At 68.8% G+C, this 56,668-nt stretch carries 56 protein-coding genes and 4 pseudogenes (1 of these 60 cut by a window edge); 31 read left to right on the forward strand and 29 right to left on the reverse strand.

Annotated features, from left to right (window positions below; translation table 11 throughout):
- Positions 1-331: 331 nt before the first annotated feature.
- A pseudogene (locus AB0H84_RS48935) lies at positions 332-958 on the forward strand (Tn3 family transposase); the annotation flags it as partial.
- A gap of 298 nt (positions 959-1,256) precedes the next feature.
- Here the strand turns inward: AB0H84_RS48935 and AB0H84_RS48940 are convergent.
- The 6 genes from AB0H84_RS48940 to AB0H84_RS48965 form a co-directional block, all read right to left on the reverse strand.
- A complete protein-coding gene (locus AB0H84_RS48940; RefSeq protein WP_357620505.1) occupies positions 1,257-1,892 on the reverse strand; it encodes a response regulator transcription factor in 636 nt (211 codons plus the stop codon).
- A 31-nt stretch (positions 1,893-1,923) separates the two neighbouring features.
- A complete protein-coding gene (locus AB0H84_RS48945; RefSeq protein ID WP_357620620.1) occupies positions 1,924-3,015 on the reverse strand; it encodes a sensor domain-containing protein in 1,092 nt (363 codons plus the stop codon).
- 208 nt (positions 3,016-3,223) lie between these two features.
- Positions 3,224-3,844 carry an ABC transporter permease gene (locus AB0H84_RS48950; protein WP_357620507.1) on the reverse strand — a complete coding sequence of 207 codons (621 nt, stop codon included), beginning with the start codon at positions 3,842-3,844 and terminating at the stop codon, positions 3,224-3,226.
- The gene (locus tag AB0H84_RS48955; protein ID WP_357620509.1) at positions 3,841-5,754 is read right to left on the reverse strand and encodes an ABC transporter permease; all 1,914 of its coding nucleotides are present in this window, start codon (positions 5,752-5,754) and stop codon (positions 3,841-3,843) included. The genes AB0H84_RS48950 and AB0H84_RS48955 overlap by 4 nt, the downstream gene beginning before the upstream one ends.
- On the reverse strand, positions 5,751-6,530 hold the full coding sequence (locus AB0H84_RS48960; protein ID WP_357620622.1) for an ABC transporter ATP-binding protein: 780 nt from the start codon (positions 6,528-6,530) through the stop codon (positions 5,751-5,753). Before AB0H84_RS48960 ends, AB0H84_RS48955 begins: the two co-directional genes overlap by 4 nt.
- A 453-nt stretch (positions 6,531-6,983) precedes the next feature.
- Positions 6,984-7,985: a LysR family transcriptional regulator gene (locus AB0H84_RS48965; protein ID WP_357620511.1), complete on the reverse strand. Its 1,002-nt coding sequence runs from the start codon at positions 7,983-7,985 to the stop codon at positions 6,984-6,986.
- Between the two features lie 73 nt (positions 7,986-8,058).
- On the opposite strand from AB0H84_RS48965, the gene AB0H84_RS48970 reads away from it, so the two are divergent.
- The 6 genes from AB0H84_RS48970 (at position 8,059) to AB0H84_RS48995 (ending at position 12,738) form a co-directional block, all read left to right on the forward strand.
- A complete protein-coding gene (locus AB0H84_RS48970; RefSeq protein ID WP_357620513.1) occupies positions 8,059-8,976 on the forward strand; it encodes a DMT family transporter in 918 nt (305 codons plus the stop codon).
- Between the two features lie 94 nt (positions 8,977-9,070).
- Positions 9,071-9,604 carry a hypothetical protein gene (locus AB0H84_RS48975; RefSeq protein WP_357620515.1) on the forward strand — a complete coding sequence of 178 codons (534 nt, stop codon included), beginning with the start codon at positions 9,071-9,073 and terminating at the stop codon, positions 9,602-9,604.
- 80 nt (positions 9,605-9,684) lie between these two features.
- Complete coding sequence (locus tag AB0H84_RS48980) at positions 9,685-10,056, forward strand: hypothetical protein (protein ID WP_357620517.1); 372 nt, start codon at positions 9,685-9,687, stop codon at positions 10,054-10,056.
- A gap of 39 nt (positions 10,057-10,095) precedes the next feature.
- Complete coding sequence (locus AB0H84_RS48985; RefSeq protein WP_357620519.1) at positions 10,096-10,581, forward strand: MarR family transcriptional regulator; 486 nt, start codon at positions 10,096-10,098, stop codon at positions 10,579-10,581.
- Positions 10,582-10,765: 184 nt separating this feature from the next.
- A complete protein-coding gene (locus tag AB0H84_RS48990) occupies positions 10,766-11,746 on the forward strand; it encodes a zinc-binding dehydrogenase (protein ID WP_357620521.1) in 981 nt (326 codons plus the stop codon).
- Positions 11,747-11,829: 83 nt separating this feature from the next.
- Positions 11,830-12,738, forward strand: coding sequence for an NmrA family NAD(P)-binding protein (locus tag AB0H84_RS48995; protein ID WP_357620523.1), 909 nt, complete (start codon positions 11,830-11,832; stop codon positions 12,736-12,738).
- Between the two features lie 114 nt (positions 12,739-12,852).
- Here AB0H84_RS48995 and AB0H84_RS49000 read toward each other — a convergent pair whose 3' ends face one another.
- Positions 12,853-13,647, reverse strand: a complete 795-nt coding sequence (locus tag AB0H84_RS49000; protein WP_357620525.1) for an endonuclease/exonuclease/phosphatase family protein — start codon at positions 13,645-13,647, stop codon at positions 12,853-12,855.
- 225 nt (positions 13,648-13,872) lie between these two features.
- Positions 13,873-14,226, reverse strand: coding sequence for a helix-turn-helix domain-containing protein (locus AB0H84_RS49005; RefSeq protein ID WP_357620527.1), 354 nt, complete (start codon positions 14,224-14,226; stop codon positions 13,873-13,875).
- 134 nt (positions 14,227-14,360) lie between these two features.
- On the opposite strand from AB0H84_RS49005, the gene AB0H84_RS49010 reads away from it, so the two are divergent.
- Positions 14,361-15,824, forward strand: coding sequence for an MFS transporter (locus AB0H84_RS49010; protein WP_357620529.1), 1,464 nt, complete (start codon positions 14,361-14,363; stop codon positions 15,822-15,824).
- A 536-nt stretch (positions 15,825-16,360) separates the two neighbouring features.
- Here the strand turns inward: AB0H84_RS49010 and AB0H84_RS49015 are convergent.
- On the reverse strand, positions 16,361-16,630 hold the full coding sequence (locus AB0H84_RS49015; RefSeq protein ID WP_357620531.1) for a hypothetical protein: 270 nt from the start codon (positions 16,628-16,630) through the stop codon (positions 16,361-16,363).
- Positions 16,631-16,648: 18 nt separating this feature from the next.
- Positions 16,649-17,245 (reverse strand): recombinase family protein, encoded by a 597-nt coding sequence (locus AB0H84_RS49020; protein WP_357620533.1) that lies wholly within the window; start codon positions 17,243-17,245, stop codon positions 16,649-16,651.
- 285 nt (positions 17,246-17,530) lie between these two features.
- Here AB0H84_RS49020 and AB0H84_RS49025 point away from each other — a divergent pair, with 285 nt between their 5' ends.
- Positions 17,531-18,364 carry an alpha/beta hydrolase gene (locus AB0H84_RS49025; RefSeq protein ID WP_357620535.1) on the forward strand — a complete coding sequence of 278 codons (834 nt, stop codon included), beginning with the start codon at positions 17,531-17,533 and terminating at the stop codon, positions 18,362-18,364.
- Between the two features lie 9 nt (positions 18,365-18,373).
- Positions 18,374-19,288: a helix-turn-helix domain-containing protein gene (locus tag AB0H84_RS49030; protein ID WP_357620537.1), complete on the forward strand. Its 915-nt coding sequence runs from the start codon at positions 18,374-18,376 to the stop codon at positions 19,286-19,288.
- A gap of 109 nt (positions 19,289-19,397) precedes the next feature.
- Here the strand turns inward: AB0H84_RS49030 and AB0H84_RS49035 are convergent, their stop codons facing one another.
- The 4 genes and pseudogenes from AB0H84_RS49035 to AB0H84_RS49050 all read right to left on the reverse strand — a co-directional run bounded on the left by AB0H84_RS49035 (position 19,398) and on the right by AB0H84_RS49050 (position 25,513).
- Positions 19,398-20,267, reverse strand: coding sequence for an MBL fold metallo-hydrolase (locus AB0H84_RS49035; protein ID WP_357620539.1), 870 nt, complete (start codon positions 20,265-20,267; stop codon positions 19,398-19,400).
- Positions 20,268-20,572: 305 nt separating this feature from the next.
- Positions 20,573-21,019, reverse strand: a complete 447-nt coding sequence (locus AB0H84_RS49040) for a hypothetical protein (RefSeq protein ID WP_357620541.1) — start codon at positions 21,017-21,019, stop codon at positions 20,573-20,575.
- A gap of 8 nt (positions 21,020-21,027) precedes the next feature.
- Positions 21,028-24,126 (reverse strand): annotated as a pseudogene (locus AB0H84_RS49045) (Tn3 family transposase).
- Between the two features lie 178 nt (positions 24,127-24,304).
- A complete protein-coding gene (locus AB0H84_RS49050; protein WP_357620543.1) occupies positions 24,305-25,513 on the reverse strand; it encodes an ROK family transcriptional regulator in 1,209 nt (402 codons plus the stop codon).
- Between the two features lie 55 nt (positions 25,514-25,568).
- Here AB0H84_RS49050 and AB0H84_RS49055 point away from each other — a divergent pair, with 55 nt between their 5' ends.
- Both AB0H84_RS49055 and AB0H84_RS49060 read left to right on the forward strand, forming a co-directional pair.
- A complete protein-coding gene (locus AB0H84_RS49055; protein WP_357620545.1) occupies positions 25,569-27,782 on the forward strand; it encodes an HAD-IA family hydrolase in 2,214 nt (737 codons plus the stop codon).
- Between the two features lie 67 nt (positions 27,783-27,849).
- Complete coding sequence (locus tag AB0H84_RS49060) at positions 27,850-29,010, forward strand: epoxide hydrolase family protein (protein WP_357620547.1); 1,161 nt, start codon at positions 27,850-27,852, stop codon at positions 29,008-29,010.
- Positions 29,011-29,124: 114 nt separating this feature from the next.
- On the opposite strand, the gene AB0H84_RS49065 is transcribed toward AB0H84_RS49060, so the two are convergent.
- The gene (locus tag AB0H84_RS49065) at positions 29,125-30,597 is read right to left on the reverse strand and encodes a DHA2 family efflux MFS transporter permease subunit (protein WP_357620549.1); all 1,473 of its coding nucleotides are present in this window, start codon (positions 30,595-30,597) and stop codon (positions 29,125-29,127) included.
- Positions 30,598-30,684: 87 nt separating this feature from the next.
- Between AB0H84_RS49065 and AB0H84_RS49070 the strand changes: the two genes are divergently transcribed.
- Complete coding sequence (locus tag AB0H84_RS49070) at positions 30,685-31,053, forward strand: helix-turn-helix domain-containing protein (RefSeq protein ID WP_357620550.1); 369 nt, start codon at positions 30,685-30,687, stop codon at positions 31,051-31,053.
- A 281-nt stretch (positions 31,054-31,334) separates the two neighbouring features.
- On the forward strand, positions 31,335-31,691 hold the full coding sequence (locus AB0H84_RS49075) for a nuclear transport factor 2 family protein (RefSeq protein WP_357620552.1): 357 nt from the start codon (positions 31,335-31,337) through the stop codon (positions 31,689-31,691).
- 1,317 nt (positions 31,692-33,008) lie between these two features.
- Here the strand turns inward: AB0H84_RS49075 and AB0H84_RS49080 are convergent.
- Both AB0H84_RS49080 and AB0H84_RS49085 read right to left on the reverse strand, forming a co-directional pair.
- Positions 33,009-33,788, reverse strand: coding sequence for a hypothetical protein (locus AB0H84_RS49080; protein WP_357620554.1), 780 nt, complete (start codon positions 33,786-33,788; stop codon positions 33,009-33,011).
- 139 nt (positions 33,789-33,927) lie between these two features.
- Complete coding sequence (locus tag AB0H84_RS49085; RefSeq protein ID WP_357620556.1) at positions 33,928-34,104, reverse strand: hypothetical protein; 177 nt, start codon at positions 34,102-34,104, stop codon at positions 33,928-33,930.
- Positions 34,105-34,557: 453 nt separating this feature from the next.
- On the opposite strand from AB0H84_RS49085, the gene AB0H84_RS49090 reads away from it, so the two are divergent.
- The 5 genes and pseudogenes from AB0H84_RS49090 to AB0H84_RS49110 all read left to right on the forward strand — a co-directional run bounded on the left by AB0H84_RS49090 (position 34,558) and on the right by AB0H84_RS49110 (position 38,612).
- Positions 34,558-35,784, forward strand: a complete 1,227-nt coding sequence (locus AB0H84_RS49090; RefSeq protein ID WP_357620557.1) for a cellulose binding domain-containing protein — start codon at positions 34,558-34,560, stop codon at positions 35,782-35,784.
- A gap of 682 nt (positions 35,785-36,466) precedes the next feature.
- Positions 36,467-36,922, forward strand: a complete 456-nt coding sequence (locus tag AB0H84_RS49095) for a matrixin family metalloprotease (RefSeq protein WP_080038714.1) — start codon at positions 36,467-36,469, stop codon at positions 36,920-36,922.
- 47 nt (positions 36,923-36,969) lie between these two features.
- Positions 36,970-37,572, forward strand: a complete 603-nt coding sequence (locus tag AB0H84_RS49100) for a hypothetical protein (protein ID WP_357620559.1) — start codon at positions 36,970-36,972, stop codon at positions 37,570-37,572.
- Between the two features lie 78 nt (positions 37,573-37,650).
- Positions 37,651-37,971, forward strand: a pseudogene (locus AB0H84_RS49105) (NmrA family NAD(P)-binding protein); the annotation flags it as partial.
- Positions 37,953-38,612 carry an NmrA family NAD(P)-binding protein gene (locus AB0H84_RS49110; RefSeq protein ID WP_357620561.1) on the forward strand — a complete coding sequence of 220 codons (660 nt, stop codon included), beginning with the start codon at positions 37,953-37,955 and terminating at the stop codon, positions 38,610-38,612. The pseudogene AB0H84_RS49105 and the gene AB0H84_RS49110, both read left to right, overlap by 19 nt.
- A 119-nt stretch (positions 38,613-38,731) precedes the next feature.
- Here AB0H84_RS49110 and AB0H84_RS49115 read toward each other — a convergent pair whose 3' ends face one another.
- Positions 38,732-39,172: a MerR family transcriptional regulator gene (locus tag AB0H84_RS49115; protein WP_357620563.1), complete on the reverse strand. Its 441-nt coding sequence runs from the start codon at positions 39,170-39,172 to the stop codon at positions 38,732-38,734.
- A 58-nt stretch (positions 39,173-39,230) separates the two neighbouring features.
- On the opposite strand from AB0H84_RS49115, the gene AB0H84_RS49120 reads away from it, so the two are divergent.
- On the forward strand, positions 39,231-39,938 hold the full coding sequence (locus AB0H84_RS49120) for an SDR family oxidoreductase (RefSeq protein ID WP_357620565.1): 708 nt from the start codon (positions 39,231-39,233) through the stop codon (positions 39,936-39,938).
- A 304-nt stretch (positions 39,939-40,242) separates the two neighbouring features.
- On the opposite strand, the gene AB0H84_RS49125 is transcribed toward AB0H84_RS49120, so the two are convergent.
- A complete protein-coding gene (locus AB0H84_RS49125; protein WP_357620566.1) occupies positions 40,243-41,013 on the reverse strand; it encodes a transposase domain-containing protein in 771 nt (256 codons plus the stop codon).
- Between the two features lie 550 nt (positions 41,014-41,563).
- Here AB0H84_RS49125 and AB0H84_RS49130 point away from each other — a divergent pair.
- From AB0H84_RS49130 to AB0H84_RS49145, 4 genes are all read left to right on the forward strand, one after another.
- The gene (locus AB0H84_RS49130) at positions 41,564-43,081 is read left to right on the forward strand and encodes a non-reducing end alpha-L-arabinofuranosidase family hydrolase (RefSeq protein WP_357620624.1); all 1,518 of its coding nucleotides are present in this window, start codon (positions 41,564-41,566) and stop codon (positions 43,079-43,081) included.
- A gap of 469 nt (positions 43,082-43,550) precedes the next feature.
- Positions 43,551-43,922, forward strand: coding sequence for a hypothetical protein (locus AB0H84_RS49135; RefSeq protein WP_357620568.1), 372 nt, complete (start codon positions 43,551-43,553; stop codon positions 43,920-43,922).
- Positions 43,919-44,644, forward strand: a complete 726-nt coding sequence (locus AB0H84_RS49140) for a hypothetical protein (RefSeq protein WP_357620570.1) — start codon at positions 43,919-43,921, stop codon at positions 44,642-44,644. The genes AB0H84_RS49135 and AB0H84_RS49140 overlap by 4 nt, the downstream gene beginning before the upstream one ends.
- Entirely contained in the window at positions 44,641-46,347 is a 1,707-nt protein-coding gene (locus AB0H84_RS49145; RefSeq protein WP_357620572.1) for a hypothetical protein, read from the forward strand. The genes AB0H84_RS49140 and AB0H84_RS49145 overlap by 4 nt, the downstream gene beginning before the upstream one ends.
- A gap of 702 nt (positions 46,348-47,049) precedes the next feature.
- Here the strand turns inward: AB0H84_RS49145 and AB0H84_RS49150 are convergent.
- The 3 genes from AB0H84_RS49150 to AB0H84_RS49160 all read right to left on the reverse strand — a co-directional run bounded on the left by AB0H84_RS49150 (position 47,050) and on the right by AB0H84_RS49160 (position 49,212).
- On the reverse strand, positions 47,050-47,940 hold the full coding sequence (locus tag AB0H84_RS49150) for an NAD(P)-binding domain-containing protein (RefSeq protein WP_357620574.1): 891 nt from the start codon (positions 47,938-47,940) through the stop codon (positions 47,050-47,052).
- Between the two features lie 217 nt (positions 47,941-48,157).
- The gene (locus tag AB0H84_RS49155) at positions 48,158-49,012 is read right to left on the reverse strand and encodes a universal stress protein (protein ID WP_357620576.1); all 855 of its coding nucleotides are present in this window, start codon (positions 49,010-49,012) and stop codon (positions 48,158-48,160) included.
- A 62-nt stretch (positions 49,013-49,074) separates the two neighbouring features.
- Positions 49,075-49,212, reverse strand: a complete 138-nt coding sequence (locus AB0H84_RS49160) for a hypothetical protein (RefSeq protein WP_357620578.1) — start codon at positions 49,210-49,212, stop codon at positions 49,075-49,077.
- A gap of 239 nt (positions 49,213-49,451) precedes the next feature.
- Between AB0H84_RS49160 and AB0H84_RS49165 the strand changes: the two genes are divergently transcribed.
- Positions 49,452-49,676, forward strand: coding sequence for a CBS domain-containing protein (locus AB0H84_RS49165; RefSeq protein WP_357620580.1), 225 nt, complete (start codon positions 49,452-49,454; stop codon positions 49,674-49,676).
- A gap of 90 nt (positions 49,677-49,766) precedes the next feature.
- Here the strand turns inward: AB0H84_RS49165 and AB0H84_RS49170 are convergent, their stop codons facing one another.
- Both AB0H84_RS49170 and AB0H84_RS49175 read right to left on the reverse strand, forming a co-directional pair.
- Entirely contained in the window at positions 49,767-50,420 is a 654-nt protein-coding gene (locus AB0H84_RS49170; protein WP_357620582.1) for a TetR/AcrR family transcriptional regulator, read from the reverse strand.
- The gene (locus AB0H84_RS49175) at positions 50,417-51,307 is read right to left on the reverse strand and encodes an alpha/beta hydrolase (RefSeq protein ID WP_357620584.1); all 891 of its coding nucleotides are present in this window, start codon (positions 51,305-51,307) and stop codon (positions 50,417-50,419) included. The genes AB0H84_RS49170 and AB0H84_RS49175 overlap by 4 nt, the downstream gene beginning before the upstream one ends.
- Before the next feature lie 89 nt (positions 51,308-51,396).
- Here AB0H84_RS49175 and AB0H84_RS49180 point away from each other — a divergent pair, with 89 nt between their 5' ends.
- The 5 genes from AB0H84_RS49180 to AB0H84_RS49200 all read left to right on the forward strand — a co-directional run bounded on the left by AB0H84_RS49180 (position 51,397) and on the right by AB0H84_RS49200 (position 54,542).
- Positions 51,397-51,735, forward strand: coding sequence for a DUF998 domain-containing protein (locus tag AB0H84_RS49180; protein ID WP_357620586.1), 339 nt, complete (start codon positions 51,397-51,399; stop codon positions 51,733-51,735).
- 28 nt (positions 51,736-51,763) lie between these two features.
- Positions 51,764-52,072, forward strand: coding sequence for a DUF998 domain-containing protein (locus tag AB0H84_RS49185; protein ID WP_357620588.1), 309 nt, complete (start codon positions 51,764-51,766; stop codon positions 52,070-52,072).
- A 171-nt stretch (positions 52,073-52,243) separates the two neighbouring features.
- The gene (locus AB0H84_RS49190; protein WP_357620590.1) at positions 52,244-52,525 is read left to right on the forward strand and encodes a CBS domain-containing protein; all 282 of its coding nucleotides are present in this window, start codon (positions 52,244-52,246) and stop codon (positions 52,523-52,525) included.
- Positions 52,526-52,611: 86 nt separating this feature from the next.
- Positions 52,612-53,382, forward strand: a complete 771-nt coding sequence (locus AB0H84_RS49195; protein WP_357620592.1) for a DUF305 domain-containing protein — start codon at positions 52,612-52,614, stop codon at positions 53,380-53,382.
- Positions 53,383-53,741: 359 nt separating this feature from the next.
- The gene (locus AB0H84_RS49200) at positions 53,742-54,542 is read left to right on the forward strand and encodes an aminoglycoside phosphotransferase family protein (RefSeq protein ID WP_357620594.1); all 801 of its coding nucleotides are present in this window, start codon (positions 53,742-53,744) and stop codon (positions 54,540-54,542) included.
- A 117-nt stretch (positions 54,543-54,659) separates the two neighbouring features.
- Here the strand turns inward: AB0H84_RS49200 and AB0H84_RS49205 are convergent, their stop codons facing one another.
- The 4 genes and pseudogenes from AB0H84_RS49205 to AB0H84_RS49220 form a co-directional block, all read right to left on the reverse strand.
- Positions 54,660-55,250, reverse strand: a complete 591-nt coding sequence (locus AB0H84_RS49205; RefSeq protein WP_357620596.1) for a transposase — start codon at positions 55,248-55,250, stop codon at positions 54,660-54,662.
- Positions 55,251-55,350: 100 nt separating this feature from the next.
- Entirely contained in the window at positions 55,351-55,509 is a 159-nt protein-coding gene (locus tag AB0H84_RS49210; RefSeq protein ID WP_357620597.1) for a hypothetical protein, read from the reverse strand.
- Between the two features lie 28 nt (positions 55,510-55,537).
- Positions 55,538-55,753, reverse strand: a complete 216-nt coding sequence (locus tag AB0H84_RS49215) for a hypothetical protein (protein WP_357620599.1) — start codon at positions 55,751-55,753, stop codon at positions 55,538-55,540.
- A gap of 19 nt (positions 55,754-55,772) precedes the next feature.
- A pseudogene (locus tag AB0H84_RS49220) lies at positions 55,773-56,087 on the reverse strand (DUF6192 family protein); the annotation flags it as partial.
- A 23-nt stretch (positions 56,088-56,110) separates the two neighbouring features.
- Between AB0H84_RS49220 and AB0H84_RS49225 the strand changes: the two are divergent.
- The gene (locus AB0H84_RS49225; RefSeq protein ID WP_357620601.1) at positions 56,111-56,308 is read left to right on the forward strand and encodes a hypothetical protein; all 198 of its coding nucleotides are present in this window, start codon (positions 56,111-56,113) and stop codon (positions 56,306-56,308) included.
- On the opposite strand, the gene AB0H84_RS49230 is transcribed toward AB0H84_RS49225, so the two are convergent.
- Positions 56,305-56,668, reverse strand: partial view of a universal stress protein gene (locus AB0H84_RS49230; RefSeq protein ID WP_357620603.1) — the 3' end only. 491 nt of this gene lie beyond the right edge of the window; only the last 364 of its 855 coding nucleotides appear in the window; its start codon lies beyond the right edge, outside the window — the gene reads right to left on this strand; the stop codon is at positions 56,305-56,307. The two genes, AB0H84_RS49225 and AB0H84_RS49230, sit on opposite strands and share 4 nt — an antisense overlap.

Here is a 56,668-nt window from a genome sequence, read left to right on the forward strand (position 1 = left end):
TCACCACGCGCCATGCCCATGGCTTATCAAGGCCAGACCACACCGCGCAGACGAATCCACAACCCTCTCGTGATCGGAACCCCGAACAGGCCCTAAGCGGGAGGCGGCCAAGGGGCCCGCGCTGGTGGACTTGCAGCTACCTGAGGGTCCCGGGCAGTTGCTCGCCGAGCACGCGCTGGTGCTGCATCTGGCGCTCAACGATGTCGCGGGCCGGGCAGGGCAGGATGGTGTGGATGTGAGCGTGGACGGGGAGGGACGGCTGCACGTGGCCAAGCTGGCCGCCCTCCCGGAGCCGCCGTCCCTGATCGACCTGCGCAAGCGGGTGCTCGCGATGCTACCGCGGGTGGACCTGCCCGAGCTGCTGCTGGAGGTGATGGGCCGCGTTCCGGAGTCCGAGGCCGCGTTCACCTCGGTGGCCGGCGGGGTGAGCAAGCTCACCGACTTCCACGTCTCGGTCGCGGCCTGCCTGACGGCCCAAGCGCTGAACATCGGGTACGCGCCGGTGGTGAAGGCGGGCACGCCGGCGTTGGAGCGCGGACGGTTGTCGCACGTGGTGCAGAACTACCTGTCGGCGGAGACCTGCACCCTGGCCACCGGTCCGCTCATCGACGAGCAGGGCAAGATCGGTTTCGCCCAGGCACTCGGCGGTGGGCTGGTCGCGGCGATCGACGGGAGGCGGTTCGTGGTCCCGCTGCCCTCGATCTACACCCGCCCGAACAAGAAGTACTTCGGCCGTTCGCGCGGTGTCACGTGGCTCAACATGATCAACGACCGTGGGGTGGGGCTCGGGGCGAAGGTCGTCACCGGGACCGTGCGCGACTCGCTCCACATGATCGATGTGGCGTTCCGGCGAGATGGCGGACCGCGCCTCGAGGTTCTGGTGACCGACACCGGATCTTACCGCGACGTCGTGTTCGGCCTGGTCCACCTGCTGGGCATGCAGAACCGGCCCGCGCTGGCCGACACATCCCCGATCAGAAGGGCTGGCGCGTCCAGGACGCCGGCTACGGCAGCCCGTCCCGGTTCGCGCGCGAAAGATCGACCTGGAACGGATCAAGCGACATTGGAGCGACATCCTGCGCGTCGTGGTGTCGATCTACACCGGCGAGATCCGCGCCTACGACGTGATGCGCATGATCCGGCGGCCGCGGACGTGGCCGAGGGCACCGTCCTCCTTTCCGACGCGGGCGTTCGGGCTGGTAGCCGCAGGAGGCGGTGCCCAGCAGAGGTCTATGCGTCCGGGCGAAGGGCTCGCATCAGCGCCGGAGATAGGTGAGGACGGCTTGGACGCGTTTGTGAACGGAGTCGTCGGTGCCCAGGGCGAGCTTGGCGAAGATGCGGTTGATGTGTTTGGCGACGGCGGCATCGCTGACGACAAGCGCTTCGGCGATGGCGGTGTTGGTCTTGCCTTCGGCCATGAGGGCGAGCACGTCGGTTTCGCGTGGGGTGAGTTCGTCGATGCGGGGGCGGTGGCGGAGCAGCTTGCGGACGACGTGGGGGTCGATGATCTCACCGCCGGAGGCGATGGTGTCGATGGTGGTGAGAAAGTCTTCGACGTTGCCGACGCGGTCCTTGAGCAGGTAGCCGATTCCGCCTTCGCCGGTGGTGAGGAGGTCGGCGGCGGCGCGGCCGGACACGATCTGCGAGAGGACGAGGATGCGGGTGGCGGGGTTCTCCTCGCGCAGGCGGCGGGCGGCTTGGATGCCCTCATCGGTGTGGGTCGGGGGCATCCGGACGTCGACGATGGACAGGTCCGGCTCGTGGACGCGCACGGCGTCCACGAGCGCGTCGGGGTCACCGACGGCGGCGACGACTTCGTGACCGGCGGCGTCGAGGAGACGGACGAGTCCTTCGCGGAGCAGAACGGAGTCCTCGGCTATGACGATGCGCATGGAACCTCCACGCTCACTCGGGTGGGCCCGCCTACGGGGCTGGAGAATGCGACGCGGCCCCCAGGGTCTCGATGCGGTCGATGACGCCGAGAAGCCCGGTTCCGCTTCCCAGTGAGGCGCCGCCGTGTCCGTCGTCCTCGACGGTGACGAGCAGGCTCTCCTGGCGCGTCGGCACCGCATGGATCGTCAATGTGGTGGCTCCGCTGTGCTTGGTGACGTTGGTGACCAGCTCGCTGACGGCGAAGTACAGCCCGACCTCGATGTCCGCAGGCAGATCCGGGGGGATGGTGAGGTCGATGTCGGCGGCGAGGCCGGCCCGCTCGGCACGTGACACGAGGTCGTCGAGCGCTTCGGCGAGGTCGTGCTCGCGCAGCGCCGACGGGTAGATGCCGTGAACGATGTCGCGCAGCTCGTCGACGGCCTGCTGGGCATCGGCGCTCGCCTGGTCGACCAGAGGGCTGATGTCGATGCCGCGATGTAGCTGGTACTTCATGGTGCCCAAAGTCATGACCAGGGAGGTGAGGCGTTGCTGCGCCCCGTCGTGGAGGTCGCGCTCGATACGTCGCCGCTCCTCATCGAACGCCGACGTGATGCGAGCGCGTGAACGCGTCACGTCGTCAATCCGCGGTCGCAGTTGTGCTGACGGTTCGCTGACGAGCATTCTGCACAGGTAGCGCTGGCCTTCCGCGGCCAGGGTCACGACGTACATGCCGGCGGCGAACAGGATGACGCCCAGCGACGCGAATCCGACCTGCGCCACCGGGTCGTCATTGACGGCCGAGGTCTGCAGATCGGTCACCGTGGTCACCGAGCCTGGATCAACGCCCAGTACGAGGAGCACGAACAGGGCGGCGCTCGCGGCGACCATCATGACCGGCATGAGCAGGGCGACCGATGCGAGTGCGACGTTCAGCAGTGACAGCGGCAGCAGCAGGGCGCCGTGCAGCAGCTCTGTCCAGGTCGATCGCTCGCCGGCCCGCAGGCGTGCCCTGCTCGTGAGTCCCTGTGCCGTACTGGGCACGTGCGGATTCGGCGTGGCGCGGCGGTCGATCCACCGAAGACGCCATCGTTCCACGTGACCAAGCGGCAGCCCCGCGAAAACGAGCAGCGGCCAGCACGTCACCAGCCACAAGGACGCGACCACGGGCGTGGCGGCGATGTAGGCCAGGGACCTCCATGGCCAGGACGTCACCAGCAACCGTGCCGGGTGCAGGCGCAGCGCGACACCTGGACTGTCGACCGGCGGCCGATCCGACGCACCGGCGGTCCCGGTTGAACCTGCCACGGCTCTCATTCTCGCGCGCTCACCTGAGGCTTCCCGAAGCGTCATCTCAACGCACCGCCTCCAACGCGTCCGCCTTCATGGCGGTACGGGCGGGGGCGAGCGTGCCGATCGCGGCGGCCAGGTAGGCGCACGCGACGATCACGAGGAAGGTCGCACCGGTGAACGGCAGCCAGATCGTATCGGTGAGCAGGTATCCGTACGCGACCATGGTCACCGCGGCGATGGCCGAGCCGGCGATGACCGCAGTGGTGGCGACCAGCAGGCATTCGACGAGGAGAGCACCCGCGATCTGCGAACCTCGTGCTCCCGCGAGCCTCAGTAGAGCGAACTCGCGCCGACGAGACATGGTGGAGCCGATCAGCACGTTGATGGCGGAGACGCCCGCATAGCCGCCCAGGATCGCCACCACCATGAGGATGATCCACTCGTCCTCGCCGGCCTGTGTGGCCACCTGTGCCAGATGCCCGTCCCGGTCCGTCGCGTGTGCGCCGGGCGCGACCGCGGCCAGCTCGTCGTTGATCGCCGCCAGTGTCGCGTCCTGGTCGGCTCCGGGCTCGAACGCGACGTACACGGCGGTCGCGAAGGGCTCCAGGAGATGTGGAGCGAGCATCGACAGTGGCACGATCATGTCGCTCACCCCCATCGGGTCCCGGTACGTCGTGCTCACCACCGCCGTGCCTGGTGCTCTGTCCGGGTACAGGAACCTGACCGTGTCACCGATCCGCCACCCTTCTCCTCGGCCACGAGCTGCGATACACCGATGCTGTGCTCACCGAACTCCGCCCAGGTTCCGGAGGTGACCTCGTAGGACAGCACCCGCTGGAAACCGGCGGGGTCGACACCGGTCACGGTCCCGTTCGAACGGGAGGTCGGCGGGTCGTCGATGACCAGGCGCGAGGAGATGCTCGCCGACGCCGCCTCGACTCCGGGCACCTGTTCGACCGCGTCGACGGCGCTCAACGGTACGCCGAGCTGGACGCCTCCGGCCACGACCGCATCTGCGGTGACCTGCTCGGCGTACATCCGGGAGCGTGCCTGATAGTTGGCGCTGTCTTGGAACAACAGCACGGCGCTGACCGCGACCAGCAGCGTCAGCGGAACCGACACACCCGCCGCCCGGCGAAGGTCGGAGCGGATCGATCTCTCCGCGAGGAATCCGCCGAAACACCGGCGCACGAGCGGACCGACCGGCACCAGCACGCCGCGCAACAGGTGCGGGCCGAGCAGGACCGCCGCCCCGTTGAGCAAGGGGAACGCGGTCACCACGAGCAGCATCGCGATCGCGCCACCGGGCGTCGGCACCGGACCGCCAAGGGCGAACGCTCCGGCCAGGCAGGCCACGGCCGCCGCCAGCAGCACCCCGCCGAACGCCGCCCGTGTGCGTCCCGCCTGACGGGCAGGGATCTTGGACTCGCGCAGCGCGTCGAGCGGTGCGATGCGCGTGGCGCGACGAGCCGGAAGCCACGCCGCCACGAGTGCCGAGACAACCGCCGCGCCCAATCCGGCCAGCAGCGCCACCGGCTCTGCGGTCACCTCCGAGCCCCGGGCCATGAGCCCCTGCCCGATGAAGAACCTCCGTGCCAGCTCAGCCAGGGCGATGCCGGCACCCGCGCCGATGACACCGCCGAGAGCGGCGATGAGGACCGCCTCCCAGACGACCATCCGCCGGATCAGCCGCGGCCGGGTACCGACGACACGCAACATCGCCAGCTCCCGGTGCCGCTGCCCGATCGAGACGGTCAAAGTGCTGGAGATGACGAACACGGCGATCGTCAGCGCCAGTAACGCGATGACCATCAGGAACTGGCCGGAGCCACCCGCGAGCTCTGCCTGACGCAGGTCGAGTTGAAGACTGCCGGCCCGTGCCTCATCGGCCACCACCCGCAGGCCGGGGACGGCGTTCCGCAGTGCCGCGATGTCCGTCGTAGACACCAGCGCCAGCACGGGCGCACCGCCGAACCTGGCGGCCGTATCCCCGGCGAAGAAGAGCGCATGCTCGAACTGCTCGCCCGCGCGCCGCGCGATGCCGCTGACGGTGAACTCGTGGGTGCCGGTCGCGAGCTGGATCCGGACCTCCTCCCCCACGCCGACGTCGCCGGCCACTGCCACGGACTCGTCGATCACTACAGCGTCGGCGGCTGTGGGCTCACTCCCGTCGACCAGTGAGGCGCCGTCCGCGATCGCGGTCGACCATGGATGCCCCCACGAGCGGGTGAAGGCGTTGCCGACCAAGGTGCCGTCCGACGCCACGAGGTAGGCCGGGAACGGGGTTTCCACGGCGGTCGAGGTCACGCCTGGAGCGTCACGAATGGCGTCGATCTGTTGCTCGGTCAGCCGGGGCATCGCGGGCAGGTCGAGCGTGAGACCGCTCTTCAGCCTTATGCTCGCCGGTGGCATCACCACCGCGTCCACCGCCGCGAAGCGCCAGCTCGTCACACTGGCCGCGCCCTGCCGGTCCTGGGCGTCGGCGATCAGGAGGGTCGCCGTGACGAGGGAGGCCCCCACCACGACCGAGATCAGCGCCGCCAGGATCGCCTGCTTGCGGCCTGCCAGGCTCCGCCACGCCAACGTGATCACGCGGCCGGCCTTCCCGGCGCCAGGCGACGCAACACGTCCTCGGCCGACGGATCGTGGACCTCGTCCACGATCCGTCCGTCGCGCAGGAACACCACCCGGTGCGTGTGCGCGGCGGCCGCGGGATCGTGCGTCACCATCACCACCGTCTGCCCGAGTTGATCGACCGCGAGCCGCAGGAACCTCAGGACCTCACCGCCCGTGTGGGAGTCCAGGTTCCCGGTTGGCTCGTCGGCGAACACCACGGCCGGGCGGTGCGCCAGCGACCGGGCAATCGCCACCCGCTGCTGCTGACCGCCGGACAGCTCGCTCGGGCGATGCCCCAGACGCTCGCCCAGCCTCAGTACCCGCACCAGATGCGCCATCCACTGCCGATCCACCCGAGGGCCGCCGATCCGCTCGCCCAGGGTGATGTTCTCCTCTGCGGTCAACGTCGGAATGAGGTTGAACGCCTGGAAGACGAACCCCAGCCGATCCCGCCGCAGCGACGTCAACTGCCCGTCCGACAGCCGCGCCAGATCGGTCCCCCCGATCAGCACCGACCCCGACGTCGGCCGTTCTAGACCCGCCAGGCAGTGCAGCAGCGTCGACTTCCCAGACCCCGACGGCCCCATGATCGAGGTGAACCGGCCCGCCTCGAACCCCACGGAAACCCGGTCCAGAGCCGTCACCAGCGAACTCTGGCGGCCGAACGTGCGCGTCAGATCGACCGCGTGGACAACAGGCGGCTGCCCGGCATCACTTGGAACCTCACCTGAATGCGAAGACGAAGAAGACATGCCTCCATCACACGTGAGGTACCCCACGCGGCGCGATCAAGCCGGCAACCCTCTTCGAGGTAACCCAGGCGTTACCACCCAGGTCAGCGCGGAGCCGTCCCTAGCCGACGCTCCCGGTGGCACTCACCGCTACTGGGCGGCTGGGGGCGCGTCCGGGAGTAGAACGCTCAACACGCCGATGAGGCACGCCGACTCGTAGTCGCCGGTAGCTCAGACGACCACCGACCATAACTGGGTGTGCCCGCAGGCCGCCAGCTATGACCTGTGCAAATCTCCCGGCACCACACGCCTGAACGAAAAGTCACGGTAAGCCACTCAACTCTCCTCTGCTAACGGGACTTTTCGTCCGGATGCTCGTCATGCCCCGGAACCTGATCCGTTACGACGGCACCGGGCGCCATCTGGTGCTCTCGGGGAACTTCGATCCGCCGAGCAGAGTCGACGACGGGCAGATCACGCCCTTGATCCGCCCCGGATCTCCCGATGCCCAGCTCTTGGCGGCCACGCCAGAGGTACAGGCGGTCTGGTAGCCAGCCCGTCCGTCACGTCCGCTGCGGCGCTGCGGAGTGCCTCCAGTACGAGCCCGACCCGTGGCAGGCGGGCGTCGCCGGTCCGGGTGTAGGCCGCCACCGTGCGGTCGAGGCGTTCCGCCAGCGGGTGCAGGCTGATCCCCTCGGTGTCGCGGGGCAGTGCCATGCGGGGGATGAGCGCCATCCCGGCCTCGGCGGCCACCAGCGCGCTCAGCACGGAGAAGTCGTTGGCGGTCACGATCGTGCGGGGCACGAAACCGGCCGCGCCACAGGCCCGGCGGGTCATCTCGTGGCAGGAGGTCTCGGCGCCGGGCATCAGCCAGTGCTCGTGTGCGAAGTCCGTCAGGTGGACCGGCTGCCCGGGGCTCAGCCCGCGGCTGGAGGCCAGGGCGGTGGGCATGGCCAGCAGCACAGGCTCGTCCATGAGGTGGTGCTGGCGGCATCCGGGCGGTAGCTCGCGCGGCAACAGGCTGTAGGCGTGGACGATGGCGATGTCGACCTCCCGGCGGCGCAGCGCCTCGGCCGCCGGATCGGGCTCGCACTCGGTGATGCGCAACTCCGGTGCGGGTGCGCCGTCAGCCAGCATCCGGCGCCACAGGCGGGGCATCAGCACCCGGGCGGCCGAGGAGAACACCGCCAGCCGCACCAGGCCCTGGCCGCCCTCCTGGAACGCGCGCAGGTCGGCCTCGACGGTGGCGAGCTGCCCGAGGATGACCTCGGCGTGCTCGGCCAGCAGGGTGCCCGCCGGGGTGAGCCGCAACCGGCGTCCCTGTTTTTCCAGCAGCGGTAGCCCGGCCTCGCGTTCCAGCGCGGCCAGTTGTTGTGACACCGCCGGCCCGCTGAGGTGCCGGGCCTCGGCGGTCGCTGTCACGGTGCCATAGATCTGCAGGTCACGCAGGAGACGCAGGCGACGGAGATCCAACACGTAAGCAATCCTTCTCGATTTGAGAGAAAAGTTTAACTGGACCTTTCTGATACTAGGCTGAATGCTGCCGAGGGTGAAGCCACCGATCTCACTGCGCCTGACGTCCCTGGTCTCGACGGTTGTGCTCTGGGCGTCGGCCTTCCCCGCCATCCGGGTCGGCGTCGATGGCCTGGGCGTCGGCGGGCTGTCGTTCTGGCGGCTGGCCGTCGCCTCCATCGCGCTGGCCCTGGTCAGCCCGCTCCTGGGGGTCCGGCTGCCGGACCGGCGCGACCTTCCGCTGATCGCGCTGTGCGCCTTCACCGGGATGAGCGCCTACCAGTTGCTGCTCAACTGGGGCGAAGTGTACGTCCCGGCCGGAACCGCCAGCCTGCTCATCGCCACCGCGCCGGTGTTCAGCGTGCTGCTGGCCTCGATCTTCCTCGGGGAACGCCTCTCGGCGGCGATCGTGGCCGGCACTGTCACGGCCCTGGCCGGCGTGGCGCTCATCGCCTACGCCGCCGGCTCCGCGCAGGTCACCGCCAGCGCGCTGGTGATCCTCGCGGCGGCTGTCGTCCAAGGCGTCTACCACTTCGCCACCAAACCGCTGCTGAAGCGGTATACCGGCCTGGAGGTCGCCTGCTACGCGATGTGGGCGGGCACGCTGTTCCTGGCCCCGCTGGCGCCCAGTGCCGTGCGCGACCTGCTCCATGCCCCGCCCGATGCCGCCGTGTCCATCCTCTACCTCGGCCTGCTTCCCTCCGCGCTCGGCTTCGTCACCTGGGGGTACGCGGTCGCCCGGTACACCATCGCGCAGTCCACGGCAGCCCTGTATCTGGTCCCGCCGATCGCCATCGGGGTAGCGTTCGTGTGGCTGGGAGAGATACCCGGCCCGATCGAACTCGTCGGCGGACTGATCAGTACGGCCGGCGTCATCCTGATCCGCCGGCATTCGGCACGTCAGGCCGCTGTTCCGGAGCCATCCTCTCCCCTCCTCGACAAGGCCGAGAGGTAATCGGCGGACGGACGACGCCTGCCGCTTCGTTGCGCAACGGCGGTAGCGGATCACATCGTCTGGGGCCATCGGCCTGGCCCCGTCGGACGAGGAGATGTTCGACATGACGTGCCGGCTGCTGAAGAGCTCTCCCCTCGTCCTGCTCTTCGACGACCTCGGCCAGAATCTCGACGGCACAGGCTTCCTGGACCCGGGCTTCGGTGAGGTGTTCGAGCGGCTTTGCCAGGCCGCCGACCGTGGCCGTGTGCTGGCGACCAGCCGGATGCCGCTGCCGCCGGCCGTGGCCGAGCGGCTCGGGACCTTATGTCTCGGCCAGCCGGACCTCGACGCGGGAATGGAACTGGCGGCCGGACTGCCCTACCTGTTCACCCTGGATCCGTTCACCAGGGAGCGGGTGGCCCGCACGGCCGCCGCGCATCCCCGATCCCTGCACCTGCTCGACGCCTGGCTGTCCGCGAACCAGGGGGGCATAGGGCCCCGGCTCGCGGCCGTGCCCCCCGGGGCCGCGCCGCTCGGCCCGGTCATGGCCGACCTGACGGCGCAACAGCGCGAGATCCTGCTCCAGGCCGCGATCTCCATGGTCCCCGTCACCGCACACGACCTGGCCGTCGGTTCAGTGACCTGTTGAACTTCCCTCTGGACATCGCCGACAGCATGGAGGCGGATACTGAGTACCGGAGTGATGGCGCTCCTCGGAGAGGTCGTGCCGTGCGTGCCCGCGCCCTCACCCACCCACAGCGCGACGAGGCCAGATTCACCCTCGGCGCCACGTACGACACCTGCGGTCAGGCCCGCTTCGCCGCTGGCGACCTGCCCGCCGCCGAGGCCGTGCTCACGGCCGCCGTGGGCGTCTACCACGAGCTCGCGGCCGAGCACCCGGCTTTCATGGAGGCGGACCAGCGGCTCGCCGGCTCGCTGCAGCACCTCGGCGAGGTGTACCGGGCGCTCGACCTGCCGGAGCAGCACCGGCGCCGGAAAAGGCGCCGGCTGAATCCTGCCGACGCGCACTCGCTGGGGTCGCACAGACGTCTGGAGGTCGAGGGCCCATGCACTTGCATCGAGTTCCCTCATGCGCAATAGTTGGTTTTATCAAACCAACCTTTTGGGGACGGTGTGCGGATGGAACACGTGTCGGCCGGCAAAGACGGTCTCACCCGCTCGCAGCGTGAGGCCGTCGACGGGGTGGCGGCGGCGCTGGCCACAGTGGGCAACTGGATGTTCTCTCCGGCCACGCGGCGCAAAATCATGGCGTCCTCCGGGCTGGAGCTGTCCTTGGGCGACTACACCCTGCTGGCCCAGGTGTCGCTGCACGCGCCGGTGCGGCTGTCGGTCCTCGCTGAGCTGATGGAGGTGGACAAGTCCACGCTGTCGCCTCCGGCCAAACGCCTGGAGTCACGCGGCTTCATCGAGCGTCGGCCCGATCCGGCCGATGCTCGGGCACAACTGGTGAGCGTCACGCGGGCGGGCAAGCTCGCCATCAGCAAACTCTGGAAGGCACGCACGGCAGCCGTCGCCGCCCTGCTGACGGAGTGGGAGACGGCTGACATCGAGCAACTGGCCGCCAGCCTCGGCGCACTCAGCGAAGCGATCAAAAAGGGGCCATGAGCCCATCACGGTTCCGTCGTCCCACCTGCGCCGGGACGTAGACCTGCGCACATGTGGAAGTCCGGACACAGACAAGCCCGGTACCGCCGCTGCTCCACACCCTCTCGGCTCGTGGCATCGTGCTGCCGCACGCCCCCGTCGTCGCGCACACCCTCCTGCCTCTCCACCAAGGAAGTGATGTCACATGCGTGCCGTTGTGCTGCACGAATTCGGGCCACCGGCCCACCTGCGCGTCGCCGACGTACCCACGCCGAGGCCGGCTGCAGGCGAGGTCGCGGTGCGGGTGGCCGCGGTCGGGGTCCAGTTCCTGGAGACGCAGGTCCGCGCGGGAACGATGCGCGGCGCGCTCGGCGGCGCGTCCCTGCCGGTGATCCTCGGCAAGGAGATCGCTGGAGTGGTCGCCGACGTAGGCCCCAACGGCGATCCCGCCCTGCTTGGAGCGCGGGTCCTGGCCAGCACCACGGGCTTGGGCGGGTACGCCGAGACCGCCGTCGTCCCCACCGGCACTCTCATCCCGGTCGGCGACGGCATCGGACTGCCCGAGGCCGTCGCCCTCTACCGGTACGGCGCCACGGCGCAGGGCTTGATCAGGGCGGCCCGCCTGCGTGCCGGTGACCGGGCCCTGGTGCTGGCGGCCGCGGGTGCCGTCGGCACGGTCCTGGTGCAGTTGCTCAAGCGGGCCGGGGCGACGGTCGTCGCGGCGGCGCGCGGGGAGCACAAGCTCGCCCTGCTCGGCAAGCTGCATGCCGACCACGTGGTGGACTACACGCTCCCCGGCTGGACGGGCCGGGCTCGTGACGCCGCAGGCGGTTCGATGGACGTGGTCTTCGACCATGTCGGCGGAGCGCTCGGGCGAGAATCGTTCGAACTGCTCACACCGGGCGCCGGACGCCAGATCGTGTTCGGCCTCTCCAGCGGTACGCCGCTGGAGGTCCGGCCCATGGAACTCATCGGCCGGGGCCTGACTCTGACGGGGTTCAGCGCGGGTCTCATCTGGAGCAATCCCGTCCTCGCCCGTGACCTGGTGACCGAGGTCCTGGAAATGGCCACGGCGGGACAGCTCACGCCGGTGATCGGCCAACGCTTCCCTCTGGAGCGGGCAGCCGACGCGCATGCCGCCATCGAGACGCGCGGCACCGTCGGCAAGACCCTGCTCATCCCCTGACCGAATCCCTGAAGCGCCCCTCCGGCCCGTCATGGGTATCGGGGCGAACGTTCAAGATAGTTACCAGCAAGGAGTTACCTGTCATGTCCGCTTTCCCCAGGATCTTTGTGGCCGGCGCCACCGGACTGCTCGGCGGCCAGATCGTCCGGGCCCTTCTCGACCAGGGTGCCCCCGTCCGGGCCCTGGTGCGGCCCGGTACCAGCGAGGAGAAGAAGAGGGCCCTGATCGCCCTGCGGGCCGGCAGCTTGGAGGTGGTCGAGGGCGACATCACCGATCCGGTCGAGCGACTGGCCGGGGCCATCGGCGACGCTGCCATCGTGATCTCGGCCGTCCAGGGCGGCCGCGAAGTGATCGTGGACGGGCAGGCCAACCTCGTGCGCGCCGCGGAGAAGGCCGGCGCCCAGCGGTTCATCCCGTCCGACTTCGCCATCGACGTGACCAAGCTGGACGACGGCGACAACTTCATGATCGACTGGCGGCGGCAGGCCGCCGCCGCGTACGCCGGCACCAGTCTCGACGTGGTCTCCGTGCTCAACGGCGCCTTCTACGAGGTGATGACCGGCTTCATGGGGCTCATCGACTGGGAGCAGGGCACCCTGTCCCACTGGGGAGACCCCGACCAGCCGCTCGACCTGACCTCGGTGGCCGACACCGCCGCCTATACCGCCGCCATCGCCCTCGACCCGGCCGCCACCGGCACGCTTCGCTTCGCCGGTGAGGTCATGTCGATGCGCCAGTTCCACGAAGCCGTCCAGCGCGGCGCCGGCCGTACCCTGCGGCTGCGGCACCTCGGCACCGCCGACGACCTGCGCACGGAGATCACCCGTCAGGCGGCACAGACGCGGAACCCGTTCGACTACGTGGCGCTGCAGTACCAGTGGTGCATGGTGAGCGGCAAGGCCAAGTTCGAAAGCCTGGACAACGCGAGGTACCCGCAGGTCACGCCTCTGCCGCTGGCCGACTTCGTACGCCTCACCGCACCCGCGCTCTGACGCGACGCAGGCCGGTACGCGATCACCACCGGCGGACCGCGTACCGGCTTGCCATCGGTCGACACCATGCCAGGCCCGCCGCGGAAGCCCCAACGCGACGGCGCGCGACGCGTGCTACACGTCGAGCATCAGGGCCCGGTGGTCCGACACTTCGGGCGCGGTCGCGATCTCGAAGCGCCGGACGGCGTCGAGGTCGGAGACGAGCAGGTAGCTCGCATGACGTACCGGCTTGGGGTAGCGCGAGGTCCTGGTGTCAGCGTCGCGCACCAGGTCGGTCAGGCCGAGCTTGGCGAGGATGCCGAACGTCTCGCTGTCGGGCAGCACGTTGAAGTCACCGCACACCACCGTCAGATCGCCGTCCTCGCGGACCTCGGTGACGAGGTCCGCGAGCCGTTCGGCCTGGGCGCGGCGGGCCGGGGTGTCGGTCTTCCCCCGGGCGTCCCGCAGGCCGTGGAGGTTGACGACGGTGACGAACCGTCGCGCCCGACGGTCGAAGACGCGTACGGCCAGAGCGGCGCGGGGCCGCCCGTCGGCAGGCCATCCGTCGTGGTGCTCGGCGTAGCGGCCGTGCACGAACGCCGATCGCATGCCGACGATCGCGAACGTCTCGGCGACGAAGGTGGCGAGGCCGAAGTCCTGGCGGCGCGAGCGTTCCTGGTCCAGGACCGATCCCGAGTCGCTCACCGTGAACAGGCCGAGGTGACGGGGAAGGCGCGAGCGCACGTCGGCGAGCAGGTCCGCTCGCTGCGGCAGCGACCGCTCGGCGTCGTCGAAGCGCGTCCAGCCGCCGGCGCCCGGGGTGCGCGTCACCTCTTGCAGGCACAGGATGTCGGCGTCACAGTTGTCGAGCCAGGGGGCGAGTCGATCGAACATCGCGCCTCCCCAGGCGTTGAGAGAGATGATTCGCACGGCTACGAACCCTAGATCAAGGCCGGCCCCGGCAGCCGAAGGCGGCCGGGGTGGGCGCCCTGGAGCAGGTGAACTCGACGCCGGGCGCGTCCACCAGCGCCCTCGAGATGCGGTCGCGCAGCTCCCGGCCGAGTCCTCGGCGTCCAGGGATGAGGTTCGGCCTGCTGCCGCCGGCCCCTTCTGATAGTTCAGGCCGGGCGCGAAGAGGAGGGGGCGGCAGGCCGGTCAGGCGGCCGATCCGGTGCGATCGCCGCGATCGAGGGCGGCGTCGGTGCGGGCGCCGGACAGGATGGCGTCGAGCAGCCCGGGATAGCGGGCGTCCAGGTCCTCGCGCCGCAGAACGAGCAGGTTCTCCCGGCCCGAGGGCCGCTGCCAGATGACGCCGCTGTCGCGCAGCACCCGCCAGTGATGGGTCATGGTGGACTTCGCGGTGATGCCCAGCGTGTTCAGGACGCTGGTGCAGTTGTGCTCGCCGCCGGCGTCGAGGATGCGGACGGCGGCCAGGCGCACGGCGTTTCCCAGTGCCGACAGCACGTCTTCGATGCGGATCTGGTCGCGGTCGGGATGACGGAAGGCCATGGTCCAATTGTACCGGGATCATCGAACAATGCGCCGCGCTGTGGCATAGTTCGAATGTACGTATATCTACGTACATTCGTTTCGTGGGGCGGGCCGCCGCATGCCCGCCACCGGTTCCCTCCGAAGGGCGATCCATGTCCACACCCACCGCGCCGCCCGCACCATCCCCGGGCGACGCCAAGCCGCGACTCGGCCTGACCCTGGCGTTGCTCGCCCTGGCCCAGCTCATCTACGCGCTCGACCTCAACATCGTGTTCGTCGCGCTCCCGCAGATCGGCGCCGACCTGGGCTTCCCCGGCCAGACCCAGCAGCTCGTGGTCAGCGCCTACGTCGTCTTCGCCGGCGGCTTCCTGCTGTTCGGCGGCCGGGCGGCCGACCTGCTCGGCCGCCGCCGCATCTTCGTGCTCGCCCTGACCCTGTACGCCGTGTCCTCGCTGGCCGGCGGGCTGGCCACGAGCCCGGCTGTCATCATCGCCGCCCGCGCGATCCAGGGCATCGGCGGAGCGCTGCTGCTGCCCTCCACACTGGCGCTGCTGAACAGCCTGTTCGCCGAAGGCCCGCAACGCAACCGCGCGCTGGCGGTCTGGGGCGGCGCCGGCGCCAGCGGGCTGACCATCGGCGCGCTGCTCGGCGGCCTGCTCACCCAGAACTTCGGCTGGCCCGCCGTCTTCTTCGTCAACGTTCCCCTGGCCGGGCTGGTCGCGCTGGCCGCCCTGGCCGTCATCCCGCGCGACCCGGCCAGGGCAGAGCGGCGCAGGTTCGACGTCCCCGGCGCGCTGACCGTCACCGGCGGCTCGACCCTGCTCGTCTTCGCCCTGGTCGAAGGGCCCGAGCTGGGCTGGGGCAGCCCCCTGGTCGTCGGCGCCTTCGTGCTGGCCGCCGCGCTGCTGGTGGTCTTCGCGCTGGTCGAGGCCCGCAGCGCCGACCCGCTCATGCCGTTCCGGCTGTTCCGCAACCGCAGCCTCACCGTCGGCATGCTGGTCACCTTCATCTACATGGCCACCTTCGGCGTCCTGCCGTACTTCCTCACCGTGCTGATGCAGAGCATCCACGGCTACAGCGCCCTGCAGACCGGCCTGGCCTTCCTCATCCCCTCCCTGGCCATCGCGGCCGGCACCCAGGCCGGCGAGCGGCTGGCCACCCGGCTCGGCACGCGCGCCACCCTGCTGATCGGCTTCGCCATCGGCGTGCCCGGCACCGCCGTCCTCGCCCTCGGCTTCGACGCCGAGGCCGGCTACGGGCTGCTGATACCCGGCCTCATCATCTCCGGCCTCGGCCAGGGCATCGTCTGGACCGCCATGTGGATCGCCGCCGCCACCGGCACCCCCGCCCACGAGCAGGGCGTCGCCAACGGCATCGCCTCCACCGCCCTCAACATCGGCAACGCCATCGGCCTGGCCGTCTTCACCGTCATCGCCGACCTCGGCACCGACGGCAAGACCGGCCAGGCCCTGCGCGCCGCCACCGCCGACGGCGAGTTCCTCGTCGTCCTTCTCACCGCGGCCGGGATGATCACCGGCCTGTTCATCACGCTCACCCTGTCACGCCCCAGCCGCGACGCCGCGCCGAGCGACGGATCCCCCGTGATCACCGGTTGACCGCAACGAGCGCGGCGAACGATGGCCGGAGCACCCGGCACAGCCGGCAGGTGCTCCGGCCGCCTCTTGACCCACCGCATGGGCGGTCGCTCGGTCTCGGCGTGCTCCAGGAGAACGTTGAGCCTGGGACGTCGTGGGAGTCGAGGGCGTGACCTGCGTCGACCTGGGGCCCGCGCGGGTACCGACGCCCTGCCCTGAGGGCGGAGGGAGCACGGCCTGGCCTTGGTCCGGGGGCCCGGGACTCTACTGACGGGTAGCTACGCTAAGGACGGACCCCTGGTACTGATCTTGAACTCCCGTGACGAAGTGCCCGTGTTCGCATTCCCGGTGTGCGAGGCGAAGGCATGAACCATCAACCGGTCCGAGGCCGTGACTCGCCCGTGCCCGACCTGCCGGTCCACTGGCCCAGGGACCGACGACACGGTGGGCGCCCTGTGGACCGAGAACGGGGTGATGATCGAGTAGTTCCACGCCGCGAACTGCGCGGACTATCTCGCGATCTTACAGGCTTGATACGGAGCCCGACCGGAGTGGAGTCAGGCTGCCGTCCCAGCTGGCTCCGCCTCGGCCAGGGCCCGGTAGACGCTGGCCACCGAGGGGTGCCGGCCCTTGTTCTTGCCGGTGGGGATGACCAGCTTGCGAGCGATGTCGGGCACGGCAACGCCGCGCTCGCGCAGCGACCGCGCGTAGGCGATCATGTCGTCGTCGAACACCTTCGGCCGCCCGCCGTGACGGCCGCGCTCGCGGGCTGAGGCCTGGCCTTCGAGGAACTTCTCGCGCACGTACTCCTGTTCGGATTCGGCCATCCCGGCGGAGAAGGCGAACTATGCCGCGCCGTGCCCGCAGGGGTTGTAGATGCCCTGCAGCGGCCCAGTCAGCAACTCCAGTTCGATGTCGTGGTGGCGCAGGTCCTCGGCGATGGCCAGCAGTTCGGCGGCGCCGCAGCCCAGGCGCTTCATCTCGTGCACGGTGAGGATCACCCGCTGGTGCGGGACGGCCTGCTTGATGGTGCGGGCGTAGTTCATCGCCTTGATGACCTCCGGCCGTACCTTGATGCGCGTGCTGATCTTCTCGGCGAAGATCGGTTCGCAGCCCGCCTGCTTCAGGGCGTCGAGCTGGCTGTCCAGCTCCTGCTGCGCGGTGCTGCACCGGGCATAGCCGACCCGGGTCGGCCTGGCCGCGGGCGCCGGTGCCGACGCGTCCACCGCCGGGCCCGCCTGCCAGACGCGGCCCGGCCTGCGCTCGGCCAGGGTGCGCACCTCCAGCTCGGTACGCAGCTGCGGCACCAGCATGAAGCGCGGCGTGTGGTACTTGGGCGCGACCTTTCCACCCCGGGTCCGGCAGGCGCTGCCCGCCGGTGCCGCACACATCGGGCAGTCGAAGGCTTCGACGGCGGCGGCAGGATCGGCGAGCTCGGTCATGTCGCAGAACCTACCGCAGGCGATGTTCTGAGAAGACAGTTTTGCGAGAGGTTCTGAGAACGAAGATCGAGGATAAACCGGACATGGTCCCGGCGTCTGATCATCTTCTCCGAACTGACCATTTCTGAGAACACAAACAGTCAGGACCACTACACAGAGCTACCATGCGTCCGATCGCTCCGACCCGAGTGGTGGGCCCAGACGATGGTGGCGGGCGGTCGGCCTACGACTCCGCAGGAACATTTGTCCAAGACTGATAGTCAACCGCCCATGCATAGTTTCCGCATGAATGAGTACGACATTGAGCACTCGCATGGGATGCACGTGGTCCATGACGGCCCGCGGCAGGCGCCGCCGTTGTTGCTCATCCACGGATCGGGGGCCTCGGGCGGCTTCTGGGGCCCGGTGGTCCCGGCGCTGGCCGGCCACCATCATGTTATCCGGGTGGACCTTCCGGGTTGCGGCCAGTCCCCGCCCGCGCCGTCGTATGACGTGCCTGCGCAGGCGGGCCAGGTGGCGGCGCTGCTGGACGACCTAGGCCTTCGTCACGTCGCCGTGGTCGGGCACTCCAGCGGCGGCTACGTCGCCACCGCGCTTGCCGAGCAACGTCCCGACCTCGTGGGTTCGCTTGCGTTGATCAGTAGCGGCCCGAGCCCGGATGCGCTCCTCCGGCAGCCGTTCATCCTTCGGGTGCTGCTGGCCCCGCCGTTGGGCCCGCTCCTGTGGTCGAGGCGTTCGGATGCGATGATCCGCAAGGGGATCAGCGCGACGGCCGTTCGCCCGGTGGACCTCCCGGACGACGTGGTCGCCGACGTGCGGGGGATCACCTACCGCGTGATGAGGACGGTGCTGCGCCGGAACACCGCCTACATCGCCGAACGGAGCATGCCGGAGCGGCTCGCCGCCCTCCAGGTCCCCGTGCAGGTGATCTTCGGCGCTGCCGACCCCCGTTGGGAGCCGTCGTCGGCGCACCGGTACGACGCGGTGCCGGACGCACGGGTCGAGGTGCTGCCCGGCGTCGGGCACCTACCCATGCTGGAAGCGCCAGAGATGGTCGGCAAACTGTTGCTGAGCTTCACGGCAACGGGCCGCCGACAACCCATGATCCCCGATGCCTAGACTGGCTATGTGTTGCCGACCGGTACGCCACCCGGCCGGGCGTGGGTGGACGTCGCGGTCCCGCGCCCGTCGGTTCGGCTGCCGGGGGTCAGCATGGCCGGGTTCCGCCATCGTGCCCCGGCCTTGGTGGACATCTCCATGGTCGCGTACCCGTCCGTCACCCTGCTCGTCGATCTGAGCGAGGGAGAAGGCGTCGTCTACGAAACCCATGGCCGGCACGAGCGCGGCAGTGTCGTCGTCGGGCTCCTCCCCGGCGATCTCCGGGCAACTGGCTGGGGAGTCGGCGAGTGCCTCCAGATCCGCCTGGATCCGGTCACGGCAGCTGCGTTGTTCGGCGCATCGACCGAGCTCAGCGGGACGGTAGCAGCCCTTGCGGAGGTCTGGGGCCGCGACGCCGAGCGAGCCGAGGACAGGCTGCGCGCCGCCGCGTCGTGGGACGAACGCTTCACCATCGCGGTGGACATCCTCAGCCGACGGCTGGGCGCCCACCCACCGGTCGATCCGCAGGTCGCCCACGCCTGGCGGCGGACGCTCACCAGCCGGGGGCGGGTGCGGGTCGACGGCCTGGCGGACGAGGTCGGCTGGAGCCGCAAGCGCCTGTGGTCCCGTTTCCGGTCCCAGCTCGGCATCACCCCCAAACGCGCCGCCCGGCTGGTGCGCTTCGACCACGCCGCCCACCTGCTCGCGGCGGGTCACGCCGCCGCCCGCGTTGCCGGCGAGAGCGGCTACGTCGACCAGTCCCACCTGCACCGGGAGGTCGCGACGTTCGCCGGGCTCACGCCCACGGCCCTGGCCGCCGCGCCGTGGCTCGCGGTCGACGATGTCGCGTGGCCGACTTCATCGCCCGCCGGCGCAAGCACGCCCTCCTGCGAACGCCCGCCCAGACCCCGCCGAGACACGAGCGCGCGCGGGCGACGGTGTTGAGGAACAAGGTCAGCCGCTGGTCGCACCGCAGAGGGCCGACGTCGCTACGAGGTTGAAGCGTCTGCATATTCGCGGCCCGCTCGTGCCGGACGGCTCGGACGACCGCCGATCAGGCCGAGATGAACGGCTCCGTCAGGTGCGGTGTCGCCAGGTGCAGTGTGGTGCCGGTCTCGTGGCCGAGCATGCGCTTCCTTGAGTGCCTGGCCGCCTCAGGGTCGAGCTCGTGCGAGTAGGCGAGCTCGGGGTGGAGCAGTTGGAGCGCGTGCACCAGGAGGTCGCCGGTGACGAGCGCCAGCTCGCGCCCGTCGGCGACCAGCACGCTCTGGTGACCGGGCGTGTGGCCGGGCGTGGCGACCGCGCGCCCGGCGCGCAGCGGCGTGTCCCCGTCGAGGAGCCGGAGCTGACCGGCCGCCGAGAGCGGGTCGGTGAGGGTCTCGCGTAGCTGCGGATTGAGCGCGTCGAGCGCGTCGAACTCGGCCCGCTGGAGCAGGTATTCGGCGTTCGGGAAGTAGGGGCGGCGGTCGCCGGTCGCGCTGCCGGACGTAGGGGCGCCATCCACCGCGCCGCCCATTGACGGGACAGCCGCCTCGGTCACGACCGCCCATCCGACGTGGTCGGTGTGCAGGTGCGTGAGCACCACGGTGTCGACCTCGGCCGGATCTATGTTCGCGGCGGCGAGCGACTCGGGGAGCACGCCGGGCACGGGCGCCCACGAGACGGCGGGGCCGTCCGCCGGGCCGATTCCGGCGTCCACGAGGGTGAGGCTCTTATCGCTGCGGATCGCGTATGCGCGGAACTGGAGCCGCCAGCGACCCTCGGCGTCGACCGCGCCCGGGTCGTACCGGTCGGCCTCGGCCCACTGACCGGCCGTGGCCTCAGGGAAGGCCTCGGCGCGCGGGGAGAAGAACGGGCCCTCGCCATCGGCGAGGGCGATGATCTCGGTCGAGCCGATCCGCAGGTGAGGAACGCTTAGGGACATGGCCGCGATCCTGCCATGCCATGGACGCGACTGATCATTCGCCCTGCCACCAGCACCTGAACGTGCTGCGCTCGCGGACCACGGCCTGTGCGGTCCGCTCCTTGCCCCGTACGACAGGGCACGCCCACGCGCGGGAGGTCCTCACGGACCTGGAAGCCGCCGCGCTAACGCCGCTGACCGTTCCATTGCTGCTCGCCCCCGTTCTTCAGGCGCGGGACCGTCCGGCACTGACTGTTCGAGAACGGCTGTTCGGGCATTGTGCGGCTCGATTCGACCCGCCCGAAAGACCAGAAACACCCGCATGCTCACCATGGTTGGTCGCGGGCGGCCAGCCCGTGCTTGGTGATGAGCGCGGCCAACGCGGTGCGCAGCACGATGATCCGGGCGGCGGCGTCCGTGCCGTAGATCCCGACCGTCACGGTGGTCTCGGTGGCGTGGAAGGTGGTGCGGCGCTGTTCGGCGGCGCTGCGCGCGGCCGCAAGGATCCGGCCGCGCAGCCGCATCGCCTTTCGCGGGTCGCCTTCGCGGTCCGGGCCGTCGATGGTCAGGTAGGCCAGGAACAGAGGATCCGGGGCGGTGTCGATGCTGCCGGGCCCGGGTTCGGCCTCCAGCGCACGCCGCAGTTCGGCACGCTCGGCAGGGGTCAGGGGCCGCCGTCCGAGCAGGTCGGGCCATCCGTCGGAGCGGGACGGCAGGGTGAATCCGGGCCCAGCCCGTGCCGCGTCCGGGCCCGGAGTGACGTCGTCGCTCACCAAATGCCCTATTCCTCCGGCTCGTCCTCGACGGCGTTGGGCTCGCGCAGGTCCCGCAGGCGTCCTTCCTCCAGTTGGGGGCGGTGGAAGGGGTAGGAGCCGTGGAAGTTGATGTGCTCGAACAGCAGAGGTGACAGGCGGCCCTTGATCTTGCGGCTGATGCCCAGGCCGCCGGCCTCCAGCCGGGCGACGGCGGCGTCGATGTAGAGGCTGTTCCACCAAGTGATCGCATTCAAGCCGAGGCCGAGGGCACCAAGCTGGTTCTCCATACCGCGTTCATAGGCTTGGCGGAGCTGTCCGAGGTTGCCGAAGAATACGCGGCGGGCGAGCTGGTGGCGGGACTCTCCGGTGTTGAGCTGGGCGCCGATCATCCGCCGGTAGGACTCGACGTGGATGATCTGGAGCAGGTGCAGCGTCTTGAAGATCCGGCCGTAGGCGGCGAACGCGTTGCCCAGACCGGTGAGCCGCCCGCCCGCAGTCATCATCTTGATCAGGTCATAGGCGCGGACCTTGTTCGTCGACAACGATCCGGCGACCCGGACCATGTCATCCCAGTACTGGACGATCGCAGGGACCGACACCCGCCGCAGCTGAAGCTCGTTGAACGCGCCCCATCCGTTGGACCCGCGGTGGTCGCGGGTGATCTCGCCCTTGAGCATGGCAGCGTCGACCCACCACAGCTGGGTGTCGGTGATGTCGGCATGACGGGGCGCGAACTGGTAGCCGCAGATCGCGAACATGCCGTAGACGACGTCGCTGTAAGAGCCGGTGTCGGTCGTGACGATGTCGGGCGGCTCGGTGGCGTCCAGGCGGTGGATGGCGTCCAGGATGAACATCGAGTCCCGCATCGTCCCCGGCACCACCAGACCGCCGAGCCCCATCACCTTGTCCGACACGGTGTTCAATCAGGTCGTGCCGCGCGGCCGCTTCCCGATCCCGAAGTACAGCGGAGACGGCCGCGAGTGCAGGGAACGTACGGGAACGACGAACCGCAACCCGTCGGTGGAAGCGACCAGGCCGCCGCCCCAATCCGCAGTGATCTCGATGCCGGCCCGCTTGTCCACCAGGATCGCTGAGGCCTTCCCGATGCCCTCACCATGGAAGTAGCCCTTCTCCACCCCGACCAGGCGGCTCTCGCCCAACGCAGCGGTGCCGGGCTTGGCGACCGGCGTCAGCCCGATGTTGCACGACCGGGCCACCAGCAACGCCGCCAGGCTCAGATCGAGGTCGTCGCGGCGCGCCTGCGACCCGGAGATGTGCGGCATCGCGTCCAAGAACCCCGTCCGGGCGTTGACCTCCAAGATCAGCTCCGGGTAGTCGATCCGGGGCAGCATCCCCGCGACCGCGTCGTGAATCGCGGCGAAACCCTCGGGGTGCGGGGCCGCTTCCAACCGGGCCAGCGACAGCTTCCCGCCCGAGATCCTGGCCGCGTCGTTGCCCGCCAGACCCTCCCCGACCTGCCGGAACGCGCCGTCCAGAAGGTCGGCGAGGTCGGCCAGGTGCTCGGCGGGATCCGCCGGGAGGCCGAGCGCGGTCAGCACCGTGTCCCGCTCCCGCACCCACAACCGGGGTTCGATCAGCTGGACACGCGGATCGGCCCACTTGTCGGAGCAGACCGCGTACACGTCCCGGCGGCGCAGCGCGTCGTGCAGCTGCTCCAGCACGCAGAACACGTAGGCAGGCCGGTCGATCGCCGGGGCCTGCAGCTTCGGATTGGCGAATACCAGCCGACGCCACGAACCCGTCACCAGGCCCTCGAACCCCCGGATGTGCTCGGTGCCCGGCTTACGGGCCGCGATCACCTTCGGCAGGCCGCGCAGCGCGGAAAGGACCTCGGCGCCGGCCTCGGTCGCGCCCCAGGGGATCACCGCCGACAGCATGTCGATGAACGGCTTCACCGTCGCGTACCGGTCGACCAGCGACGCCCGCCATTCGGCATCGCCGTCATCGTCCCTGCCCGGCGGCGGCAGCAACTCGCGCACCGACTCCACCGCGGCGGCCAGATCCGCCCTGGACACCACGGTCTCGACCGCGGCCATCATCTCCGCGACCGACGCCGGCCCCTGACCCCTGGGCCGGTCCGCCAGGACGATCGCCCACGCCGCCGCCATGCGGGACGCCGCCGTCTTCAGCTTCGGGAAGGTCTTCAGCTTCTCCTTGTTGCTCGCCCGGGTCGCCCCCGACAGGAGCTTCGTCGACATCAGCAGGTCGAACAGCAGCAGGGCGTCATCCACCGACGACCGCTCCAACTGCCGGGCCGTGGCCACCAGCGTCGCGACCCGCCGCTCACCTTTCAGGCCCTTGATCTTGGGGGCCTTGGCATGCAGCCCGTAGGAGGCCAGCTCCGCCAGCTTCACCGGCGCGACCGCCGACAGATTCACCGCACCCGTCCCCAGCCCCAGCACGCAGGAGGTGCGATCCAGCGCGGCGACCATCCCGTTGCCGGTCAGCTTCACCACCGGGGTACGCATCCACTCCAGCGTCGAGACCCGCCTGCCTTCCGGCACCTCCAGCGTGCCGACCAGCTCCCGCCGCGTGTGCAACGGCGTCGGCGCCACCACCGCCGCGTTGATCTCCTCCAGCGTCGACAGCTGCACATCCCGCACCAGCCGCGCCAACGTCGTGATCCCTGGCAGCTGCACCCGCTTCTCGATCAGATGAAGCACCGCCCGGTCGAACAACTCCCGCCGCGAGTCCCGCGTCGTGGCCACCCGTGAGGCGACGAACCGCACGATCTCCTCTTCGGCCTCGCCGAACTCCCGGAACTTCAGCAACTTCCGGATCTCGCCGGTGTGCTCGTACTGCGTCTCACTCCGCTCGGCGTACTGCTTGATACACGACGGGTCGTCGATCCCCAGCTGCTCGGCGACGTAGTCGACCACCGCCCACGGGACCTCGATCGGATCCTCCAGGAACGTCCCCAGCATCCGTACGGTGCCCCACTGAACGCTCCAGCCCAGCCGATTGTGCTTGCGCCGCTTCTTCCGAGCCTCCACCAGCCCCTGCTCATCAAGGAAGAAGAACTGCTCCAGCTCCTCGGGCGTCGGGTCGGCCACGAACGCCCCATAACGCCGGACCTGCTCGTCCGAGAGATAGTCAACAGCCACAGAGCGCGACGCTATGGATGCAGACAGCCACCACCGGTCAGTACACCCAAATCGAAATCAAACCAAACCCCAGCCAACCTCACCCCCTGCCGACCTGTGGAGCCGTCCTTAGCGTAGCTACCTCTCAGTAGAGTCCCGGGCCCCCGGTCCAGCAGCCGGGCCGAAGACGGCGGATGTGCTAGGCCGGGGAGCGAGAGGAGTGCAGGGCCGCCCAGGCAGCAAGGCCTTCTTCGGTGAGGACGTGGTCGAGCGCGGCCACGGCCGCCCCGCGTAGTGCCCCGTCGCGGCCGAGGGCGGTGGGGAGCACGGGAGGCGGGTGCGGGCGGCGGAAGCGCATGAGGCCGCCGGTCAGGGCGGCGGTGAACTCGGGTTCGGCCGCGGCCCGCAGTGACTGCGCCAGGCCGCCCAGCGTGACAACGGCGGGGTCCAGGGCGTTGATCAGCCCGGCGAGGCCATGGGCCAGTGCGGTGGTGGTGCGGCCGACGGCCGCCCGGGCGGCCGGGTCCGCCGGGGCGCGGGCCAGGGCCTGCTCGGCGTAGGTGCGGGGGTCGCGGGGTGGGGGCTCGCCGAGGTGGCGGGCGATGGCGCGGCCGTCGACCTCCAGGTCCCAGCAGCCCCGGGCGCCGCAGGGGCAGCGCAGAGCGGGATCGCCGAACGGCAGGTGCCCGAACTCCCCGCCGGCGCCTGTCGCTCCGTGCAGGGGCCGGCCGTCGACGACCAGGGTGCCGCCGACGCCCACTTCCACGGTGATGTGCAGGACGGTCGCCGCTCCCGCCGCGGCGCCGTGCCTGGCCTCGGCGAGGCCCGCGAGGGTGGCGTCGTTGCCGATCAGCAGCGGCGTGCGCGGATCGTCCGCCAGCGCTGCCAGGTCCACCGCGTCCCAGCCGAGCACGGAGGACTGCACGACCTTGCCGTGCTGCACGGTCGCGGCGATCGCCACGGATACCGCCCGCACGCGTTGGCCGTGACGGTGGTGCAGGCGTCGCACCGCCTGGGCGACCGTGCCGATCACGTGCTCGGGGGCGCGGCTGCGGTGCGTCCCGGTCTCGGCGACGGCGGGCTGTCCGTCGAGCGAGGCGACCGCGCACCGCCAGTCTTCCTGCCGCAGGTCCACGGCGATGACGAGGGGTCCGTCCGGGTGTGGGGTGAGCACGCTGGTCGGACGGCCCCGCGAGGTCGCGGCGGCGGGGGTCTCGGCGAGCAGGGCGAGGTCGCGCAACCGGGAGGTGATCTCCGTGGCCGAGCCGGTACTGAGACCGAGCCGCCGCGCCATGGCCGCCCTGGTCGTACCCGGCTCGCGGCGCATCTCGTCCAGCACGGCCAGGGCGCTGCGCCAGCGGAGATCCGCTGCGCGCACGGACCCGGCCCGGTTGTTTGGGGTTGCCATGTGTCGTCGCCCTTCGTTTATGCTCGTCTCACGAGTTTAATCGAAAGGGGCGGCTGTGCCACAACGAACGGACCTCGCGGCGGTCGAAGCGGTCCTGCTGGACATGGACGGCACTCTCGTGGACTCCGACGCCGCGGTCGAGCGGGCCTGGGTCATTTGGGCCGGGGAGTACGGCGTCGACCCCGGCGCGGTGCTCGCCATCGCCCACGGCAGCCCGGCCGCGCGCACGGTGCGGCGACTGCTGCCCGCCCTGGACGACGAGGCGGTCATGGCGGCGGCGCAGCGGCAGCACGCCCTGCAGCACGAGGACCTGGCAGACGTCAGGGCGGCACCCGGCGCGCGCCTCCTGCTCGCCACGCTGGACCGGATCGAACTGCCGTGGGCCGTGGTGACCAGCGCCGACGGACGGCTGGCCAAGGCACGCCTGCACGCGGCGGGAATCGACCCGCCCGTCCTTTTGACGATCGACGACGTACGGGCGGGCAAACCCGATCCCGAAGGCTACCTGGAGGCCGCGCGCCGCCTTCGCCGCGCGCCGTCCGCCTGCCTGGTGGTGGAGGACTCCGAGCCGGGCCTGGCCGCGGGCCGGGCGGCGGGCATGCCGACCGTTGCGCTGCGGGGACTGGACGGTGACCTGTCGCTGCCCGGCCTCGGCCGGCTGGCCCACCTGCTGCAGCGCTCGCGGGTCCGGCCGTGGTGGCGCGACGCCGTGGGCTACCAGGTGTACCTTCCGTCGTTCGCCGACAGCACCGGGGACGGCTGGGGAGACCTGGCCGGGGCGAGCGCGCGTCTGGACCACCTGGAACGGCTGGGGGTGGAGGTGGTGTGGCTGACCCCCTTCTATCGCTCGCCGATGCGCGACCACGGCTACGACGTCGCCGACTACCGGACCGTGGATCCGTCGTTCGGCGGGCAGGCGGCCCTCGACGGGCTGCTGGCGCAGGCGCACCGGCGCGGGATGCGGGTGATCGGGGACCTGGTCGTCAACCACACCAGCGACGCGCACCCGTGGTTCGTCGCCGCCGCCTCCTGCGCGGATGACCCGCACCGCGACTACTACATCTGGCGCGACCCGGGACCGGACGGCGGCCCGCCCAACAACTGGCTGTCCCATTTCGGCGGGCCCGCCTGGACGTTCAGCCCGGCGACCGGCCAGTACTACCTGCACCTGTTCCGTCCCGAACAGCCCGACCTGAACTGGCGCAACCCGGCGCTGGCGGCCGAGATCGACGCGATCGCCGAGTACTGGTTGAGCCGCGGGCTGGACGGCTTCCGCATCGACACCGCCGGCTACCTCATCAAGGACGCGGACCTGCGGGACAACCCGCCGCTGCCCGCCGGCCGGATCCTGCCGGCGCGCGGGGTGACCATGGACTGGCGCCGCCAGGAGCATCGCCACGACATCCACCAGCCCGGGGTGCACGCCGTCCACGAGCGGTGGCGGCGGATCGCCGACCGGCACGACGCTTTCCTGGTCGGCGAGGTCTACGAGCTCGACCCCCGGGCGCTGGCACGGTTCGTGCAGGGCGAGCGGCTGCACTCGTCGTTCTGGTTCGGGCTGGTGGAGACCGACTGGGACGCCGACCGGATCGACTCCATGATCGAGGCCGCCGTGCCGGCGTCGCCGCGGCTGTCCTGGGTGCAGGGTAACCACGATCGTTCCCGCGCCGTCACCCGGTTCGGCGGTGGGCCGCGGGGACGGCGCCGCTCGCTCGCGCTGCACGTGCTGATGGCGTTGCTGCCGGGAACCTTCTGGCTCTACCAGGGCGAGGAGCTCGGCCTGGGTGACGGGTGGGTGCCGCCCGGCCACGGCGCCGACCCACTGGGCGCGGCCCAGCCGGAGGAGAGCCGCGACGCCGCGCGCACCCCCATGCCATGGCGGCCCGGCCCGGGCCTGGGGTTCACCACCGGGCACCCCTGGCTTCCCGGCGGCGCGCGCGGCGACGACGAGACCGTGGCGACACAGCAGGACGACCCCGCATCCCACCTGAACACCCTCGCCCGGCTGCTGGCCACCAGACGCCGGCTGACGCACGTGCTGGCCTCGACCGGCGACGTGAGCAGAGCCGTGCTCGCCGCGCCGGTGACCGCCTACCGCCGGGGAGCGCTCTGGGCGGTGGCGAACCTCCGGGACACCCCTGCCGCCGATCTGCACCTGCCGGCCCCAGCGGTGTTCGACACCGACGATCTCACCGTCACTCCCGACCGGCCCAGGACTGGCTACGTCCGCCTCGCTCCGCAGCAGGCGCTCCTCCTGGCCGAAGGATGACCGCCGCGAGCGGATGCCAGAGGCCGCGCCCCTGCTCGCCACCGACTGATCCGACAAGGAAGGCAGCATGTCCGACCGCGTGACCCCGTTCCGTCTTGACGTCCCCGAGCCCGTACTGGCCGACCTGCGCGAGCGGCTGCGGCGCACGCGGTGGCCCGAGAAGGAGACGGTCGGCGACTGGTCGCAGGGCGTCCCGCTGGACTACCTGCGCGAGTTGTGCCGATACTGGGCCGATGAGTACGACTGGCGGGCCACCGAGCGGCGTCTGAACGCACTGCCGCAGTTCCGGACCTCCCTGGACGGCCTCGGGATCCACTTCCTGCACGTCCGTTCGCCGCACGAGGACGCGCTGCCGATCGTCCTGACGCACGGCTGGCCGGGCTCGATCGTGGAGTTCCTCAAGGTGATCGGACCGCTCACCGACCCGACGGCCTACGGCGGCGACGCCCGCGACGCCTTCCACGTCGTCTGCCCGTCCCTGCCCGGCTACGGCTTCAGCGACAAACCGGATCACCGCGGCTGGGGCGTCGAACGGATCGCCGACGCCTGGATCGAGCTGATGGCCCGCCTCGGCTACGACCGCTACGGCGCGCAGGGCTCCGATTGGGGCACGACCATCACCACGCTCATCGGCCTGCGCGATCCCGCCCACGTGGCGGGCATCCATCTTGTCCCGCCGCTGGCGGCCCCGGATCCGGCCACGTTCGACGACCTCACCGCCGCCGAACGCGCCGCCCTCGCCGACCTGGAACGAGGCCGGGAAGACGAGGACGGGTACTCGCTGGAGCAGTCCACCCGGCCGCAGACCATCGGCTACGGGCTCGTCGACTCACCGGCGCTGCTGTGCGCCTGGATCATCGAGAAGTTCCGGTCCTGGACCGACGGTGACGGCCACCCCGAGAACGCCCTCACCCGCGACGAACTCCTCGACAACCTCATGTTCTACTGGCTCCCCGGAACCGGCGCGTCCGCCGCCCGGCTTTACTGGGAGAGCTTCAAGGCCGTCCAGCGGGTCTTCACCGCCGAGACGACGGACGTGGTAACCGTCCCGGCGGGATGCTCAATCTTCCCCAGGGAGAATCCCCGGCCGTCCCGGCGGTGGGCTGAGCAACGCTTCACCACCATCCTGCATTGGAACGAACCGGACAAGGGCGGCCACTTCGCCGCGTTCGAGCAACCCGGCCTGTTCGTCGAGGAACTGCGCACCTTCTTCCGCATGCTCCGCTGACCGCACAACAGTTGCCGTGGCGCAATGCGGCGACGCAGGGCCTGGCCTGTCTGGCGCTGGGCACCCCCAGATGACCGGCCTTCGGCGGCCAGGCGTGGACGCGAGCCGGGCCGGTCACGACGTCGTCGTGCCCGTCTGCGGGTCGGTGGGTTGTGTCCGCAGTGCGGTGTCTTCCGCGGGCTGTGACTTCACCAGCCACAGACAGGTGAACATGGCTCCGGCCAAGGTGACGGCGCCGGCCGCGACGAAGGCGCTGTTGAGGCCGGCCTCGAAGGACGCGCCGCCGGATTCCCGGGTGTGGACGATGGCTCCGAGGACCGCCACGCCGAGCACCGCGCCGATCTGCCGGGTGGTGCTGCTGACACCCGAGGCCAGGCCGCCCTCCTGCGGGCTGACCGCCTGGATGGCGGCGCCGGTCAGCGGCGACATGGTCAGAGCGAAACCGGTGCCGACGACCGCCAGCCGCCACCACACGTTCCCGTAGCCGGTGTCGGCGTGGACGAAGCCCAGCGCCAGCAGGCCCAGCCCGGCCAGTGTCAGGCCGATGACAACCACGATTCGGAAGCCGTACCTGGCGGCGAACCGGCCAGCGTACGGGCTGACGATCACCATGGCGAGGGTGACGGGCAGGGTCTGCAGGCCGGCACGCAGGATCGAACTGCCCTGCACGTTCACGAAGAACTGGGAGAAGAAGAAGGACGAGCCCATGAGCGCGAAGCCCACCACGACCATGGCCGTATTGGACACCGTGAACAGCTGCTGCCGGAACAGCCGCAGTGGCAGCATCGGCGTCGCAACACGTCCTTCGACGACGACGAAGACGGCGAGGATCACTAGCGCGGCGGCGAAGCTGCCCAGGATCACCGGCGAGGTCCAGCCACGGGAACCGCCCTCGATCAGGCCATAGGTCAGTGCCCCCACCCCCAGGACGGACAGGACCGTTCCCGGGATGTCGATCGCCGGCGCGCTCGGATTGCGGGACTCGGCCAGGACGCGCAGCCCGATCAGCAGCAGGACCCCGCCGATGGGCACATTGACGAGGAAAATGGCGGGCCAGCCGAAGGCTTCCACCAGGATGCCCCCGGCCAGCGGTCCGGCGGCCAGGCCGATTCCGCTGAGTCCGGCCCACAGCCCGATCGCCTTGACGCGTTCCTGCGCAACGGGGTAGGCGGCGGCGAGCAGGGCCAGCGAGGCGGGGCTGAGCGCCGCGGCTCCGACGCCCTGCAGCACCCGTCCGGCGATCAGCCCTTCGATCGAGGGCGCGAGGGAGCACAGCACGGACGCGGCGGTGAACACCGCGACGCCGGCCAGGAACACTCGCTTGCGGCCGAAGCGGTCGGCGAAGACGCCGCCGGACAGCAACAGCATCGCGACCAGGAGGACATAGGCGTCGACGATCCATTGCAGACCGGCCAGTTGGGTGTGCAGCCGCTGCTGCATATCGGGCAGCGCCGCGCCGACGATCGTGCTGTCGAGCAGCACCATGAATTGGCCCAGGCACGCCACTGTGAGCAATGCCGCCCGGTTTGGTGGTGCGCTCGCGCCCCTGGACGGACCGTCCTTCGTGGCGTCTTCGTGTGCGGTCAACGCTGTTCCTCTCATGAGGCGTCAGATGCCGCCGCACAAGTTAGTTCGATATTCCCGAAATGTCGAACTGTTTGGTAGCGTAGAGCCATGCGACCGCTGCCCGAACCCGCACAGGAGACGTTGACGCTCGCGCCCGTGCTTCATGCGCTCGGCGATCCGGTGCGCCTGGAGCTGGTGCGGCGCGCCTGGGCCGACCCCGGGTCGACCTGCTCCGCTCTCGCCGACGGCCTGGACGTGCCGATGTCGACGCTGTCCAACCACTGGCGCATCATGCGCGAGGCCGGGGTGATCAGCATGGCCGTCGACGGGAGGCACCGCCGCATCCGGCTGCGTGGCGACGATCTGAGCAGGCGCTTCCCTGGCCTGCTCGATCCGATCCTGCGCCTCGCCGAGGCCGAGTCACAGGACGGCGCTCCTTCGTCAGATCATCCCTCGATTTCGGAGGATGTGCGCTGATCAGGCGGGGGCGATCCTGTGACCATCGTCCTCTTGGATGGTCCGCGCCGATGCTGACGGGCGACGGGCACCATTCTCGCCGAGGCGCCATGGCTCGACAGCCGGGCCAGGGCAGGCCGAAGCCGTCGCGGTCGTCCTTGCCCGTTTTATCCCTATTCCGTCGTGATCAGTGTCCCGTTCTGGGGGTGCCCGTTCTGCCTCCCGGATGGTCTTGCTCGGTCGAATGCTCCAGCAGCTGGCCCCGTCGGATGACGCAGGCCCCCGTGGGAGAAAGTGTGAATATGGATCTTCGAGCCCATGCCGACGCTTGGCTGGCAGCGTGGAAGCGACGCGATCTCGATGCGGTCTTGGACTGCTACGCGGAGAACGTTGACTTCGTCGCCCCTACCGTGGTGCGCCGCTGGGGACGTCCCGATGGCCGATTGCAGGGCAAGGCAGAGCTGCGCAGGCACTTCGAGCTCGGACTGGAACTGGCACCGGACCTGACCTTCGCCGAGGAAGCGCTGCTGACCAGCCCGCGCGGCTATGCACTGCTCTACCGGCGCGAGAACGGCAACCGCGTTCTCGATGTCGTCGAGCTGGACCAGCACGGTCACGCCGCCCGCGTCCATGCCTTCTATGAGGGCCCACAGCAATGACGCACTTGTCATGCAAGACGAGGGCCAGGATGGGGATGAGGGCCAGGTCCGAGATGACGCTGAGCAACTGGTCGTCGAGGAGAGCTCCAGCGATGGAACCAGCGGTCATGGCGGCGGCGAAGCGAGGCGGGTGAGCCCCATGTGGGCCGGCCGCCTGGCGACCGGTGGGCGCCGGCGAGGGTTGGGCGCAGGGTCGCAAACTCCGCGGCGGGATGGTCACCATGTTGGTGGACTCAGGGTCAGTGACTGGGCGCTGCCGGGTAACCGCCGTCGTTGATGTAGTCCCCCACCTCCACCTTCGACTGCCGATCGTCGTAGAAGCCGGTCAGCCTTCCTCGTGGCCTGGCGGCGTGCATTCACGGCCCAGCTACGACCTGACCGGGTTGCGGCCGTTCGCGTCGCTGGATCTTCGGCTCAGGTGAAGCGTTCGATGACGGTACGGTCAAGGCGCTGGAGTTCCTGGTCCTCGGCGACGCTGTCGTACCGGCCGCTGCGCCGAGCATCGGCGGCGTCGGTTCTGTGGTTGTTCGATGAGACATCAGCGACCGCGACAGGTGTACTGCAACGATCTCGTACGGCATGTCGTCGAGTTGGTCACCTCTTCTCGCGAGCATACGGCGTGCTCCTGACGGGCTGGTGGGAGTGCACGAAGGATCAGGTAAGTCGGCACGTAGTTCCTTGATGACTGCAAGAGCGTCGTCCACCAGGTCGATGGGGCAGCCCAGTAGTCGTAGATTCCTCCGCTGGCGGCAGCAGACCGCGCTGCGCCGCCCATCTGGATCTGCGAAGCTGACCCAGGCACAAGCTCCGAGCCACCGCCGCCACCCCGCTGCGCGCCGCCGGCGCGCGTGACGCCGCGCTCATCGCCGTGCTCGACAGCTGCGGCCTGCGCCGCGCCGAAGCCGCGTCGCCGACACCCTGCACTGACCCTGCAGAAGGCAAACGCTCGAAACCCACACTGAATTGACCTTGAGCACCGTCCCGGAAAACGCGCGTTTTCGGGACGGGACGCCCGGCCGGCCCGCACACCATCACCGCGACCCAGACCACCACCGCATACCAGCCCTCTGAACCCGCTGAAGCCCGCGCTGACAATTGCGGTGGCCCCCGGCCGATGCCCCCGTCCGCCCGGACGGTAGCAAAGCGACGGGGGTTCGTACGGCATTGGGCAGGTCGGCGGTGTGGCGTCCCGCTCGAGGTAGCGGATCGCCACGCGGGCGCCATGGGCGTCGAGCACCCGGCTGATCGCCGTGCCGATGCCGCCCGCCCCTGCGGCGACCAGGACGTTCTGGCCCGGCCAGGCCGGGGTCGATCGCGTCAGGAGACCTTGGACGAGGCTGCCGCCCAGGTGTTGCAGGAGGCCGGGTCGGCGGTGCGGAAACCGGCCTTGACCCACCGCTTGCGGTTGGCGGCCTTGCCGTACTCGGCGGAGTCGCGGTAGAAGGACGACGCGACCCTCTCCCAGTCCCGCGCGGTCTTGCCCGGCAGCGGCCAGACGCTCTTGGTAAAGGCCGCGCCCAGGCATTCGACCTGCTGGTGCATGCGCCGCCCCTGCTCGAGGTGCTCGGCCTTGCTGCCGGCTCTGAGGTCCTCGCCGGCGTCGTAGAGACCGGCCTGCTTCTGCACGTGGTAACCGTAGGTGACGGCGATCGTGTTGAAGAGGTCGAGGCCGGTCATCGGCCCGAGGAGCCAGTACTTGCCGATCTTGAAGGACAGCGTGCGGTCCCAGTCGCAGTACCACACCGTGGACGGCTGGATCGTCTCGCCGTCCTCGGACGCGCAGTAGTTCTTGGGCAGGCGGGTCACGTACCGCACCTTGACCGGCTCATAGGGCAGGCCGGCCTTCTTCAGGTGCTGTCCCCACGTGTTCTCCAGGCAGCGCAGGGCCTCGTTGATGTAGGTACGGGCCTCGGCGGGCGTCATGGGCTCGTCCGGCAGGTCGTTACAGGTCGTGGTGGGCAGCGGCCCGGCCTGGTATAACGCGTTCTTGACGAGCACGGGGTTCTTCACGGGATACGCCGAGGCGTGCGCGGCCGCCGTGATGGTCAAGGGGGTGAGGAGGGCGCAGGCGAGTGCCGCGATCTTGAGGGGTTGCACGATGGGTGAGAATAGGGCTTGCGGGGTTGGAGCACCATATCGGTACCGGTCTGGAGCGGGAGCTATTGATCCGCGACGCACGCCGCCCGCCGGACGAAACGGCTAAGCGCTCAGCGGCGGACCCAGGGTCGAAGCGTACTCATGTTGTAAGACCGAGTAGCTGGAGGCCGTCGGCGGGGTGGCTGCGGTAGTGGTCGGTGGCGGCGGCGATGTCGGTCCAGCCGATCAGGCGGGCCAGGCCGATAGCCAGGTTGCGGAGGCCGGCCAGGATCCGAGGTGCGGTGGTGAAATTTTCAGCACAGGCTCTCGTCGTCAAGGTGCATCAATCCCGATATCCCAGATAAGCGCCCTCACCCCCGCACGCTGTCGCTACCGGCACCCGACACCCGTTGACAGCGGCTTTCTCCTCGTATTTGCTCTGTCACACCGCCTCAGTCATCCGAGGAGAGGGGACTCGGCAGAGGATGCATGTGAGCGCTAACAAAAGCTGGCGCAGGGCGGCGCCCGTACTCCCCTGAACGGGCCCCTGCACTTTCTCCTGACGAACGCCTTGGCGATGGCCGGACACTCGACCCCCCGAGATGCGCTGAACCATGACCAGAACGCAGCCAGGTCACCGGCGCCGGTCATTGACCGGGGATTCCTCGACGCCGGGGGACGGCGCCGGAAGTGCATGAGTGGAGGAACGTAAGTGCGACGACGTGTGAGTGAGTCACCGGCACCTGATGCTGTCGGCGGGCCGCGACCGCAGCCTGGCTCTCGAGCGTGGTTGACCAGACGCGTCATGGCCACGGTGGTGGCCCTCCTCGGACTGCTCGCGATGACCGTCGCGACTCGAGCGGCATCGGCCGACGACAATCCCTACCAGCGGGGCCCCGACCCGACCTTGAGCAGCGTGGCGGCCACCAGGGGGCCCTTCGCCACCGCGCAGATGAGCGTGCCGGGGAACGGCTTCGGCAGTGGGGTGATCTACTACCCGACGGACAGCAGCCAGACTTTCGGCGGGGTCGCGATCGTGCCCGGCTACTCCGCCCTGTTCTCCGTCGAAGAGGCCTGGATGGGTCACTGGCTGGCATCCTTCGGATTCGTCGTGATCGGAATCGAGACCGTCAGCCGCACCGACAGCGCGGATGCGCGGGCGACTCAACTCCTCGCCGCGCTTGACTACCTCACGCAGCGGAGTTCGGTGCGCGACCGGGTCGACCCCAACCGGTTGTCAGTGATCGGCCACTCCGCGGGAGGCGGCGGCGTCCTCACTGCGGTACTCCGGCGGCCCGCGCTGAAAGCCGCGGTCGGACTCGCGCCCGGCTCCCCTGTGGGGAACTACAATCTGTCCAACGACCGGGTACCGACGATGTTCATCTCAGGACAGCGGGACACGACGGTCACGCAGGCCTATCTGAACGGGATATACACCACTATTCCCGCCACGACACCTAGCGCCTGGGTGGAGATAACCGGTGTGGACCACCTGTTCGCGACACGGGCGAACACCACCGAGATGCGGGTGCTGATCCCCTGGTTGAAGATCTTCGTCGACAACGACACGCGGTACACCCAGTTCCTGTGCCCGCTGATGGATCCCACCGGCATCTCCATGTACCGCAACAAGTGCCCGTACACGCCGTCGCCCAGCCCGTCACCCTCGCCCTCCAGCAGCCCGTCACCCTCGCCGTCCACCAGCCCGTCGCCCCAACCCCCAGGCGCCTGCACCGCGACCTACCGCACTGTGAACTCGTGGTCGGGCGGCTACCAGGGCGAGGTCACAGTGAAGGCAGGCAACTCGGCGGTCAACGGGTGGACCGTCAGATGGACGCTGAGCAGCGGTCAGTCGATCTCCCAACTGTGGAACGGCACCCTGAGCGGCAACAGTTCCGCGGTGACGGTGTCGAACACCTCGTACAACGCCTCGATCCCGGCCTCCGGCACGACCACGTTCGGCTTTCTCGGCAACGGTGCCCCGTCCACCCCGTCCCTGACGTGTACCAGCCCGTAACCACAACATGATGACCGCCTTCGTCGAAGCCGGTGAGGACTCCGGCAGCGCAGCTGGCCGCGCATCTCTGGGACAGGCTCTGGCTCGGCAACGGCGACATTGGCGCCTACGCTCGCGAGACTGCCGGCTGCTGAAACGGACGTGTTCGCGTCGCTCGGACGCGTGGCGCGCCTACATGCGGCGCTCGACCGCCACCGTGAACTACTCCGACAGGCTCACCCTGGCCCAGAACGTCAGCTTCCTCTGACGCTCCGGCACTCCATGCCCTCAGGCCCCCGGGTCCCGCGGCCGAACGCCGCGGGCCGCGGGGGTCACAGCGATTTTTCAGGGTCGACGTCCGGGCAGTTTCCGCGCACCTGGGAGGACCGGCCGATATGACGGAGACGATGGTTTCCGGAACTCTGCGTTGATCTTGTGCGTATAACTGCGCGTCGAGTACCGTCACAGCGTGCAAACGGTTTCCGCCGACCTGAACCGCCCATAGTAAGAACGCCTCGGCGAAACCGCACCGGCCGCCCGTCCGGGCGCGACCGGTGACCGCGCAATTCCTCCACCCGTCACGTTGTTCCGCCCTGCCCGAAAAGAATCGAAGTGGATCGTGGCATTGTCAGACCTCCGCGCCCGGAACGCGAAAAGAAAAGCTTCGCGACTGCTGGCCGCGACTCTCGCCGGCATCGTCTGCGTGAGCATCAGCGCGACCCCCGCGTCCGCACACTGGAACGGGACGGGCCAGCTCATCGCCCGCATCGGCCTCTACCCCTACAACTACAACGACACGTGGCAGAAGCCGATGAACAAGGCGCTGGCCAACTGGAACGCCACGTCCTCCCCCGCCGACATCTACAAGAACCGGAACTCCGGCTCGACGATCACCGTGAAGTCGTACCGGAACACCTGGTACGGGCACTACACCCGATGCGGCGACAGCTGCCTGTACATCAAGCTGAACAGCCGCACCATCAACCGGGACGCGAGCAATTTCTCCAACTACGTGACCGGCGTCTTCGTGCACGAATTGGGGCACGCGCTCAATCTCGCACACAACAGCACCACCTCCATCATGAACAGCAGCAGAAATCGCGACACGATGACCAAACCGCAGTCGCATGACGTCTCGGACGTCAACGCCTATTACTGACCGGCCCCGCCCGACGACATTCACGAGGAGAACGGGAGTCGAAGTCGATGAAGGCTCGAATGCGGCGGCTCGGGGTGGCCGCCCTGGCTGTGCTGTTGCTGTCCGCCTGCGCGGCAGAGGAGAAGAACGTCATATACGCGGCCGACTATCCGGCGTACGACAGCGCCGACGCGCTGTTCGCCGGGGCGAAGCTGGTGATCGAGGGCCGGCTGACCGGGACCAAACGGGTCATGACGGAGGTCGAACCGGCGGATGACGGCACCGAGACCGATCCGCAGCTGAATCCGAACGCCGGGGCCACGCCCGACGCGGAGGCTCCGCCCCCCGGGCCGCCCACGGTCATGACGGTCAGTTCCGTCGAGGTGGTCAAGGTGCGCAAGGGGCTGGCCCGGGTCGGGCAGGTCATCCAGGTGAAGGAGCTCGGCGGCACGCTGAACGGCGTGACGTACGAGGAGGCGGACGCGACGCCGTTGAAGACGGGCGTCACGTACATGCTGTTCCTGGAGACCTATCCCGACTCGCCGGCCTCGCTCCTCAACCCGGAGCAGGCGAAGTACGTCGTCACCTCGGCGGGCACGTATTCGGCGATGCCGGACAACCCAGTCAAGCTTGAGGACGCCGACGTCCAGCGGTTGTCTATCAAGGAGTGAGACCGTGGGACCGCCCCCGGCCCCTGGAGCGGGACGGCGTCAGGGCCTGGGGGCGGTCAGGCTCCCGACGCGCTCCGGCAGGCCTGCACAGGTGCCGACGCGGTTTTCGGCCTGTCGGTGCCGTTCGGCGAGGGCGGCAAGGACGCGGAGGTGGCGCAGGGACGACTCCTCATCAACACCGCCGCTCGCCTCGACATCCACCTGGTGTACTCCTCCGTGCGGGGCGGCGACCGGCTCGTGGCCACCAACATCGACCACGCCGACAGCAAACAGCTCATCGAGGCCTATTTGCGCGAGCGGCCGGTGCGCGCGACGGCGCTCGGCCCGGTGTACGTCATGGAGAACGTGCTCAACCTTGGCTTCAGCCGACTCGGTGACGCATGCTCGCCAACCCGTTGACTCTCGGCAAGCCGCTCGACCAGGTGAGCGTCCTGGACATTGCCGGTATGGCCGTACATGCCGTTGAGAACCCCGACGAGCTCGTCGGCGAGCGGATCGACATCGCCTCCGATCGTGTCACCGGGCAGGAGGCGGCCCGGATGCTGAGTGAGGTGCTCGGACGGGAGATCCCGTACCAGCAGATGCCGCTCGATATGGTGCGGCAGTGGGCCGGCGAGGAGGTGGCCACGATGTTCGAGAACTTCGAGAACGACACCGACTTCCTGACATCGAGACTCTGCATGCCAAATACCCCACCGTGCGCTGGCACAGCTACGCCGAGTGGGCCAAGACGGTGGACTGGGACAAAATCCTCGCGGGCTAGATCAGCCCGCGCCGGGGGCACGGGGCGGGGTGTGGCCCAGGACAGGCAGGTCGGGAAGGACGGGTTCCGTCGCCCACAACGCGGAATCCGTCAATTCATCCTGAACACCGACACCCATAAAGGATCAAGACGAGTTCACAAAGGAGCTTCAACCGGCGGCGGCCCGTTCAAGTTCGCCCTCGTCGAGGAGGGCGGCGGCCAGGACGATGGGGTCCATCGCCTGCGGTTCCGCGATCGACTTGGCGAGTGTCGGCAGACGACCGTTACTCGACACTGAGCCGAACAACCTCGGGACCACACAGCGTAACTGCGGTTACTCGGCGCTACTTTGCGGCTGGTGACGCGGACCCGGGTGGGGGCCGGGAAGTCCCAGAGTTCGCGCGAACCGAAGGGTCTTCACGATTTATGAGTGATTCGGACCCTTGGGTCCCCGGGAACCGGCGTGTCTTGTTCGTCTGCGGCGACGTCCTGGTCCGGGATCCACGTGCAGCCGCTGTTCGGGCTTCCGGACAACCGGATGACCGCGTCCAGGCGGTCACGGGTACGGGTCAACGCGGCGATCTGGGCATCGATGCGATTGCGCTCGGTGGCGAGCCGGGCACGCGACTCCGGAGTACTGACCTTGGCCTCGACGCAGGGCAGCAGTTCGGCGATGGTCCGGCTGGACAGACCGGCCGCGTAAAGCATCTGGATCAGCTGGACACGGTCGGCCGCCGACTCGGGGTAGTGGCGCTGCCCGGAGTCGCTCCGGTAGGCGTCCAGCAGTCCCTGCTCTTCGTAGTAGCGCAGGGCCCGCACGCTGACGCCCGACCTTGCCGCCAACTCGCCGATACGCACCGTGACCTCCATCACAAGACTTGCCTCTGACGTCAACGTCAGGTTTTAGCCTATCCGCATGCAGATCAACGGAGCACATGTGCTGGTGACCGGGGCCAACCGCGGCCTCGGACGGCAATTCGTCCTGTCTCTCCTCAATCGCGGCGCAGCCAGGGTGTATGCCACTGCCCGCCGCCCAGAGCTCATCGACGTACCGGCGGTCGTCCCGCTGCGCCTCGACATCACCGATCCGGAATCGGTCGCCGCCGCGGCGGCAGCGGCACCTGATGTCAAGATCGTCATCAACAATGCGGGAATCTCGACCGGGGCGAATCTGGTCACCGGGGATCTGGAGACGATTCGCCGCGAGATGGACACCCACTTCTATGGCACCCTCAACGTGATCCGTGCCTTTGCGCCCCAGCTGGCCGACGGCGCGATCCTCAACGTTCTGTCCGCGCTCTCGTGGCTCGCCTACGACGGTGCGGGTGCATACCACGCGGCGAAGGCTGCCGAGTGGGGGCTCACCAACAGCGTACGCTTGGAGCTGGCCCACCAGCGCACTTTGGTGACGGGCCTGCACCTGGGCGCTGCGGACACCGACATGATGGCCTGGTACAACGGCGACAAGAGCGCCCCCGAGGTGATCGTCGCGGCGGCCCTCGACGGCATCGAGGCGCACCGGCCCGAGGTGCTCGCCGACGACTGGAGCCGCCAGGTGAAGGCATGGCTGTCCGAGGACCCGAATGTCATCTACCGGGAAGCGGCGGCCGCCCTCACGGCCTGACTTGCTGCCCGTGTGGGTCACGGCGCCCGCGGCGCGGCCGTGGTTCTTCAGGCGCGGCCCGTACGTTGAGCCGTACTCGCCAGCGGGGTGGTACAGCGTGACCAGAGCGAGGCGGCGCTGATACAGCGCATCATTGCCGGCGAAGGCCAGCCCGATGACGAATCTCATCCTTACCTGGGGAATCGGCCCATTCGGCAGGTCATCGGCCAGGGCCGGACGGCTCAGCCGCTCGGCCTCCTCGTCTTCGCCGTCCGTGCAAGACGAACGACGAGGACGATAGACATTCGGAATTCCTGAAATCTCATCAATCTCGAAAGAACCAAGGATCCCAGGAAGTAAGCCGAGGTCCTGCGGCTATGGCCACGCTCAACCGCTCAACGAACACAGGGGTTATTTCACAATAGCCCGAGCCGCCGTTGTTGCAGCGATGCTTGGTGAACCTGCTCAGATCGGCCGCAGTGTCGGGCGCAGCCATGGTGGTGCCATCGATCGCGCAGATGCGCAGTCCCCGCCACCACACGCCTGTGGTGGCGATGGCCGCGGCCGGGCCACGCAGCAGCTCCCACAGCCACCGCACCGGTTCGACACCCGCCCGCCGGCGGGCCTGCACCAGCGCAGCCGCCGTCGGGACGGCGAGCTTCAGTCCGGCCAGCCTGGCTGTCGGCCGCTGCCAGACCTGTCGCCACCCCAGCTCGGGGAAGAAGCATCCGGCCGGCAGGAGATACACCACCACCCGCAAGGGCAGATGCCGCACCTGCGTCCTGCCGATGCCTGCCAGCGCCTCATCGACCATTTCGAACGGAATGAGCCGGGTCAGCTCCCCCAGATGGCCGGGCGCGAACGCGCCTGCGGCCACCACAACATCACGACGCATGACGGACTGGACATCCAACGGAGCTCCCGCCGAACAGTGATTTTGGTCGGTCTGCCAGAAGATTCCGGTGTCACGCAGGATGCGGTGCAGCATTTCCCGGCTGACCGCGGCGACCGTGCCGCGGTCGAGCAGGTGGTCGCGCAGCTCCGCGAGTGACCAGGTGGAGAACACGGTGATGCCCCAGTCGGCGGGCGAGGTCACGGCTATCAGCCAGATCCGTTCACGGACCGGTGCGGACGGTGACCGGCTGGCAGAGGCCGAGGACCAAGTGCGATCAGCAGGGCAGCCCGGCAACCCGGCAGCGGACCGACAACATCCGGTTGCCGGGGGACCTCGACGCGATCGACGTCCGGAGGAGCTGGCGGAGCACACCCAATTGAGACCGGGAAGTGTCGAGGAGCGCAATTCGGTGCGCTCGGTCTCGTTTGGAACGAACATTCGCTCGGTGCGAGCGGAGCGGAGTTCGTCGACGGTTACCTCTTGAATGTCCCTAAATAATCTGGCAACCTCACGAGCGACAGGTGGTCACCCTTCCCCTCCATATCCTGATTAGTGCAAGCCGTTCTGCGATACGAATGTTAGCGCTAACATCGCCCATGACGAGAAGCTTCCATGACGTCCCACAGCGAGTAGGAGTGCAACAACGGAGCCTCCCGTGGCGACCAAACCCGGAGTTGGGAACGGGCTCTTCTGCGACGCATAACGCGCCTCGCGCGGGCGCTGACACCGAAGGAGAATCGCCTTGAGTTCGATGGTCTCGGCCGGAGCGGGCGTGTCACCGCCAGCGGTGCGCCGGCATGCGGGTCGCGTTCGACGCAGCCGTTTAAAGTCCGTCCTGATCACCGCGGTCACGATCGTTTTCGCCGCTGCGTCGGCGCTCGCGCTCACCCCCGGTGCGGCGTCGGCGGCGACCGTCGACACGAACGCCTGGTACGTGCTGGTCAACCGCAACAGCGGCAAGGCGATGGACGTCACGAGTGCCTCCACGGCGGACGGGGCGGTGATCGAGCAGTGGGCGCGTCACGACGGGGCGAACCAGCAGTGGCAGTTCGTGGACTCCGGGGGCGGCTACTACCGGTTGAAGTCGAAGAACTCCGGCAAGGTGCTCGATGTCGACGGCTGGTCGACCGCGGACGGCGCGAAGGTCCAGCAGTGGACGGACAACAACAGCACCAACCAGCAGTTCCGACTCGTGGACTCCGATGGCGGCTATGTCCGGCTGATCAACCGCAACAGCGGCAAGGCCGTGGAAGTGACGGGCCTGTCGACCGCGGACGGGGCGGCCGTCGTGCAGTACGGCGACTGGAACGGCTCGAACCAGCAGTGGCAACTGGTCCGTGTGGGCGGCAGCACGCCGGGGACGTGTTCTCTTCCGTCGACGTACCGCTGGTCCTCGACGGGCGCGCTGGCGACGCCGAAGGCGGGCTGGGTTTCGCTCAAGGACTTCACCAACGTCGTCTACAACGGCAAGCACGTGGTCTACGGGTCGACGGTCGACTCGGCTGGGCAGCACTACGGTTCGATGAACTTCGGGCCGTTCACGAACTGGTCGGACATGGCCTCGGCCCCGCAGAACACGATGAATCTCGGCACCGTCGCGCCCACGTTGTTCTACTTCGCCCCGAAGAACATCTGGGTGCTCACCTACCAGTGGGGTCCGACCACGTTCAGCTACCGGACCTCAAGCGACCCCACCAACGCGAACGGGTGGTCCGCGCCACAGGAACTCTTCTCGGGGAACATCCCCGGCGGCGGCGCCCTGGATCAGACGCTGATCGGCGACGGCACGAACATGTACCTGTTCTTCGCCGGTGACAACGGGAACATCTACCGTGCCAGCATGCCGATCGGGAACTTCCCGGGCAGCTTCGGCACGTCCTACACGACGATCATGAGCGACACGACGGCGAACCTGTTCGAGGCGGTCGAGGTCTACAAGGTCAAGGACCAGAACCAGTACCTGATGCTCGTGGAGGCCATGGGCGCGAACGGGCGTTACTTCCGCTCGTTCACGGCAACCAGCCTGAGCGGTTCCTGGACCCCGCAGGCCGCGACCGAGAGCAACCCGTTCGCCGGCAAGGCCAACAGCGGCGCGACGTGGACCAACGACATCAGCCACGGCGACCTGGTGCGCACCAACCCCGACCAGACCAAGACCATCGACCCCTGCAACCTCCAACTCCTCTACCAGGGCCGCGACCCGCGCTCCGACGGCACGGCCTACAACTCCCTGCCTTGGCGGCCGGGCGTGCTGACGCTCCAGCGCTGACCGCCTGACTCGCCAACCCCGCCGGGCCGGCACCCCCACCCTCGCGAGTGGGGGTACCGCCAGGTGATGGTGATGGTCCCGTGATTGCTCGTGCTGCCGTTCGGCATCCACACGACGTCCGAACCGACCCATTGCCACCGGGTAGTGTCTTGGTGATGCTTCCGGTCCCGTGCAACACGCCGAAGAGCACGGGACAGTTCATGGCGACATGGCTCACCCGTCCCGACCGCCTGGACCAGCTGACCGTTCAGGCGGAGACCCGCCTGGGTTGCGGGAACGGATGCGCGTGCGATGGCCGCAGCAGGCTTCGGCGAGCGGTCAAGGAACGGGTCGTTGGTCACAGTCGACGTACTCGACCCGGTTCGAGCGACATTTTCCTGTCGCGGTTAGCCCATCACGCTTCGTGGCCGCGATTCCGGATGAGACACTCCCCCCAACGAGCCGAACTCGAGGCACGATGGGGCGGGCCATGCTGGACTGGTTTGTCGCGATGGGGGCAGGAGCGGGCGGCGGGGCGATCGTCGAAGGTGTCGTGCTGTGGGGGAAGCTGAACGCCTGGCGGGAAGATCGGCAGCAGGTTCGCGCCACCGGCAAGGGCGATCCGCCAGGGCTGCTCGACTATATCGACGTGTATCCGGACACGCTGGTGGCGCTGACCCGCGTTGTCATCGGGGCTGTGGCAGGGGTGCTGCTGAGCGACCAACTGACCGGCTGGATGGCCGCGGTCGTCGTCGGCGCCTCCGGTCCGGCCCTGCTGAGGCGGTTCGGAACGGCGCGGAGCGCTACAGCGATCCAGCCGATCGAGGAGGAGCCCCTTCTCACCGAAGGGGGCGGCGCGTGACCAGGCTCGCCGACCGCTACTGGATGTCGCTCATTGACACCCGCACCCCCGCCTCCGCTCGAATGACTCGGCGCGAATGGACCGGGTACGGCTTCTGGAAACGGTACTGGGCCTCGCTGCTGGACATACCACTCGTCATGGCCCGCTCCGGTAAGGAGGAACCCGCAAACGATCCTCTGCCGGTGCCCCGCTGGAGGAGGCTCCGAGCTCAGCTCGACCCGGAATCTGGCCGCTTTCTCCTGCCTCTACCACCAGGCAGGGGGGTGGTCACCGCCGCAGGTGCGGGTGGCGTCGTCCTGAGGGTCGAGGGACCGGAGCGGCTAGAGCTCCTGCTGTATCGGATCGATGGGAGTGAAGACGACGCGCAGAAACCGGACTACCGGCTGGAGGTCATCTCGCCGGAGAGCGATGATCTGCCGCTCATCGTCTCCGTGCGGTACCGGCGTCGTGAGGACGGCGCCGGGCAGGAAGTGCTCATCCCACTGGCTCAGGCACCTCTAGGACCACCCAGCTCCGTTGTCTGGCTGGCTGGGTATGACATTGAGGCCCCCTGGCACATATCCCAGCCAGTGTCCGCAGCTCACGTTTCGACCTCGGACTCGGGCATCGTCCGGGCGTCAGTGGCAGCTGCGGCAAGCCAGGCAACCCTGAACGCCTGGCGGCAGGTCGCCGACCGGGTGAACGAGCGGGTTCGCGCTGTGATCCTTGAGGAGATGCCGTGACGACCCTCACCAAGGAGCCTGTAAGGCTAATTCACCGGAGCCAACTGCAGCGACGACTGGCGGGGCTGAAGACCCCAGCCGAGGGCCCTTCTCCCGGCGAGGTGGTCCGAGATCTGACGACCACGGGAAGCCTGTGGTGGGACTGCTGCAAGGAGGCGGTCGCCGACGACCCACACTGGCTGACGGGAGACGAGGCGTCGGCAGTGCTCGCGCTCATCTCCGCACACGCTTCCGGAACCGCCGACGAACGCCGGGCGGTGATGGTGGCGGCCACGATGACTTTGCTCGTGGCCCAAGCTCTCGGCGCATCCGACCAAGAGCGACCGGCCGTCCTTGAACGGGTGGTCGAGCAGTGGAGCACAGCCGGGGTGCTCCCGCCACGGCCGGGCGGCGCCGGCCTGCTGGGCCGGGAGGGCGTCGTTGCGGCAGACCGCCCCCTACAGCCCCGGTTAGAGTCGTTGATACGCACGCTGGAGCGGCTTGGCGACGATCCGGTACGGGCGATGGCCGCATTGACCGGCCTGCGCCTGGCTAAGCAGGAGAAGCGGCCCCGGTACACCGTCCGCATGTCGGTCGTCTTCGGTACACCTGGAGATAATGGAGCGGAGAAGGGTGCCGCGGGGATCCTTGAATTGTGGGAGTACCCGGGCGGTCCCGCCGGTCTCTTCCCCGATCCCCGCACCATGGCGGGCATTCGCGCCGACGGGTCTTTTGAGGAAGCACTGGCAGTCGCATGGAACGCCTCCCCAGGACGGCGGGGAGGACGATGCGTGTTGTGGCGAATCGTCGTCAACGGCGCGGCAGTGCCTTCGGTGGAGGGGCCCTCGCTCGGCGCGGCCTTCGCTCTGGCTCTGCGTGAACTTCTGCGCAGACCAGCCTCGCACCGTCCATCTTTGGCCGCGGTGCGTGGCTTCCTCCGAGGGCCCCGGCCACGAACCGCTGTCACCGGCGCGATTGACGATCAAGGCCGGCTGACCCACGTAGGCGCTATCGAGGACAAGTTCGAGGCCGCCCATCGTAAGGGCTGGCGCCTGGTGGCGCCGCAAGAGAATCAGAGCGATCTGGCAAGCACCCGGGACCCCGCTGCGATCGTCTTCGCCCACGACCTCAAGGAGGCGGGCAGACTTGCCCGTCGCTGGCGCACTGGCCGCGCCCTCATGGCGCTTGCAGTGGTCCTGCTCCCCGCGGCCGCCGGATACGGCGTCTACCGCTATACCGTCACAGATACTCCACGACTGCGAGCCGAGGTGAACACGCAGGCCGGCGCGGCCGCCTATGAGGCGTTCGTCCGCTCGCACGAACGCCAGGTCGTCTACCTCGACGTCAGATGCGAGTCCTACACCTCTGACGCCCACCAGATCGATCCGCGCTCGCACTGCTGGTTCCAGGAGATGGACAACTACAGCGACGAATCCCCCAAGGCCTTCTACCTGACTACCTTTTCGCATGCCGTGACGGCCTACGAGTGGTGGAATGGCCCAGGCCACGACTCCTGGGCCGGGCATGGCATTCTCTTCAGCTACTTTCCTCAGAAGCCGACCGGTAGCAGCACGTTCTTCTCCCAGAACAACGGAGACGGCAGCAGCGGCGCAGGTGGACTCGAAGCGAAGGGCTATTTCGAGATCGTCATCTCCGGAACCGGAAGCCTCGGTCCAACCGGCGTAGATGTCGCCGAACTCCGCCCCCGCACAGCTCCCTCCTGAAACACTCGCGCAGCGGTTTTTGTCAAGATCTTCGCCATGGGCAATACTCTCGGAGCCATACTCAACACTTCGAAACGTACAATGCAAAAGACGGATTCGCCCGATACGTCAAAGGTCTATAGGCTGCTCCTAAATATCCTTGATGATAGAGTTCTCAGTGGTCCAGGCCGAGTCTGAGCTTGGCAATTGGCCAACGCTTACAGTGAGCCTATTTCAGGCTCCGTGGCGGGTGCCCTGGTCACAGCGTGATCGCGATGTCGGTGTTCGGCCGGCGACGCGAAGAAGCTCCTGGTAGACGGGTTGATCACCACAACCGCACCATCGCAACCAGGAGCTTCCGGTGCTTTTCTATCGTGCTGCCGTCGATTTGTCGCATCAGACCCTGGACTACGTCGCCGGGATGATCCGGCGCCACCGCAAGGGGCGTTCACAAGTGGTTGTGACGTGCGGAGGAACGACTGTTTGAAGATCGCTTCCCGAACCCTTGGAGATCATTTCCCGCTCAGCCTGCGATCGGGCCGTTACACCCGGCCCGGTGTCGCTCCGTTCTGACGGCGGCGGATCGTCGAAAGGTGGCCGGCAGCCGCAGACCCGCGCGAGTGCGTCATCGCTGCCTGCCGCCTACAGCGAACGTCCCGTAAATCCTGGCTCGCGGTCATCCGCTACCCAGCAAGATCACTCATGTGGATCGCAAGCCGCTTTTCACGCACTGGCGCGATTTGGCATCGTAGCGATCGTGGCGGTCAGCCCTTCCCCTTCACGACCCTGTGCGATGAGCGCTTCGATTCTGGCCGCCACAGCCGGCAGTCCGCCGTCGCCGAGCGCTTGGCCGCCCCTCAGCCTGGTGAGGTGGCGGATGACGGTGAGGTGCTCGGGGAGGGTGGCGGGCCCTGCCGGATAGGTGGCCCGCAGCAGGTCCGAGGCTGTGACCGGAGCCTCCGTGACCACGTGCCCAAGCTGTTTGACCGCGGTGTCGACGAACTCGGCGACGTCGATGCCCGCTTCTCGCACGGTGTCGAGGGCTCGCAACAAGCCGAGTTGGGCGTCGTACCAGAGGCCGAACAGGGTGAGATCCCAGATTGCGGCCGCTTGTGGTGACTCGCCTACGAACCGTGGCGTGCTCAGCAGCTCGAGGACCGCACGGTGTTGCTCGAATGCCGACCGAGAGCCGCTGTACAGGATGGTTGCCGTGTCGGTGCCGATCATGTCGGGTGAGGCCTGCATGCCCGCATCAAGATAGGAAGCCCCCAGGACGGCTACCCGCTGGGCGGCATGTTTCGCGTCGTCGGCGGTTCCGGTGCACATCGCGACGATCGTTCGCCCGGACAGGTCATCGTCCAGTTCGGCGAGGCACTGTTGCACGGCACCGTAATCAGTAAGGGTTAGAAGGACCAGGGTGGCGGAGGATGCCGCTTCCCCGACAGATCCCGCTGGCAGTGCCCCGGCGTCCACCAACTTGGCAGAGCGGCTGGCAGTACGGTTCCATACCACCACGTCGTGACCAGTGGCGAGCAGACGACGTGCTACCGCACTGCCAATGGCGCCTGCGCCGATCACAGCAATCCGGTACCCAGAAGCCTTGATTTCGGTCATGGTGGCGATCTTGCAATATCAACCAAGCTTGAGGTCAAGACAGCATTCATACCTCTGCGTCTACCTTGCCCATCGCCAAAGCCTGTCCCTGCAGAAGATCCAGTAGAGGTTCGAAGACATCTTCTTTAGACTGGGCAAGCGGCCGCCGCACCCCACTCGGCCGACTATGAGAGCGCCGTCATGCTGTGCTGCCTGAGTGGGTAACGCGGAGCGACGGTCAGGATCGCCGCTCCGGCGCGTTGACCACGGCCACCGGACAGTATGCCCGGTGAAGGACCCCGTGGCTGACGGAACCAAGCATCAGTCCGGTGAATCCGCCGAGCCCGCGTGAGCCCAGCACCACGAGATCGGCGGCCCGCGAGGCCTTCGCCAGAGCCGGAACGGGGTGCTCACTGACGATCGACTCGATCAGCTCGATGTCGGGATACTTCTCCCCGCAGGCGATCAGACGCTGCCCGATCTCAGGGGTTTCGTCGACGGGCAACGGCCCGTACCCGGCGGGATGCGGAGCCATGACCGGGTATCGCCTGCCGTGCAGCACACGAAGGCGCGCATGGCGAGCGGCCGCCTGCACCAGGGCGTATTCCACTGCCATGTCCGCGCACGGTGAGCCGTCGTAGCCCACCACGACCTCGCCGCTTCCGCCGTGTGGGAGCGTCCGCACGACGACCAAGGGGCACTTGGCATATCCGGCCAGGCTCAGTCCGACCGAGCCGAGTACGAGCCCGCTGAACCCGCCCCGTCCCCTGCTGCCCACCACCACGGTGTCGGCCGTCTCCGACTCGGTCTTGAGCCGCTCGATCACCGCCCCAGCGAGCAGGAGCGTCGAGATCCGCGCCTCTGGAGCAAGGGCGCGGGCCTGCTCAGCCGCGTCCGCGAGCAGCCTCTCGCACTGCTCGCCCAGAGTCTTCTCGTCGCTGGAGGCGCCGAGCGGGTGCTCAGCCGACCAGGGCTCACTCACGTGGACGATACGCAGCGGCAAACCCCTGCGTTCAGCGTCCTCGGCCGCCCAGGCGAGCGCCGACCACGCGGTCCGTGAACCATCGACTCCCACGGTGATCGCTGTGTTCATGATCGGCCCTCTTGATAGCCGCCGAGCGCGGGCAGGCGCCCTTGCCCGTGATGTCCAGGGCATCAGTGTGCGACGATTCTCCGCCGGCCTTCCACTTTCTCGCCTTCGGCCCGCCCCGAGTTGACCTTCAGGACACCCTCCTTGGAGACGGCCTTGATGTCACCGGTCTCGGCCGGCAGCGCCGCACACCTGGCGATCACGCCCCACGACACCTCACCGACGTCCACTCGGCGCGGGCCATCGCGCTCATACCGGTGCGGGCCGGCATCCCGACCAAGGCGAGCAGCGCGATCGCGTCCACCCCGAGACGGCCCGTACGCAACGCCGAACCCGACATCCCCACCCTTCGACCCACGCTTCGAGGACCAATGGCACTCCCCCGCAAGCAGCGCCTGGAGTGTCATGGAAGAGAAGGCGAAATACCAAGCCAGGAGGAGCAATGCAGGTCCTGGTGCACGAGATCATGACCGGAGACGCCACCTCCGTCGCTCCAGCCACATCCTTCAAGGACGTCGCCGAGAGACTCATCCAGCACGGACTCAGCGCGGTGCCCGTGGTCGATGACCACAAGCGCGTGGTCGGGGTCGTGTCCGAGGCCGGCCTACTGCCCCAAGAAGAGTTCAAGGGGCAGCACGTCCGTGAGTGCCTGTTCCAGAACCGGTGATCATGACCGTGGTGATCAGCCCGCATGGCGGTGGAGCAGTCCAGGGAAAGGTCTGGAGGGCTTGAACGTCCTTGTGTGATGGCGGCCTTGTCAGTCGGCGGAGTGCCGGAAACCGCGCAGGATGGCGGTGAGTCCTATCTCGAAGTGGTCGTCGAGGGCGGTGGCGTCGGCGGCCTCGGCGAGCAGGTTGTAGTCGGGGCTATCGGGCCGGGGTTTGCGGCTGCGCCGCTCCGCGCCGAGCTTGGTCACAGCGATGGCCAGGGCGTGGCCGATGGTGAACTCGCGCAGGCAACGGACCATGCGCAGGGCGTCCGCCGGCAGGATGCCGTCGGCGTGGAGTTTGGCGAGCATCTTGACGCCGGTGTCGATGGAGGCGGGTGAACGTACCGGCCGGGTCGCGAACACCTGCACCGCGTGGGGGTGGCGCAGGAGGATGTCGCGCAACCGCAGGCAGTATTGCCGCGCCAGCTCCTGCCAGGGGCCGTCCCAGGGCAGGGTGTCGACGTCGATCTCGGTGAACAACGCCTCGGCGACGCCGTCGAAGAGATCCTCCTGGTCGACGTAGTAGCGGTAGACGGCCATCGGGTCGAAGCCGACCGCGGTGCCGAGCTTGCGCATGGAGAACTTGCGCAGGCCGTGAGCGTCGATGAGGGCGAGCGCGGCGACGGCGAGGTATTCGCGGGTGAGGGTGGGCCGGGTGGGCGGCTCCGGCAGCCTGCCCGGCAGCCTGGGGTCGGCTGTCATGCTGGGAAGCCCTCCAGGATCGTGGTGAGTGTCGTGGTGAATTCCTCCGGGTGCTGCATGAATGGGAGGTGGCCGCCGGGGAACTCCTGGCAGGGTATGCCAAGGCGCTCCGACAGCACGTGCGCGGGAGTGTAGTAAGGCTTGCCGACGCTGTCGCGCCCGGTGGCCAGGCACCACGGTGCCGTGGTAGCGGCCAGCGCGGCCAGGTCGGGCCGGTAGTCGAAGCAGACCTCCGGCAGCTCGCGGCGGAAGACCAGCTCCGCGTTGCGGAGCTGGCGGGTCATCGCGTCCGGCTCGCGTCGGTTGATCTTCCGCGCCAGGTCTCCGGCGGCGAGCATGAGGTGGGTTCCGGCGGCGATGACGGCCTGGCCGGCGGGTGACAAGAACATCCGCGGCGGGTCCGGCAGCGTCATCGCGCCGAACGCCGCGTAGGCCCGCATCAGGTGCCCGTCCCGGCCGAGGCGGCCGATGTATTCGATCTCCCGCCGCTCGGTAGCGTCCGGTGGGAGGAGCTGGACCAGCGGCGGCTCGTGCACGACCGCGCCGAGCAGGCGGTCGGGATGCCTGGCCACCATCTCCAGGGCGATGGTCGCGCCGCCGCTGTTGCCGAAGAGGTAGGCGGACCGCAGGCCGTAGTGGTCGAGGATGGCGGCGGCGTCGCCGGCCTGGTGGGGAATCGCGATCGAGGCATCCGGTTCGGTGAACGGGCTGCGGGAGTTGCCGCGCCGGTCGTAGGTGATCACGGTGAACGTCCGCGCCAGCAGCGGGACCACGTCCGCGTACATGGCGGCGTCGCCTCCGCCACCGGAGATCAGCAGTAGTGCGGGCCCGTCACCGGCACGTTCGACGTGCAGCCGCGCGCCGGGCACCTCAACCGAGTCGATCATCATGGCTCTCCTTGCCGATGTCGCAGAGCATCTGTCTACACTGTAGCGTCTGTCTACATCGTAGACAGACTTCGAACGGAGCCAGGCTCATGACGACCACCGGCGAGATCCTCAAGCAACACAGGCGCACGGACGTCGCGAAGCTGGCGGAGGCCGGCATCGCGGGAATTCTCGTATTCGTGGGCCTGGTCACGACCCTGCACGTCATCGACCCAGACAGGGACCCGATCAGCATCACCGTCAGCGAGTACGTGCTGGGGCCCTACGGCCGGTTGCTCAGCTTTGCCGCGCTGGCGTTCGGGCTCGGAGTGCTCGCCCTCACCGCCGCGATCGCCGCAACCTTGCCGTCGCCCCGACCACGCGCAGGCCTCACCTTGCTGGCCACCGCCGGACTCGGCATGGTGGTAGTCGGGGGCGTTCCCGACTGATCCCATCGACCCGACCGATCCCCGGTTCGTGACCACCTCGGGGGTGATCCACGCGGCGGCCGGCATCCTGGCGTTCACCTGTTTCGCCCTCGCCGGGCCACTGCTCACCCGCCCGATCCTCACGGCCACGAGCACCACGAGGGTGAGAGGACTGGCCTTCCTTCCGCCGGCGGGCTATGCGATCTTCTGGGCCACCGGCATCCTCGACAACCAGCTCGGCGACTCGTTCGGTAGCCGCTCAGCCACCGGACTCGGAGAGCGCCTCGTGGCGGTGACGTTCATCATCTGGCTGAGCACCGCCGCCCTCGGCATCAGACGTGCCATGCGTCAGGGCTGATCCGAGACGGCGAACGGCCGGACATCCTCGACTCGACGTAGGGCTGAGGGTTTCGGTGTCGGCCTGCGACAATCGATGGCGTGGGCCAGCGCGCGGCGGCTCGGACATGCGCGAACTGCGGTCTCCCACTGCCGGAGGACTCGCGGTCGTCGCGACGTATGGCAGGCCGCGGTGGACGCCATACGGCTGATGGACGAGCACGGCATCATCTGCCTGCCCGTCGTCGACGACCACGGTCGCCTCGTCGGCGTCCTCAGCCGCCACGACCTCGACCACCACTTCGCGTGGGTCGACACCTCCGCGGTCCAGGCCAAGGTGAAGAACGGCGTTGTCACACTCTACGGACGCACCCGCGCCCACTCCGAGGCCATGCTCATCGCTCACTCCGCGGCCCGCGTCAACGGCGTCGTGGACGTGCGGGACAAGCTGTCCTGGGAGGAGGACGATCTCTAACGGTCCGGCCGAGCACATTCCGTACGTGCCGCTTCACGAGGCGCGCACCATCGCGGCCGGGCACGACGCGCTATGGAGCATGGACGTTGGTCCTGGTTGTCAGGGTCGTATGGCACTGGCCTGCCGGGCCGGCCGCATGCAGGCTGGCAGAGACAGGGCAGACGGCACAGACGCTGGAGGCCGACATGAAATGTTCGGCAATAGCAGCGATCGCAGCCGGATCGGCGCTTGCCACTGCGGCGGCGGTGACCGGCATCGCCGGCGCCGTGGCCGACACCACACCGCTACCGGCCGCCACCTGGCAGCCGACCGCCCCACCGACGGACTGGGGCCCCATGGGGCCGCGCGACTGCATGTACAACATGCACGTCAGTAATGAGGCCGACTATCTGACCCGCATGGTGGCACACCACGAAGAAGCAGTCGCCGCAGCGCGTCAGCTCCAGCGCTCGAGTCGGCCTCAGATGCGCGCCCTGGGGGCCTCGATCGTCACGACGCAAACCGCCGAGATCGCCACCATGAAGGCCTGGCTGGCCAAGTGGTATCCCGGACATCCGGGAGCGCGCGACTACCGGCCGATGATGCGCGACCTGTCCAGGCTGTCCGGCGACGGGCTCGATGAGACGTTCCTGCAAGACATGATTCCGCACCACATGGCAGCGATCAGGATGTCCCAGCAGTTGCTGGCATCCGGGCGGGCCGAGCATCCCCAAGTCGCCGACTTCGCCGCCAAGGTACGCGACACCCAGCATGCCGAGATGTTCCAGATGCGCCGCTACCTGGCCGACTGGTTCGGCGAATGGGGTGGGCCCTGTGGAAGGTGGCACATGCCGGGCCCACACGGGCCATGGCACTAACCGGCCCGAGCCAGGCAAGCACTCTTCGTCATGCCTTAGAGGGTGTCTCTGAACTGGTAAAACGATCTTTCGTGTACTGCCTCGCTACTACCGGCCTGAGCGGGACGGTGGCGGCTGAGGAGTCGGTGTCGTGGAAGTGGTCGATGAGGACCTGGACTTACATGTCGAGGTCTGCGGGTACCCGGCGAGACTGCCCGCGGCGGGCCAGGCGTTCAATACCGGCGGGGCGGCCGCGTCGAGTCGGTGCTCGCAAAAAGACGTCGACCGGCTGCCCTGGGCAGCGGTAGCGTCCTGGGTCCATGTGGAGCGAAGTACAACCGCCGGCGGCGACTCAGGTCCGTGACGCCTTTGGTGTGGAGGTGGGCGAGCTGCGGCCGCATCCGGGCGGGTTCGAAGCGGATGCGTTCACCGACGGGCGCTGGTTCGTGAAGCTCTGGCGTCAGCAGCTCGACAGCGACGCCGCTTTGGCCCTGACCGCTGAGTTGGCGGCCCGAGGCATCCCCGTTCCTGCGGCGGAGCGAGCACTCGACGGCTCGTACACCGCCGAGCACCATGGCCGGCGCTACGCGCTGTTCCCGTTCGTCGACGGCCGCCAAGGAACGTGGAACGATGCTGACGCGATCGCGCGGGCGATGCGCGCCGTACACGAGATCACCGACCTCGCCCTGCCCCGCACCGACATGGACGAGTGGTGCATCGGGGTGCTGCGCGAGAGGCACGACCACCCTTGGATCGGAGACCGCCGCGACGAGCTCATGGCCAACGTTGACCGGCTCGAAGCGGTGATCGAACGGGCACGCGCGATCGACGTGCCCCACGTCGTGTGCCACCACGACCTGTTCCCTCACAACGTCCTTGTTGACCGCGACGGTCGCATCGCAGCGCTGCTCGACTGGGGTCACGCGATGCTGGCGCCGCGCGAGCACGATGTGTTCGCCGGCTTGTGCGGGCCCGATCCTGTGCGCTTCCTGCGCGCCTACGGCGGGGAGCGACTCGACCTCACTCACCTCGAGTACGCCCGACTCGCCCGCTCGCTGCGCGACCTTGCCGTTCGCATCCGCGACGAGGTCGACCTGGAGGGCATCAACACCTGGGGTTTCGACGGGTTGCGCCGAGTGGACGCCGATCTCGAACTCTCCCGACCTTTCTGCGACCGCTGAGGTCACCCCATGCGTCGATCCACGAGATTGCGGACGCGTTCGACGCCGGATCACGGTTCTGGGTCAGCGATAACGTCGTTCGAGCCCACCACAGTTCCCGGAGCTCCCGCGACACGTTCAGGCGGCTTGCGGCGCAGAGGCTGGCTTGCGGGTCCAGGCGGATGGCCTCTTCCTGGTCAGCCGCCTGGTCATGAGCGTGATCGCGGCAACGGTCAGGTGGGCCTCGCTGTGCGACGGTTTGCGTTCGAAGTCGACCACATTACGACGAGCGTTCATCAGCCAGGACAGGGACCTCTCGACGATCCAACGCCTCGCGAGCACTTTGAACCCCGTCTGACCAGGCCGTTCAGTCACGATCTTCAAGGTGAGGCGCAGAAAGCGGCGGGCCCACTCCACCAGCCTCCCAGCGCAGGCGCTGTCGCCCCAGATCAGGGTGAGCTGTGGGTGCAGCATCCGCAGCCGAGCCAGCAGTTCCCGGGCAGCGTCGCGGTCGGGCTGTCCGGCGGCCGTGACCATGACCATCATGGGCAGGCCGATGGTGTCCACGACCAGGTGGCGCTTTCTCCCCGGCACCCCTTTTCCCGGCGTCATAGGACCGTGAGCGGCCGGTGACGGTGGCGGCAGCGCGCACCGACTGGGAGTCGATGATGCCAGCGACCGGGTTGGGGCAGCGCCCGGCGCGCAACCGGATGACGCGGCGGAGCTCATCACGCAGCGGGTCTGGCAGGCGGGCACCGGTAGGAGAGGCTCGATCAGCGCTCACTCCTCATCGCTGGTGTCGGAGGGGTAGAGGCGCGGCCGCATCGGCTCACGCTCGTCCGGCCTTGTTGAGCAAGCTCAGCGCCGCTTGCACCACGTTGAGCCGGCCCAGTACCAGGTTGACCCACTCCTCCTCCGGCCGGGCGGCAGCGTGCGGTGCGACCGTCGCCGACAGCAGGCGGCTGATCCGGGTCAGCTCGGCGCGCATCCGCGGGCGCTCGTAGGCGATCCAGTCATCAGGTTGGGAGGAGAAGCGGTAGCCGTCGTTCGGCGTCCAGATCAGCGGGGGTCAAGTGGGCCATCGCCGAGACCTCCCGGATGTAGAGGATGCCCTTGCGGACCTGATAGAGGCTCAGTTTGGGGGCGCCGACCAGTTGCCGGGCGGCCAGCCCGGCCGGGCGGGCTTCCAGCAGCGCGAGACGAACCTGGTCGCCACAGACGTTGGCGGCCATGCCCCTGGAGGGCATGGCGCTACTCGCCGCACAGCAGCCGGGCCAGGCCCTCGTCCAGGCTTACGCCACCGGACTCGACGGCCGTCTCCAGCCAGTCGGCGGTCGCGCGTACCCGGCCGAGATTGCGTGCCACGATGGCCTTCTCCTCGGCGGTGAAGGCGTGCCCGCGCAGCGTGGGCAGCACCCGGCCCACCGCGGCCACGAACACCGAGCACGCGCCGACCAGTTCGATGAGGTCGCGGCTGCGTTCGATACGGGGCAGCGCCGGGGTGCGCTCCCGGACCGCCTCGCCGGCCTGCCGAGCCTGGTCGACCTGCGCACGGTTGACCAGATGCCGGGCGGTGGTCGGTCATCGCCTTGAAGGCGACCTCCAGGCGGCGCAGCAGATCGGTCGCCACGGCGGCGGGGCGGCGCTCTGTGGTGCCCGGCGGCCCGGTCCCGGCCATCGTGCTCGGCGTGCTCACGGCGTTGTGGGTGCTGGCCGCAAGCTGGTTCCTCACCCACGAGCACCTGCCGCTCCCCGCTGCGGGGGCGAGGCCGGCGATGGGCCACTAGACATCACGTGCGCCTCGGCGGCGGACGACGGCGACCGGGCAGTGAGCGTAGTGGAGCACGCCATGGCTGACCGAGCCCAGGACCGCTGAGGCCATGCCGCCGTGTCCCCGGTTGCCGACCACGACCAGGTCGGCGTCCTTGGACGCCTCGGCGATGGCCGCCACGGGATGAACGGAGGTGATGTCCTCGATCACGTCGACCTCGGGGTGCTTGGCCCGCCAAGGGGCGAGTCGATCGCGAAGGAACTCGTACTGGACTCGTTGCAGCCGGTCCAGATCGAGCGAGACCGCATGAACGGGAACAGCGTAGGCGTAGAGGGCGCGCAACGCCGCCCGACGCAGAGAAGCCTCGGCGAAGGCA

The organism is Nonomuraea sp. NPDC050786, assembly GCF_040654115.1.
Classification (GTDB): domain Bacteria; phylum Actinomycetota; class Actinomycetes; order Streptosporangiales; family Streptosporangiaceae; genus Nonomuraea.

Coding starts and splice junctions, on each gene's coding strand:
- AB0H84_RS49070 (WP_357620550.1), top strand. CDS start 30,685: ATGCGACCGCTGCCCGAACCCGCACAGGAGACGTTGACGCTCGCGCCC.
- AB0H84_RS49215 (WP_357620599.1), bottom strand. CDS start 55,753: ATGGCCGCCAACGTCTGTGGCGACCAGGTTCGTCTCGCGCTGCTGGAA.
- AB0H84_RS49175 (WP_357620584.1), bottom strand. CDS start 51,307: ATGATCGACTCGGTTGAGGTGCCCGGCGCGCGGCTGCACGTCGAACGT.
- AB0H84_RS49050 (WP_357620543.1), bottom strand. CDS start 25,513: ATGGCAACCCCAAACAACCGGGCCGGGTCCGTGCGCGCAGCGGATCTC.
- AB0H84_RS49150 (WP_357620574.1), bottom strand. CDS start 47,940: ATGACCGAAATCAAGGCTTCTGGGTACCGGATTGCTGTGATCGGCGCA.
- AB0H84_RS49020 (WP_357620533.1), bottom strand. CDS start 17,245: ATGACCGAGCTCGCCGATCCTGCCGCCGCCGTCGAAGCCTTCGACTGC.
- AB0H84_RS49135 (WP_357620568.1), top strand. CDS start 43,551: ATGCTGGACTGGTTTGTCGCGATGGGGGCAGGAGCGGGCGGCGGGGCG.
- AB0H84_RS48960 (WP_357620622.1), bottom strand. CDS start 6,530: ATGTCTTCTTCGTCTTCGCATTCAGGTGAGGTTCCAAGTGATGCCGGG.
- AB0H84_RS49165 (WP_357620580.1), top strand. CDS start 49,452: ATGCAGGTCCTGGTGCACGAGATCATGACCGGAGACGCCACCTCCGTC.
- AB0H84_RS49170 (WP_357620582.1), bottom strand. CDS start 50,420: ATGACAGCCGACCCCAGGCTGCCGGGCAGGCTGCCGGAGCCGCCCACC.
- AB0H84_RS48995 (WP_357620523.1), top strand. CDS start 11,830: ATGTCCGCTTTCCCCAGGATCTTTGTGGCCGGCGCCACCGGACTGCTC.
- AB0H84_RS49180 (WP_357620586.1), top strand. CDS start 51,397: ATGACGACCACCGGCGAGATCCTCAAGCAACACAGGCGCACGGACGTC.
- AB0H84_RS48985 (WP_357620519.1), top strand. CDS start 10,096: ATGGAACACGTGTCGGCCGGCAAAGACGGTCTCACCCGCTCGCAGCGT.
- AB0H84_RS49035 (WP_357620539.1), bottom strand. CDS start 20,267: ATGTCCCTAAGCGTTCCTCACCTGCGGATCGGCTCGACCGAGATCATC.
- AB0H84_RS49100 (WP_357620559.1), top strand. CDS start 36,970: ATGAAGGCTCGAATGCGGCGGCTCGGGGTGGCCGCCCTGGCTGTGCTG.
- AB0H84_RS49130 (WP_357620624.1), top strand. CDS start 41,564: ATGGTCTCGGCCGGAGCGGGCGTGTCACCGCCAGCGGTGCGCCGGCAT.
- AB0H84_RS49205 (WP_357620596.1), bottom strand. CDS start 55,250: ATGAGCTCCGCCGCGTCATCCGGTTGCGCGCCGGGCGCTGCCCCAACC.
- AB0H84_RS49060 (WP_357620547.1), top strand. CDS start 27,850: ATGTCCGACCGCGTGACCCCGTTCCGTCTTGACGTCCCCGAGCCCGTA.
- AB0H84_RS48990 (WP_357620521.1), top strand. CDS start 10,766: ATGCGTGCCGTTGTGCTGCACGAATTCGGGCCACCGGCCCACCTGCGC.
- AB0H84_RS49075 (WP_357620552.1), top strand. CDS start 31,335: ATGGATCTTCGAGCCCATGCCGACGCTTGGCTGGCAGCGTGGAAGCGA.
- AB0H84_RS49110 (WP_357620561.1), top strand. CDS start 37,953: ATGCTCGCCAACCCGTTGACTCTCGGCAAGCCGCTCGACCAGGTGAGC.
- AB0H84_RS49010 (WP_357620529.1), top strand. CDS start 14,361: ATGTCCACACCCACCGCGCCGCCCGCACCATCCCCGGGCGACGCCAAG.
- AB0H84_RS49120 (WP_357620565.1), top strand. CDS start 39,231: ATGCAGATCAACGGAGCACATGTGCTGGTGACCGGGGCCAACCGCGGC.
- AB0H84_RS49015 (WP_357620531.1), bottom strand. CDS start 16,630: ATGGCCGAATCCGAACAGGAGTACGTGCGCGAGAAGTTCCTCGAAGGC.
- AB0H84_RS49155 (WP_357620576.1), bottom strand. CDS start 49,012: ATGAACACAGCGATCACCGTGGGAGTCGATGGTTCACGGACCGCGTGG.
- AB0H84_RS49025 (WP_357620535.1), top strand. CDS start 17,531: ATGAATGAGTACGACATTGAGCACTCGCATGGGATGCACGTGGTCCAT.
- AB0H84_RS48975 (WP_357620515.1), top strand. CDS start 9,071: ATGTTCGACATGACGTGCCGGCTGCTGAAGAGCTCTCCCCTCGTCCTG.
- AB0H84_RS49210 (WP_357620597.1), bottom strand. CDS start 55,509: ATGCGCGCCGAGCTGACCCGGATCAGCCGCCTGCTGTCGGCGACGGTC.
- AB0H84_RS48940 (WP_357620505.1), bottom strand. CDS start 1,892: ATGCGCATCGTCATAGCCGAGGACTCCGTTCTGCTCCGCGAAGGACTC.
- AB0H84_RS49005 (WP_357620527.1), bottom strand. CDS start 14,226: ATGGCCTTCCGTCATCCCGACCGCGACCAGATCCGCATCGAAGACGTG.